This is a genomic window from Streptomyces sp. NPDC046876 (assembly GCF_040645035.1).
GTDB lineage: Bacteria > Actinomycetota > Actinomycetes > Streptomycetales > Streptomycetaceae > Streptomyces.
Window position 1 is genome coordinate 1 of the sequence record NZ_JBEYXK010000001.1, and the last position, 55,889, is coordinate 55,889.

Below are 55,889 nucleotides of genomic sequence, written 5' to 3' on the forward strand. Positions count from 1 at the left end.
GCAGGCCCGCCTGCCCCCCCGCCCCCCACCCTCCACCAACCCCACCACTATTCAGTCGGCGGGGCGGCCGCCTCCGCCCCCCCCCCCCCGCCACCGCTTTTCTTCGTACGGGCGGCTCACCCGATCAGCGCATCACCAGTAGACGACGACCTTGTCGCCGACCTTCACCTGGTCGAACAGCGCGGCGAGCTTGCCCTTGTCCCGGACGTTCACGCAGCCGTGCGAGGCGCCGTTGTAGCCGCGGGCCGCGAAGTCGGCCGAATAGTGCACCGCCTGGCCGCCGCTGAAGAACATCGCGTACGGCATCGGCGTGTGGTAGATCGTCGACGTCCACTCCTTCGCCTTCCAGCCCACGCTGAACTCGCCCTCGCGGGTCGGGGTGTTCTCCGAGCCGAAGCGGACGTCCATGGTGGAGACGACCTTGCCGTCGATCATCCAGGCGAGGGTGCGGCTCTCCTTGCTGATGCACATCACCCGGCCCTTCATGCAGCGCGGGTCCGGCGCGTCGGCCTCGTTGACCTCCGGCGGGCGCAGCTCGTCGGCGGAGGGCTTCTTGCTCAGGCCCTGGATCTTCTTCCAGGTGGCCTCGTCGACCGAACCGGTGGCGGGCAGGCCGTTCCTGGCCTGGAAGGCCTTGACCGCGGCGGTGGTCTTGGAACCGTAGAAACCGGTCGGCTTGGCCGTCAGGTACTTGAGCTGCTTCAGGCGGGCCTGGAGCTCGCGCACCTGCTCGCTCTCGTCGCCGTTCGCCATGAGCGCCTTGGCGGTCGGCGACGGCGAGGGCGACGCGGAGGCCGACGCGGACGGGGACGGCGACGCCGAGGGTGAGGCCACCTTGTCGTCGGCGGAGGGTGAGGTCTCGGGGGAGGAGCCCGCCGCGGACGCGGACGGGACCACGGAGGCGGAGCCCGCCGGCTCCGTCTTCTGCGGACCGCAGGCGGTCGCGGAGAGCGCGACGGCGGTGGCCACCCCGAGGGCGCGGACTATGACTCTCTGGCGGTGCATTGCAGCCCCCCGTTTTCTACGTCGTGTATGTAGGTGATGCCTGGCGGGCGTGGAGAGTTGCACACGGTCCCGGGATGTTGCGCCATTGTGACCAGCGGCCGTCGGGCAGGCGACGGCCGACCGTTGCGCCGGGGGCGCACCGGCGCAGCCGGGAGAGGTTGTATCAGCCCCGGGCCCGTTCTCTCTATGGAGGGCTTGGTCACATGGCGAGTACCGAGAGCGGAAGTCCCATCGAACCGGTCTACGGGCCGGGCGATCTGACGGAGTGGGATCCGGAGGTCAAACTGGGCGAACCGGGGGCGTATCCGTACACACGAGGGATCTACCCGACGATGTACACCGGCAAGCCGTGGACCATGCGCCAGTACGCCGGGTTCGGCACCGCCGCGGAGTCCAACGCCCGCTACCGCCAGCTCATCGCCGGCGGCGGCACCGGCCTGTCCGTCGCCTTCGACCTGCCGACGCAGATGGGCCACGACTCCGACGCGCCGCTCGCCCACGGCGAGGTCGGCAAGGTCGGCGTCGCCGTCGACTCCCTCGACGACATGCGGGTCCTCTTCGAGGGCATCCCGCTCGACCGGGTCTCCACCTCGATGACCATCAACGCCCCGGCCGCCCTGCTGCTGCTGATGTACCAGCTCGTCGCCGAGGAACAGGGCGTCGAGGGCTGGCAGCTGACGGGGACCATCCAGAACGACGTGCTGAAGGAGTACATCGCCCGCGGCACGTACATCTTCCCGCCCGAGCCCTCCCTGCGGCTCACGGCCGACATCTTCCGCTACTGCCGCGTGGAGATGCCCCGCTGGAACACCATCTCCATCTCCGGCTACCACATGGCCGAGGCCGGGGCCTCGCCCGCGCAGGAGATCGCCTTCACCCTGGCCGACGGGATCGCGTACGTACGGACCGCGCTGGCCGCGGGGATGGCGGTCGACGAGTTCGCGCCGCGCCTGTCCTTCTTCTTCGTCGCCCGCACCACGCTGCTGGAGGAGGTCGCGAAGTTCCGTGCCGCGCGGCGGATCTGGGCCGGCATCATGCGCGACACATTCGGGGCGAAGGATCCCAAATCGCTGATGCTGCGCTTCCACACCCAGACCGCCGGCGTCCAGCTGACGGCCCAGCAGCCGGAGCTGAACCTCGTCCGCGTGGCCGTGCAGGCCCTCGGCGCGGTGCTCGGCGGCACCCAGTCCCTGCACACCAACTCCTTCGACGAGGCGATCGCACTGCCGACCGAGAAGGCGGCCCGGCTGGCGCTGCGCACCCAGCAGGTGCTGGCGCACGAGACGGACGTCCCGCACACGGTCGACCCCTTCGCCGGCTCCTACGCGGTGGAGCGGATGACCGACGACGTGGAGCGGGCGGCGCTCGACCTGATGCGCCGGGTCGAGGACCTCGGCGGTGCGGTCGCCGCGATCGAGGCCGGTTTCCAGAAGGCGGAGATCGAGCGGAACGCGTACCGGATCGCCACCGAGACCGACAGCGGCGAGCGGGTGGTCGTCGGGGTCAACCGCTTCGCCCTCGCCGAGGAGGAGCCGTACGAGCCGCTGCGCGTCGACCCCGCGATCGAGACCCGCCAGCGCGAGGCCCTCGCCGCACTGCGCGCCGACCGCGACGGCCCGTCGCTCGCGGCGGCCCTGGCCTCCCTGCGCGAGGCGGCGGCCGGCACCGCGAACGTCCTCTACCCGATGAAGGAGGCACTGCGCGTCCGCGCCACGGTGGGTGAGGTCTGCAACGCCCTGCGCGAGGTCTGGGGCGCGTACGAGCCCACCGGTTCCACCTGGTGAAATCCCTCGTGCGACAGGAGCAACCCTATGGGACACTCCTGCGCATGCTGGGTGTCACCGATCTGCCGACCTACCTCGTCGGCCTCGTCCTGATCATTTTGCTGCCGGGTCCGAACTCGCTGTACGTGCTCTCCGTCGCGGCGCGGCGCGGCGTGCGGACCGGGTACAAGGCCGCGGCGGGGGTGTTCACCGGCGACGCCGTGCTGATGACCCTGTCCGCCGCCGGGGCCGGGGCGCTGCTCCGGACCAGCCCGGTGCTCTTCGGGATCGTCAAACTGCTCGGAGCCGGGTACCTGACCTGGCTCGCCGTCGGGATGATGCGCGGCGCCTGGGCGCTGTGGCGGTCGCGGACCGCGGCGGCCGAGGGGCCGCAGGCGGCCGCGGAAACCGCCGGCGCCCCGGTGTCCGGTGAGGCCGGGGCGGCCGGGGAGGCCGGCGAGGGCGAGCGGCCGTACCGGCGGGCGCTGCTGATCAGCGTGTTCAACCCGAAGGCGATCCTCTTCCTCGTCTCCTTCTTCGTGCAGTTCGTCGACCCCGGCTACGCCTACCCGGCGCTGTCCTTCCTCCTGCTGGGCGCCCTGCTCCAGCTCGGCAGCTTCCTGTACCTGACGCTGCTGATATTCGGCGGCACCCGCCTCGCCGCGGCCTTCCGCCGCCGCAAGCGGCTGTCGGCCGGGGCGACCTCGGCGGCCGGGGTGCTCTTCCTCGGCTTCGCCGCCAAGCTCGCCACGAGCTGACGCCCCCCGCGCCCGGCAGGGCCGCGGCAGCTCAGTGCGCCCGGAGCGAGCGCAGCCGCCGCAGCCGGCGGACCGCGCGGCGCACCGCCGGGCTGTGCGGCAGGAAGGCCAGCCGCGCCGGGATGCCGCCGGGCAGCCCGAGGGAGGTCAGGCGGCGGCGGGTGAAGTAGTTCCCGGCGCGCTGCTCGGGGTGGTGGGCCAGGTACCGCTCGGCGTCGCCGCGGCGCCCGGCGAGGATCTGCGGCTGCATGGCGTACCCGACCGCGGTGAGCAGCCCGGCCAGGCGGCCGCGGACCTGTTCCGGCCCGGGCGGGCTCCACCCGTCGACGGCCCGCGCGTCCGAGAGGGCGGGCAGCAGGGCGTCCACCACCGTCAGCGGGATCCGGTTGCTGTTCTGGTACGGGGTCAGCCGGGCCAGCAGCGGTCCCGTCCCGGTGCGCGCGACGGGCAGCCCGTACAGCGTGGCGGCCGTCAGCAGGCCGGTGGAGAAACAGCCGACGACGAGGGCCGGGCGCAGCCGCTCGTACAGCGATTCGGCCAGGACCGGGCTCGTCGCGACGGTGAGGCGGGCGCCGAGTCGCCCGGCCTCGGCGACAGCGCGCCGGGAGTACTCGGCGGGGGCGCTGGGGTGCGGCTTGAAGACCAGCTCGCGGTGGCCGAGGGCGTGCGCGCCGCGGACCATCTCCACGTGCAGCTCCTCCTCCTCGGACGGCGAGAGCAGGTCCAGGGCGGAGAGGTACTGGCCCAGCAGCAGCGCCGGCCCCTGGCCGACCCCGTCCAGCTCGGGAGCCTCCGAGGGCAGCTCGGCGAGGACCTTCAGCAGGGCCGTGCCGGGGACCAGCTCGGGGCGGACGCCGAACTCGGTGAGCAGCAGCGGCTCCAGCCCCGGCACCAGGTCGGGGTGCAGGACCCGGCGCACGCGGGTGCCGAGCTGCGCGTCGAGGCGGAAGCGGGTGGGGCCGTAGCTCATCAGCCCGTCGGCGTACACGTCGACGGCGGCGCCGGGGAAGAGCAGGCACAGGGCGCGGGCGGGCGGCACCTGGAGGGACTCCACGACCAGTTCGACGCGGTCCTCGCCGAGCCCCCACAGCGCGCGCAGCTGCCGCTCCCACAGCGGCACGTCCTCGGGGCGCGGGGTCCAGGAGCTGGGGTGCAGCGGGGCGATGGCCGCGTTCCAGTCGATCACCTCGTCGAAGCGGGTGCGCAGGGCGGCGAAGCCGGGCAGGGCGGCCAGGCCGGGGGAGGCCTCGGCGGCGAGGGCGTGGTTGCTGGTCAGGAGGATGCGGCGGCCGGCGGGCGGGAAGCAGCCCGCGTCGAGGGCGGCGGCGAGCGTGGCCGTCCCGTAGAGGGTGGAGGCGACGAAGACCTGGGTGCAGGGGAGGGCCATCAGCGGTCTCCTCCGCGCGCACCGGCGGTCGGGGAGGTCGGGGAGGTCGGGAAGAAAGGGGAGGAGGGGGCGGAGCGGGCCCGGCGGTGGGCGCGGCGCAGGCGGCGCAGGAGGGCGGCGCGCTCGGCGTCCATCGCGTCCAGTGCCTGGTCCAGCAGCTCGCCGGGCATGCGGCCGAGGGCGGCCGCGCTCAGTGCGCGCAGTTTTTCGGCCACCGGCCGTTCGAATTTTTCGATCGACCCGATATGGTGCGCGATAATGGCACAGTATGTTCGGACCGCTTTCGGCAGCAGCCGCCCGGATTCCGCATCGGCCGCCGTATCGGCCAGTACCTGGTCGAATGCCCGGATGAAATCGAGCTGCCGCTCGTCCTTGATCTGCGTCAACGAGGTGGAAATGCCGCGCCGGTAGAAGATCCCCGGCAGGCCGACGGAGGCGAAGGAGCGGGCCCGCCGGTGCAGCCGCCAGATCCACGGCCGGTCCTCGGCCGTGCGCAGCCCGTCGGTGAAGTGCAGCAGCCCGTCGTCCAGCAGCCGCCGGTGGTACATGCCGGCCCAGGCGTACGGATAGTCCACGCAGGTCGAGCGGGAGGCGGGCAGGATCCCGGCCCGCGGATCGGCGACCACCAGCTGCGGACCGTACGGGACCCGCTGCACCGAGCGGGTGCGGCCGCTGACGCTGACATGGTCGGTGCGGACGAAATCGCAGCTCAGCGCCTCGATGGCGGCCAGCGTGCGGGCCAGGTGGCCGGGGGCCAGCCAGTCGTCGCCGTCGAGGAAGGCGATGTACTCCCCGCTCGCCGCGTCCAGGCCGGTGTTGCGGGCGGTGGCCAGGCCGCCGTTCTGCTCGCGTCCGATGTGCACCGCCCCGGGCAGCTCGCGCGCCGCCCGCCGCAGCAGCTCGGGCGTCCCGTCGGTCGAGCAGTCGTCGACCAGCAGGAACTCGAAATCGTCCCGCGCGTTGAGTTCGAGGCTTTTCAGGGCATCCGGTGCGTACGTCTGCACGTTGTAGAACGGCACGACAACAGAGAGCTTGGGCACCCGCGAGACATTATGCCGTCGTCCGGCATTCACCATGGCGTGGGTGCGTATTCCGTGTGAACGGCGCGGGGCGGGCGCGTTAACCGGTGCGGATTCGCATTTCGTCGACGGCCTGTTAACCCGCTGTTGTTTGCTCGTTGGGCCGATCCCGGGAATCAGCGAATACCTTCTGCCGGGTGCCAGTCAGCAATCATGCAGACACGCGGCGCGGCCCGAAGGTCGCCGTCCTCGCGGATTCCGACACCCGGTGGAAATGGGGCGCCCTGACCGCCCGCCGCCTCGCGCCGGACCACCGCCTCGCCGGATACCTGCTGCGCGGCCGGGCCACGCCGACCGCGCGCCAGCTCGGCGAGGTCGGGGTCGGGGTCGACGCCGGGCGGCTGTCGGAGGTGACCTGCCCGGAGTTCCTCGACCGGATCGTCGGCGACCGCCCCGACGTCATCGTCCTCGCCCTCGTCGGCGGCGCCGTCCAGGCCGTGCTGCACGGGATCCGCGCCCTGTGGCCGGCCCCGGCCGCCCGGCCGGTGGTCGTCACCGGGTACGTGGGCGTCGTCTACGAGAAGCTCGCCGACGGGCTGCTGCTGCGGCACGGCGCCGACCTCGTCCTCGCCAACTCCCGCCACGACGCCGAGCGCTTCCGCGCGGTGTACGAGGGGGTCGGCGCGGCCGCGGACTGCGTCACCGAGACGGCCCTGCCGTTCCTGGACGGGGCCCCGTACCGGCCGGCCGGCAGCCGGGCCCGGCGGGTCGTCTTCGCCGTCCAGCCGTCGGTCCCCGACAGCCGGGCGGACCGGGCCTACCTGCTGCGGCGGGCCGCCGGGCACGCGCGGCTGCACCCCGACCGCGAGGTGCTCGTCAAACTGCGCAGCCGGCCCGGGGAACACACCACGCACCTGGAGGAACAGCCGTACCAGCGGCTCGCCGAGCGGATCCCCGGCGGGCTGCCCGTGAACTGCCGACTGGTGTACGGGAACATGGGCGAGGTACTGGACGGCACGGACCTGCTGGTCACGGTGTCCTCCACGGCCGCCCTGGAGTCCCTGTACCGGGGCATCCCGACGGCGGTCCTGACCGACCTCGGCATCCGCGAGGCCCTCGGCAACCACCACTTCCTCGGCTCGGGCTGCCTCGCCTCCTGGGACCAGCTGGACGCGGGCCTCCTCCCCGAGGCCGCCCCCTCCTGGCTCTCCGCCCACGGCGTCCGCCCCCCGCCGCCGCTCCCGCCCACCGCGCCTGCACCGACCGCCCACGCCGTGCCCCCGCGGCCCCGCGCCGGCGCCGACGCCGACGCCAGGGACTGTGCAGGGATGGCGTCCGCAGGCGGAGCCAGCGCCGCGGGCGCAACCGCCGCCCCGCAGTCCGGGCCCGTGGATGGAGACCCCGGGCGCGGGGCGGCCGTGGCGGAGGCCGGCGACTGCGCCGAGGTGGTCTTCGCCGCCGGCACCGGCACCGTCGGCGCAAGCGCCGGCAGAGGGGCCGGGGCCCCGGACGGGGCCGCCGGCCCCCGCCCCGGCGGCGAGGCCGAAGGCCGGACGGCGGTCGCCGAAGCCGGCGACTGCGCGGAGGTGGCGTTCGCCTCCGGCGCCGGAGGCGGGGGCGCGGCCACGGAGACCGGGGCCGCGGATGTCGGCACCGGCCCGCGGGCGGGTGCGACGTCCCCGGGGCCCGGGGCGGGGTGCCGCCCCGGCGCCGAGGCGGGGACGGCGGCCGATCCGTACGCGGCCGCGCGGGCCCGGGTCGCGGAGCTGGCGGCCCGGCCCTGGCTGCCGCCGGTGGAGCCGTACTACACGCTCGCCACCGCCCCCGGATACCTCCCCGGCATCCTCGCCCGGCAGCACCTCGCGCCGGACGGGACGCCGCTGCCCGGCGCCCCGCGCGGCGGGGAGGGCGGGTCCCGCGTCGGCCGCTGGTTCCGCGGCCGGCTGCGCGAGGCCGCCCGCGGCGCCTACCGCCACGGGGTCCAGCGCGTCGCCCCCGCGATCCGCCGCCTGGGGGACCTGTGACCGCCCGGACCGGCCCGGCGCCGTCGACCGCCGGCGCACCCCGGGCCGCGGCACCGCGGACCGATCCGCCCGCCGCGGCCGAACCACCCGCCGCAGCGCCGGACCGGGCCCGGCCGCCGGCCGTCGAGGCGCCGGCCGGCGGCCGTGGTGCCGCGGGCGGCGGGCCGAAGCGGGTGCTGGCCGTGATCCCGGCCCGGGGCGGGTCCAAGGGGGTGCCGGGGAAGAACCTGGCCGAGGTGGGCGGGGTGCCGCTCGTGGCGCGGGCCGTCGCCGCCTGCCGGGGCGCGGCCACCGTCACCGACGTGCTCGTCTCCACCGACTCCGAGGCCATCGCCGCCGCCGCCCGCACGGCCGGCGCCGCCACCGTACGCCGCCCCGCCGCCCTCTCCGGGGACACCGCCGCCAGCGAGGCCGCCGTCCTGCACGCCCTCGAGGCCTTCGAGGAACTGCACTCCCTCACCGTGGACGTGGTCCTGCTCGTCCAGTGCACCAGCCCCTTCCTCACCCCCGCCGACGTGGAGTCGGTCGCCGCCGCCGTGGCCGGCGGCGCGGCCGACACCGCCCTGGCCACGGCCCCCTTCCACGGCTTCCTCTGGCGCGCGGCCACCGCGCCCGCCGCCGACGGGGCGACCGGCGTCAACCACGACAAGGCCGTACGCCCCCGCCGCCAGGACCGTCCCCAGGACCTGCTGGAGACCGGCGCCGCCTACGCCATGGACGCCGCCGGCTTCCGCAGGGCCCGGCACCGCTTCTTCGGCCGCACCCTCCCCGTCGCCACCGACCCCGCCCGGGTCCTGGAGATCGACGACCCGCACGACCTGGCCCGCGCCCGCCTCCTCGCCCCCCTCTTCGACACCCCGCCCCCGCTCCCCGCCACCCCGACCGAAGGACGTCCCACGCCATGACCGCCGCCACCCTCGACCACCCCCGTCTGCGCACCCTCGGCTCCCGCACCGCCGGCCCCGGCCGCCCCGTCTACGTCGTCGGCGAGATCGGCATCAACCACAACGGCGACCTCGGCACCGCCCTGGCCCTCGTCGACGCCGCCGCCGAGGCCGGCTGCGACGCCGTGAAGTTCCAGAAGCGCACCCCCGAGATCTGCACCCCCCGCGACCAGTGGGACGTCGAGCGCGACACCCCCTGGGGCCGGATGACGTACATCGACTACCGCCACCGCGTGGAGTTCGGCGAGGCCGAGTACCGGGCCATCGACGAGCACTGCGCCAAGCGCGGCATCGACTGGTTCGCCTCGCCGTGGGACACCGAGGCCGTCGCCTTCCTCGAGAAGTTCGACGTCCCGGCCCACAAGGTGGCCTCGGCCTGCCTCACCGACGACGAGCTGCTGCGCGCCCTGCGCGCGACCGGCCGCACGGTCGTCCTGTCCACCGGCATGTCCACCCCGCGGCAGATCCGGCACGCGGTGGAGGTCCTCGGCAGCGACAACATCCTCCTCTGCCACGCCACGTCCACGTACCCGGCCCGCCCCGAGGAGCTCAACCTGCGGGTGATCAACACCCTCCGCGAGGAGTACCCGAACGTCCCGATCGGCTACTCGGGCCACGAGACGGGCCTGCAGACCACCCTGGCGGCCGTGGCCCTCGGCGCCGCGTTCGTCGAGCGGCACATCACCCTCGACCGCGCCATGTGGGGCTCCGACCAGGCCGCCTCCGTCGAGCCCGGCGGCCTCACCCGCCTCGTCCGCGACATCCGCACCATCGAGACCGCCCTCGGCGACGGCGTCAAGCGCGTGTACGCGTCCGAGCTCGCCCCGATGAAGAAGCTCCGCCGCGTCCAGGGCGAGCCGATCGCCGCCTGACCGCCCCCCCCGCGCACCGCAGCCCGCCCCTGACGAGCAGTACAGGAGGAGTCCCGTTGAATCCTCCCCTCCCTGAAGGGAGGGGATTCCTAGCTCACTTCGCCTGACCGTCAGCGACGGGCAGGGCTTACAAGATCAGCACTAGCCGGGTTGAGACCAGCCCGGACGAGCATCACACGGGCGGAGTTCTTGTCTCGGGGCGAGACGGCTCCGCACGCGGTGCACGTGTACGTTCTCTCGGAAAGAGGTAGTGCGTGCTTGGCTCTCGCTCCGCACTGCGCGCAGTCCATGGTGGTGTGCGCGGGGTGGACCAGGTGCACGGTGCGCCCGTGCTTGCGGGCCATCTCGACCAGGGCGGTCTTGGTCGCGCTGATCGCGGCGTCGGCCGCTGTGCGGGCCATGGTGGTCTTCGCGAGGAAGCGCGGCCGGAAGTCCTCCACCGCGAGGTGGTCGAAGTTCCGGACGACGCGCTTGGCCCACTTGCGGCCGGTGTCGGTCCGCTGCCGGGCGATCTTCTTCGACACCTTCGCCGCTGCCCGGCGGGCCTTCTTGTAGCCCTTGGTGTCGGGCCGGTTCTTCGGCGTGGCGCGCCGGGCCATCATCCGCTGGTAGCGGGCCAGCTTCTGCGCGGCCGTGCGCCCGTGCTGGGCGTGCGGCAGGTCGTGGGCGGTGGAGGTGGTGGTGGCGGTCTCCTTCACGCCCCAGTCGATGCCGATGGCCCGGCCGGTGGCCGGCAGGTCCTCGGACACCGTGGCCACGACGAACGACGCGTACCAGTGCCCGAGACTGTCCCGGTACACACGCACCGAGGACGGCGGCTTGGGCAGCTCACGCGACCACACCACCGTCACTGCGATCCCGCCCGCCAGGTGCAGCCGACCGTCCTTGATCCGGAAACCCCGGGTCGTGTAGTTCAGCGACGGCAGCGCCTCGCGCTTGCGCTCGATGCGGGGCATCCCGGCCCGCTGCCGTACCGGCAACTTCCCCTTGGTGTCCTTGCAAGCCTTGGCCCGGGACTTCGCGAAGTCGCGGATGATCTGCTGCTGCGGGACACTCGCGCCCTCACGCAACCAGCTCATCGACCGACGGGCCTCCGTCAGCATCTTGTCGAGCTGCGCCGGACCGCACGTGATCTTCTCCTCGGCAGTCCTGTTCAGGCCGTGGACCTTGCGGGAGATCGCCACGCACTCGTTCCACACCCGCCGACAGCGCGCCCACTCGTCATTCAGCTTCGCGAGCGCACCGGACGACACGCGCAGCCGGAAGGTGTACCGGGCATGCCCGGCCACCTGATCGGCTATCGCTGCTGTCGTCATGATCCGCAAGCTGACACCCGCCACTGACAACGGAAGAGAGTGCAGGTCAGAACAGATGCGAAGAGAACTCCGGCGCTCCGCGCCTGCGCCCCAAGGACCCATTCCTCCCCGGCCTGAAGGCCGGGGCCTCCTGGGAGAAACCCGGTGAACCCCTCGGCCCGCACCCCCCGCCCCACCCCCACCCCCACCCTGGCTTTCGTCGAGAGCCCGGTCCAGCTCCTGAACGTGCTCGAGTGGGCCCACGCCCAGGGCACGGCCCCGTCCGGCCGCGCCCCGCTGCTGGCGGGCGTACCGCGCCAGTCCGGCCGGGCCGGCCGGGCCGGCGCCCCCGCGGACCCGGCCGGGCCGCAGGCCCCCGGGGCCTCGGCCGCCGCCCCCGCGCCCGACCGGCTGCGGATCGTGGTCCTGCCCCCGACCGACCCCATGTCCCGCGGCCAGCTGCGCCGCATGGCGGGGCTCGCCCGGGACGAGGGGTACGAGGTCCGCTGGCAGGAGGCCCGCGGCAGCCGGCTCGCCCCGCTGCGGGCGCTCGCCGCGCTGGCCCGGGACGTCCGCGCCGCCCGGCGCGTGGTCGTCGGCGATCCGTTCTCCCGGTACGTGCAGCTGCTGCTGACCCTCGTACGCTCCGAGGAGCTCGTCGTCGTCGACGACGGCACCGCCACCCTGGAGTTCGCCGCCCAGACCGCCCGCGGCGAGCGCCTGGTGCGCTGGCACCGCATCGGCCGCGGCGGCCTGCCGGCCCGGCTGCGCGAGCTCGCGTACGCGCCGGTCTCGGCGACGGCCCGCCGCCGCTTCACCCCGGCCGCCGGCACGGGACGCCGCATCGAGGTGTTCACCTCCATGCCGGTCAGCGTGCACGGCACCATGACGCTCCGGGTCAACGACTTCGCCTGGACCCGGGCCCGCTTCGGCCCGCCCCGCCTGACCCGCGGCACCGACCTCGTCGGCACCTCGCTCGTGGAGACCGGCGTGGTCGACGGGGCCCGCTACCTGGAGGCGGTGCGCGCCCTGGCGCTGCGCCACGGCGCGACCCGCTACTTCGCGCACCGCCGGGAGTCCCCGGAGAAGCTGCGCGCGCTGAGCGAGGCGACGGGGCTGGAGATCGTACGGCCGGACCTGCCGCTGGAGCTGACGGCGCGTCGGGGACCGATCGGCCGAACGGTCGTCAGCTTCCCGTCCACGGTCGTCCACACGCTGCCGTACGCGCTGACCGGTACGGGGGTGACGGTCGCCGTATGCGAGGTGGACCCGGCATGGCTCACCGGCTCCGCCTCCCCGCGCGCCGGGGGCTTCCTCGCCTCCGTCACCGAATCCGCCCGTGATGTGCAGAGAATCCCTGTTCAGACGGCTTCGGCGGCCGGATGAGCGCGCGAGTTTACCCCCGGGGCCATCCGGTCATGCGTCCATAGGTCTGGTTTTTTTCCCCTGACGGCATGAACTTTTCCTGATCTCCATCCAGTTGGGCCATTCGTGCGCCTACCCTTCAACGGGTGAACCAGTTGATGTCCCGCGAGTCCCAGACCGTCCTGCCCGGCGTGCCCTCCCAGCCCGAGCTGCCCGGCAAGCTTCCGGATCATCTGCGTGCCGAACTGATCGCCTTCCGCCGGGACTTGCACATGCACCCCGAGCTAGGACACCAGGAGTTCCGCACCACGGCGGCCCTCAAGGCCCGGCTGGAGAAAGCCGGCCTGAGCCCGCGCGTGCTGAAGTCCGGAACCGGGCTGGTATGCGACGTGGGCACCTGGGACGGCGGCCGGCCGATGCTGGCCCTGCGTGCGGACATCGACGCCCTGCCCATCCCCGATGCCAAGACCCACGTCGCCTACCGCTCGACCTTCCCCGACCGGGCCCACGCCTGCGGCCACGACGTCCACACCGCGGTCGTCCTCGGCGCCGGCCTGGTCCTCGCCGAGCTCGACCGCCAGGGCCGGCTGCCCAGGCCGGTGCGGCTGCTGTTCCAGCCCGCCGAGGAGGTACTGCCGGGCGGGGCCACCGATGCCCTCGCCTCCGGCGTCCTGGACGGCGTCGGGAAGATCATCGCGGTGCACTGCGACCCGCGGGTCGACGCGGGGAAGATCGGGCTGCGGGCGGGTCCGATCACATCGGCGTGTGATCGTCTGGAAATCACCTTGGAGGGCCCCGGCGGCCACACCGCCCGCCCGCACCTGACCACCGACCTGGTCACGGCGGCGGCCCGGGTCGCGGTCGACCTGCCGGCGGTGCTCTCGCGCCGGATGGACGCCCGCTCGGGCATGTCGGTCACCTGGGGACGGATCGAGGCCGGGCACGCGTGCAACGTGATCCCGATGCACGCCGAGCTCTCCGGAACCATCCGCTGCCTGGACATCAACGCCTGGCACGAGGCGCCCGACCAGATCCACGCGGCGATCGACGAGATCGCCGGGGTGCACCGGGCCAAGTCGGAGATCACCTACGTGCGCGGGGTGCCGCCCGTGGTGAACGACCCGGTGGTCACCGAGCTGCTGCGGGAGGCGATGGCGGCCCGGCGCGGCAGCGAGTCGGTCGAGGACACCGAGCAGAGCCTGGGCGGCGAGGACTTCTCCTGGTACCTGGAGCACGTCCCGGGCGCCATGGCCCGCCTCGGCGTGCACCCGCCGGGCGCCAGCGTGAAGAGGGACCTCCACCGCGGGGACTTCGACGTGGACGAGGCCGCCATCGGCGTCGGGGTGGAGTTCTTCACCGCCGCCGCCCTGCTCGACGGGCGTCGTGCACGGCCTACCGGGTAGAAATTTTTGCAACATCTGAGCGGCGTCCCCCGCACCTGTCCAGCCCTTGTGTATCAAGGGCTGGACAGGACCGCTGTTACTGATCGGTCACTGTCCGGTTCGCGACGATCCGATAACGACTCATGAACGGGCCTTTAACTGACATCTACGCGCGTTACGATCGCCGCGAAACCAGCGCCGGTCAGTGGCGCTTCGGTCAGGTTTTGAAGGAGCCTCCCCTTGCGCCGGATCACCAGGATCGCCACCGTGGGCCTCGCGTCCGCGGCGCTGGCCCTCTCGGCCACCGCCTGTGGCGGAAAGAAGTCCTCCGACACGGGGGCGTCCCCGTCCGAGTCGGGTCAGAAGTCGGCCGCCATCGCCTACGACATCGGCGGTCGCGGTGACCAGTCCTTCAACGACGCCGCGTTCGCGGGTCTGGAGAAGGCCGAGAAGGACCTGAAGATCAAGGGCGCCGAGGCGGAGCCCACCGAGGGCGAGAGCGAGGCCGACAAGGTCCAGCGCCTGACGGAGCTCGCGCGCAAGGGCAACAACCCGGTCATCGGCGTCGGCTTCTCGTACGCCCCGGCCATCAAGAAGGTCGCGCCGAAGTTCCCGAACACCACGTTCGGCATCATCGACGACACCTCGGTGACCGACAAGAACATCGCGAACCTGGTCTTCAACGAGGAGCAGGGCTCCTACCTGGCCGGCGTCGCCGCCGCCAAGGCCTCGAAGTCCGGCACCGTCGGCTTCATCGGCGGCGTCGAGGTTCCGCTGATCAAGAAGTTCGAGGCGGGCTTCACCCAGGGCGTCAAGGACACCAACCCCAACGCCAAGGTGCTGTCGACCTACCTGACCCAGCCGCCGGACTTCTCCGGTTTCGCCAAGCCGGACCTCGGCAAGGCCGCCGCCAAGGGCCAGCTCGACAACGGCGCCGACGTGATCTACTCCGCCGCCGGTCTCGCCGGCTCGGGTGCGATCGAGGCCACCGCCACCGCCGGCAAGTGGGCCATCGGCGTCGACTCCGACCAGTACAACCAGGCCGGTCTGGCGAAGTACAAGGACCACATCCTGACCTCGGTCACCAAGGACGTGTCCGGTGCCGTCTACAACCTGATCAAGTCGGTCGAGGACGGCAAGCCGCAGACCGGTGAGGTCCGCTACGGCCTGGACAAGGAAGGCGTCGGCCTGGCCGACTCCAACCCCGAGTACAAGAAGATGGCCGACCTGATCGCCGCCGTCGACAAGGCGAAGGCCGACATCATCGCCAAGAAGATCACCGTCAAGACCGCGCCGTAAGGCCGTCGCCGACGTGAAGTAGTGGTCTTACGGGGTCCGGGGGCGGTCTCTACCGCTCCCGGGCCCCGAAGCCGTGTTCCGTGTCGTGATCCTTGTGGCCGGTTGGCCGCAAGTTTTCACTTTCGACAGTGCTACGCGCGTAGAGGTTCCGTGGACGCGGTACCTTCTCTCCCCGCCCTGTCCCCCTGCCTCAAGGCTTTTCCAGCTCCTTCCGCGCCAAGGAGAGTGCGTCATCAACGCGTCCAGCCCCCCCGCCGTAGAACTGCACGGCATCACCAAGCGTTTCCCCGGCGTCGTTGCCAACAAGGACATCGACATCACCGTTCGCAAGGGCACGGTCCACGCCCTGATCGGTGAGAACGGTGCCGGCAAGTCGACCCTGATGAAGATCCTCTACGGCATGCAGAAGCCGGACGAGGGCACCATCGCCATCGACGGGGAGCAGGTCTCCTTCAGCAACCCGGGCGATGCCATCGCCCGCGGCATCGGCATGGTGCACCAGCACTTCATGCTCGCCGACAACCTCACCGTCCTCGAGAACGTGGTCCTCGGCGGCGAGAAGCTGTACGGCATCGGTGCCAAGGCCCGCAAGAAGATCCTGGAGATCTCGGACGCGTACGGCCTCGGCGTGCGCCCCGACGCCCTGGTCGAGGACCTCGGCGTCGCCGACCGCCAGCGCGTGGAGATCCTCAAGGTCCTCTACCGCGGTGCGCGGACCCTCATCCTCGACGAGCCCACCGCCGTGCTCGTGCCGCAGGAGGTGGACGCACTCTTCGACAACCTGCGCGAGCTCAAGGCCGAGGGCCTGACCGTCATCTTCATCTCGCACAAGCTGGGCGAGGTGCTGAAGGTCGCCGACGACATCACCGTCATCCGCCGCGGCACCACGGTCGGCACCGCCGACCCGAAGACCGCGACGACCAAGCAGCTCGCCGAGCTGATGGTCGGCAGCGAGCTGCCCACCCCGGAGACCCGCGAGTCGACCGTCACCGACGTCCCGATGCTCCAGGTCAAGGGCCTGACCCTGGCCGAGACGGGCGGCGCGGTGACCGCGCCGCTGACGGCCGCCGCCGAGGACCACAACGAGGACACGGAGAACGTCCACGAGCACGTGCCCGTCGGCCGCCTGCTGCTGGACAACGTCGACCTCACGATCCACAAGGGCGAGGTCCTCGGTCTCGCCGGCGTCGAGGGCAACGGCCAGACCGAGCTGATCGAGGCCCTCATGGGCATGGTCACCCCGGACTCCGGCGTGATCACCCTGGACGGCCAGGACATCACCAAGCACCCGGTGCGCAAGCGCCGCGAGGACGGCATCGGCTACATCCCCGAGGACCGCCACCGCCACGGCCTGCTGCTGGAAGCCCCGCTGTGGGAGAACCGCATCCTCGGCCACGTCACCGAGGCGCCCAACTCCAAGCGCGGCATCCTCGACCCGAAGGCCGCCCGCAAGGACACCGAGCGGATCGTGCGCGAGTACGACGTCCGCACCCCGGGCATCGACGTGACCGCGGCCTCGCTCTCCGGCGGCAACCAGCAGAAGCTGATCGTCGGCCGCGAGATGAGCCACAACCCGAAGTTCCTCATCGCCGCCCACCCCACCCGCGGTGTGGACGTCGGTGCGCAGGCGCAGATCTGGGACACCATCCGCGAGGCCCGGCGCGAGGGCCTGGCCGTGCTCCTGATCTCCGCCGACCTCGACGAGCTGATCGGCCTGTCCGACACCCTGCGCGTCATCTACCGCGGCCGCCTGGTCGCGGACGCCGACCCGGCGACCATCACGCCCGAGGAGCTCGGCACCGCCATGACGGGTGCCGCGCGCGGCCACCTGGAAGCCACCGACAACAACTCCGCCGCTGCCGACGGTGACACGACGGAGGACGAGGCCCGATGAAGAAATTCGACAAGGACCGGCTGCTCCTGGCCGTCGCCGGCCCGGCGCTCGCCCTGGTCAGCGCCTTCGTACTGACCATGATCGTGCTGGCCGCCTCGGGCGTGGACCCGATCGAGCCGCTCCGCATCATGATCCAGCAGGCCGGCTTCGAGGACATCCAGGTCCTGATCGTCAACCAGGCCGGCATCTACTACCTGGCAGCCCTGGCCGTCGCCATCGGCTTCCGGATGAACCTCTTCAACATCGGTGTGGACGGCCAGTACCGCCTCGCCGCGATGGTCTCGGCCGTCATCGGCGCTGCGATCTCGCTGCCCGGCCCGCTGCAGATCGTGCTGATCGTGGTCGTGGCCATGCTCACCGGTGCCTTCTGGGCCGGTATCGCGGGCATTCTCAAGGCCAAGCGCGGCGTGAGCGAGGTCGTCTCCACGATCATGCTCAACGCCATCGCCACGTCCCTGATCGCCTGGCTGATCCTGCCGAAGAACCTCGGCGTGCAGCCGCCGGGCTCGAACGACCTGACCACCGGTGACATCCCGGAGTCCGCCTGGTTCCCGGCCCTGTCCCTGCCCGGCGGCGACATCTACGGCTTCACCTTCGTCGCCTTCGCGCTCGGCATCGTCTACTGGTTCGTCCTCAACCGCACCCGGTTCGGCTTCGACCTGCGCGCCACCGGCGCCAGCGAGTCCGCCGCCCAGGCCTCCGGTGTGGACGCCAAGAAGATGATCATGACCTCGATGCTCATCTCGGGCGCTGTCGCCGGCCTCACCGGCATGCCGCTGCTGCTCGGCGAGTCCCACACGTACAACCTGTCCTTCCCGCTGGGTGTGGGCTTCACCGGCATCACCGTCGCCCTGCTCGGCCGCAACAGCCCGGTCGGCATCCTCTTCTCCGCCCTGCTGCTCGCGTTCATCAAGCAGACCTCCGCCGGCCTCGACACCGCCGGCTACGCCCAGGAGATCGGCACGATCATGCAGGGCCTGATCGTGATCGCGGTCGTCGTCAGCTACGAGATCGTCCGCCGCTACGGCATCCGCCGCCAGCAGCAGAAGGTCGGCGAGGAGCTGGCTGCCGGCCACGCCATCAAGACCGACAAGAAGGAGGTCGCGGCGTGAGCACCAGCACCGCTACCGCGACGAGCGCTGCGCCCAAGGGCGGCGGCCGCCGCAAGCTCACCCTGCCCTGGATCCTGCTGATCATCGCCGGTGGGCTCGCCCTGATCTCGCTGGTCCGGGTCATCTCCGGCGCCAACGACCTGACCTCCGTCGGCCAGGTCTCCGGCGCCCTCCAGCTCGCCGTGCCGATCGCCCTGGCCGGTCTCGGCGGCCTGTGGGCCGAGCGCTCCGGCGTCGTCAACATCGGCCTCGAAGGCATGATGATCCTCGGCACCTGGTTCGGCGCCTGGGCCGGCTACCAGTGGGGCCCGTGGACCGGCGTCGCCATGGGTATCGTCGGCGGCGCCCTCGGCGGCCTGCTGCACGCGATCATCACGGTCACGTTCAACGTCAACCACATCGTCTCCGGTGTGGCCGTCAACATCCTGGCCGTCGGCTTCACCCAGTACCTGTCGAACTTCACCTTTGACAAGGTCCCCGGCGGCTCCTCCAAGCAGTCCCCGCGCATCGAGCCGATCACCGAGATCACCGTCCCCGGCCTGTCGGACTGGCTGGCCACGCTCCAGGCGAAGCACTGGTTCCTGGTCTCGGACGTCGCCGGCGTCCTCGGCGGCCTGGTCACCAACCTGTCGCTGCTGACCATCGTGGCGATCCTGCTGATCCCGGCCACCTGGTGGGTGCTGTGGCGGACCTCCTTCGGTCTGCGCCTGCGCTCCTGCGGCGAGAACCCGACCGCCGCCGAGTCCCTCGGCGTCAACGTCTACAAGTACAAGTACATCGCCGTGGTCGTCTCCGGTGCGATGGCCGGCCTCGGCGGCGCGTTCCTCGCGATCGTCTCCACCGGCATCTACCAGGAGGGCCAGACCGGCGGCCGCGGCTACATCGGCCTCGCCGCGATGATCTTCGGCAACTGGATGCCGGGCGGCATGGCCCTCGGCTCGGGCCTGTTCGGCTTCACGTACAGCCTCAAGCTGCGCGGCGGCGCCGAGAACGTCCACGCGATGCTGCTGCTGCTCGCGATCCTGCTCATCGTGGTCGTCGTCTGGCAGCTGTACAAGAAGAAGCACCTGCAGGCCGCGATCGCCCTGGCCTGCGCCGCCGGCCTGTTCGTCTGGTACGCGCTGACCGACGCCGTCCCGAGCCAGTTCGTCGACGCCGCCCCGTACGTCACGACGCTGCTGGTGCTGGCCCTGTCGGCGCAGCGCCTGCGGATGCCCAAGGCGGACGGCCTGCCGTACCGCAAGGGTCAGGGCAAGTGACGACGGCGGCCACCCCCGACTGGGAGGTCCTGCGCGAGGCCGCCCGGGACGCCATGTCCCGGGCGTACGCCCCGTACTCGGGCTTCCCGGTCGGTGCCGCAGCCCTCGTCGACGACGGCCGGACCGTGACCGGCTGCAACGTGGAGAACGCCAGCTACGGGCTCGGCCTGTGCGCAGAGTGCGGGCTGGTCTCCTCCCTCCAGGCCACCGGCGGCGGCCGGCTGACGCACTTCACCTGCGTCGACGGCAAGGGCGAGGTACTCGTCCCGTGCGGGCGCTGCCGCCAGCTGCTGTTCGAGTTCGGCGGCCCGGAACTGCTGGTGGAGACCCCGAAGGGGATCCTTCCGCTCGCGGAGATGCTGCCCCAGGCCTTCGGGCCGGACCACTTGAGATAACCGTGCCGACGGCCCTCCGCCCACGAGGCGGGGGGCCGTCGCACTTCCGCGGACACCCTTACACCCCTCTATGCGCGTAGAAGGAAGCACCACATGGACGTCATCTCCGTCATCCGGACCAAGCGGGACCGCGGCGAGCTGAGCCCCGAGCAGATCGACTGGGTCATCGACGCCTACACCCGCGGCGTCGTCGCCGACGAGCAGATGTCGGCGCTGGCCATGGCCATCCTGCTCAACGGCATGAACCGGTCCGAGATCGCCCGCTGGACCGCCGCGATGATCGCCTCCGGCGAGCGGATGAACTTCGACTCCCTCTCCCGCCCGACTGCCGACAAGCACTCCACCGGCGGCGTCGGCGACAAGATCACCCTGCCGCTGGCCCCGCTCGTCGCCGCCTGCGGCGCGGCCGTGCCGCAGCTGTCCGGCCGCGGCCTCGGCCACACCGGCGGCACCCTGGACAAGCTGGAGTCCATCCCCGGCTGGCGCGCGCTGCTCTCCAACGAGGAGATGCTCCACGTCCTCGACACCACCGGCGCGGTCATCTGCGCGGCGGGCGACGGCCTGGCCCCGGCCGACAAGAAGCTGTACGCGCTGCGCGACGTGACGGGCACCGTCGAGGCCATCCCGCTGATCGCCTCTTCCATCATGTCGAAGAAGATCGCCGAGGGCACCGGCTCGCTCGTCCTGGACGTGAAGGTCGGCTCCGGCGCCTTCATGAAGAACATCGAGGACGCCCGCGAGCTCGCCTCCACCATGGTGGCGCTGGGCACCGACAGCGGCGTGAAGACCATCGCCCTGCTCACCGACATGTCCACCCCGCTCGGCCTGACCGCGGGCAACGCGCTCGAGGTCCGCGAGTCCGTCGAGGTCCTGGCCGGCGGCGGCCCGGCCGACGTGGTCGAGCTGACCATCGCCCTGGCGAAGGAGATGCTGGACGCCGCCGGCATCAAGGACGCCGACCCGGCCAAGGCGCTGGCCGACGGCTCCGCGATGGACGTCTGGCGCCGCATGATCCAGGCCCAGGGCGGCGACCCGGACGCGGCCCTGCCGGTCGCGCGCGAGCAGCACGTGGTGACCGCGCCGTCCTCGGGCGTGCTGACCCGGCTGGACGCGTACGCGGTGGGCGTGGGCGCCTGGCGGCTGGGCGCCGGCCGCGCCCGCAAGGAGGACCCGGTGCAGGCCGGTGCGGGCATCGAGCTGCACGCCAAGCCGGGCGAGCAGGTCACCGCCGGCCAGCCGCTGATGACGCTGCACACGGACACCCCGGAGAAGTTCGAGTACGCCCTGGCCTCGCTCGAGGGCTCGTACGACATCGCCCCGGCGGGCACGTCCTTCCAGCCGACCCCGATCGTCCTGGACCGCATCGCCTGACCTGCGGCTTCCCTTTCGGGTGGACGGGACCGGTGGATCCCTGCCGGTCCCGTTCGGCATGCTGGGGCTCCGTGCCGTGGGCGGGCAGGTTCGGCGAGGCCGTTCCCCTTCCGGCGCCGTCCGGCCTCACCCCTGTAGCCGGGGAAGGGCCTCGCCCGCCCCCGGCTCGCGCCGTTGCTCCAGCCAGAACAGATAGCCGCGCAGGTACGCCTCCAGGCCGTCGTCGATGTGGCCGACGAAGTCCCGGTGGCCCTGCGCGGCTTCGTTGTAGTGGGCGGCGTACCGCGGATCCCCGGCGTAGGCGGCCCACTCGGCGCCCGTGGCCACCGCCCACTCCCGTACCCGGCCGCGGTCCCGCCACCAATCACGGACGGACCCCACGGTCCAGTGGTCGTCCCCGTCGCAGCCGTAGGCGCTGTACAGCTCCACCCGGGCTCCGCGCACGAGGTTGTCGGTCTCGTGGACGTCCACCGGCTGGCGGAAGACGAACTCCTGCCCGTCGCCGTCGTAGGCGATGTGTCGGGGGGCCTCGTAGCGGCCCATCATCATGCAGTCGGTGTCCGCCCCGTAGAAGGGGCCGGGGACGTTGCGCCAGTTCCGCTCGGCCCAGACGCCCCGGAACACGGGGAAGCGGGCGTCCGCCGGGGCGAGTGCGCGGGCGGTGGGCAGCGGATCCCAGTAGGCAGATCTCATCACGCCATTCTCCGCACCCGCCTCATCCGCCGCCGATGAGTTACGGCAGGCCGGGGAGTCACCCCTGCGTGGAGATCACTCGACTCGTGCTGCCCGGACCCAGCCCCACCGCCGACGACGCGGCGCACCTCTGCGTGCGCCTGGCCCGACTGTACGAGCAGGGGGCGCAGGCGGTGGAGTGCGATGCGCGGGCGGTCACCGCGCCGGGCCTCGGCGCGGTCGAGGTGCTGGCCCGGCTGCGGCTCACCGCCCGGGGGCGCGGGGACTTCGCCATCACCGGCGCTCGCGCCCCGCTGCGGGCCCTGCTCGGCCTGGTGGGGCTAGTCGAGCTGCTCGGGGAGGCCGAACAGTGGGAACCACCGCGCGGTGTCCAGGAAGGCGTTGAGCCCGACGATCCGCCCGGCTGAGACCTCCAGCACCTGCAGCGCCCACGGCACGTGCCCGGGCCGGCCGTCCTCCCGGGGCCGGTACTGGCCGAAGGCGGGCAGCCCGTTGGCGGTGGTCGGGACCAGCCGCGAGCCCTTGCAGCCGATGCCCTGGTTCAGGTGCCAGGCGGCGATGTCCGCCGGGCCCCGCAGCCACAGGTCGAACGGCGGCATGGACAGCACCGCGTCCTCGTGCAGCAGCGTGGTGAGCCGGGTGATGTCGTACGCCTCGAACGCCGACAGGTACTGCTCCAGCAGCGCGACCTGCTCCGCGTCCAGCGGGTCGGCGCTCTCGCTCTCGCGCAGCGGGTGCGCGGAGAGCGTGGCCCGCGCCCGCTGCAGGGCGCTGTTCACCGACGCGGTGGTGGTCTCCAGCAGCACCGCCACCTCGTCGGCCTTCCAGGCCAGCACCTCGCGCAGGATCAGCACGGCCCTCTGCTTGGGCGGCAGGTGCTGCAGCGCCGCGACGAACGCCAGCCGCACCGACTCCTTGGCCAGCGCCATCTCCGCCGGGTCGGCGGTCTGCGGGAGCACCCGCCCGTCGGGGACCGGCTCCAGCCAGGTCACCTCGGGCCGCTCGCTCAGGACGGCGGTGGCCTGGTGCTGCGGGGCGGTGAGGTCCATGGGGCGGGCCCGCTTGTTGCCCGCGCTCAGCAGGTCCAGGCAGACGTTGGTCGCGATCCGGTACAGCCACGACCGCAGCGAGGAGCGGCCCTCGAACTTCTCGAAGCTGCGCCAGGCGCGGATGTACGTGTCCTGCACCGCGTCCTCGGCGTCGAAGGAGGAGCCGAGCATCCGGTAGCAGTAGCCGGTGAGCTCGACCCGGTAGCGGTCGAGCGCCGCCTCCAGGCCGCCGTCCGCATCAGGGGCGGTGGCCGTGCCGGCCGCGAGGTCTGCGGTGTTGGTCATCTCTTCCGTCCCCCTGGTCGATCCCGATACCCGGTGAACCTACCCGAGGGGTCCGACAGCCGCAGCTCGGACACAAAGGCGAAGGGCCCCGGGGCAGTTGGCCCCGGGACCCGTTCCGCGGCCCGGATCAGCGGGCCGCCGCCGCCCGCGCCGGGATCCGCCGCTCGGCGCGGGCCGCGTGCGAGCCGTACAGGGTGATCGACACGACGCCGAGCACCGCCAGCAGAGCCAGGCCCGCCGTGGCCTCCCAGCCCGCCGCGTGGAAGGCGAGCGCCCCGAGCGTGCCGCCCGCGCTGGAGCCGAGGTAGTACGCCGACTGGTACAGCGCGGAGGCCTGCGCGCGGCCCGACACCGCGGTCCGGCTGACCGCGGCCGAGGCCACCGCATGGCCTGCGAAGAACCCGGCCGTGATCAGCACCAGCCCGGCGACGATCGCGCCGAGGGACTCCGACAGCGACAGCAGCAGGCCCAGCGCGGTCGTCGCCACCGCCAGGTACAGCGCCCCGCGGCGGCCCATGCGGGCCACCAGCTGCCCCGCGGCCGCGGAGGAGGCCGTACCGACCAGGTAGATCAGGAAGATCGAGCCGATCACGCCCTGCCCGAGGGAGAACGGCTCCTCGACCAGCCGGTAGCCGATGACGGTGTACACGGCGCCGAAGACGGTCATGAACAGGGCGCCGATCGCGTACAGCCGGAGCAGCAGCGGATCGCGCAGGTGGCGGGCGACCGAGGCGCCGACGGCCCGCGGGTCCAGCGAGGCCGGGCGGAAGAACCGGGCCCGCGGCAGCAGCACCCGGAAGGCGACCGCGCAGGCCAGTGCCATCAGGCCGACGGTCAGCAGACCCGCCCGCCAGCCCCAGGCCTGCGCCGCCCAGCCGGTGGCGAGGCGGCCGCTCATGCCGCCGATGGAGTTGCCCGCCACGAACAGGCCGATCGCCCCGACCAGCGCCTTCGGCCGGACCTCCTCCGCCAGGTAGGCCATCGCGGAGGCCGGGATGCCGGCGATGGCCGCGCCCTGCACGGCGCGCAGTGCGACGAGCCACTCCAGGCTGGGCGCGAACGGGACGAGGAGCCCGATGCCGACGGCGACGGCGAGGGAGACCGTCATCGTGCGGGTCCGCCCGAAGCGCTCGGAGAGCGCGCTGAGCGGCAGCACGAACAGGGCGAGGGCCCCGGTGGCCGCGGAGACGGTCCAGCTGGCCTGACCGGCCGTCACCCCGAAGCCGTCGGAGATCGCGGGCAGCAGGGCCTGGGTGGAGTAGAGGAGCGCGAACGTCGCGAGTCCGGCGGCGAAGAGCGCGAGGCTCATCCGGCGGTAGCCGGGGCGGCCGGGAGCGAGGGCCTCGGGCGCGAGGGCCTCGGGGGCGTCGCCGACTGCGGTGGCGCCGGTGGCAGCGGTGGTGTCCGGGGACGACGGGGTGGAGGCACCCGGGATGACGGGTGCCCCGGTATGAACGGGAGGCATGCCACGACCGTAGACCCGCCGCGTTTCATGCGTCCAATGCACAGAATCGCGATAATCGATCCACTGGCGCATCAGCACTGCTCAGGAGGGTGCATGTCAACGAACCGTTACGAAGAGAACATCCCCGTGACAGGTTTGCTCGCCCCGCGCCTCGCCTACTTCGCCGCGGTCGCCCGCCACGAGCACGTCACCCGCGCCGCCCACGAGCTGGGCGTCCCGCAGTCCACCCTGTCCCGGGCCATGGTCCGCCTCGAACAGGACCTGGGCGTCGTGCTGTTCGCCCGCAAGGGCCGCACCGTCGCGCTCACCACCGCCGGGCGGACCTTCCTCGCCTCGGCCGAGAAGGCCCTCGCCGAGATCGCCCGCGCCGCGGAATCCGTCCAGCAGGACGCCGACCCGGCCTACGGCAAGGTGGCGTTCGGCTTCCTGCACACCCTCGGCCCCGAGACCGTACCCGGCCTGATCCGCGCCTTCCGCGCCGACCACCCGCGCGTGCGCTTCTCCCTGGTCCAGAACTACGGCGAGGCCATGCTGGAGCGGCTGCGGGCCGGGGAGCTCGACCTCTGCCTGACCTCGCCGCTGCCCGACGCCCCCGACCTTGTCGCCCGCCGCCTCGACGAGCAGCGGCTGCGCCTGGTCGTCCCCGACGACCACCGCCTCGCGACCCGCAAGCGCATCCGCCTCGCCGAGGCCGCCGAGGAAACCTTCGTCACCCTCGAGCCCGGCTACGGGCTGCGCCGCATCACCGACGACCTGTGCGCCGAGGCCGGGTTCGCGCCCCGCGTCGCCTTCGAGGGCGAGGAGGCCGAGACCCTGCGCGGCCTGGTCGCCGCCGGCCTCGGCGTGGCCCTGCTGCCGCCCCCGGCGGTGGCCCGCCCCGGCGTGGTCGAGCTGACCGTGACCGCCCCGCGCGCCGTCCGCGAGATCGGCGTCGCCTGGCTCGACGGCCACCCCGACACGCCGCCGGTCGCCCAGTTCAAGCGCTTCCTGCTGTCGAGGCGCGGCAAACTCATCCCGGAGGCCTTCGGCGGCCCGGTTCAGCCCCCGCCCCCGCCGCCGCCACTCCTCGACCCCGGGACCGCGGACAGCAAGTAGCCCGCCTGGAAACGGGACCCCTTCTTCATGCGCCGCTCGCGCGGCTCGGCGCCGGGGCGCCTCCCCGGCTTCGTGTCGCTGTGCCGGACTCCGTCCGTCGGCCGTCGGGCGGGTTCGGGTCTGCCGGCTGAGACCGGGGTCCGACCAGCCTCAAGCGGCGGTATCGGCGCCGCCCGTCGGGCTCGGGGCATCGTCCCGGCGCCGGGGCGCCGTTGCCGCGGACAGCAAGTAGCCCGCCTGGAAACGGGACTTGGCGCCGACCGCTCGCATGATTTCCGCGATGTGGCGCTGGCAGGTCCGCTCCGACATGCCCAGGCGGCGCGCGATCACCTTGTCCTCCAGGCCCTCCGACAGCAGTCGCACGATGGTCTGGCGCAGCTCGTCCGACAGGGACTTGGCCGCCTCCGGGGTCACCGTCGTGGGGAACGGCTCCGCGTCCGGCCAGGCCCGCTCGAAGGCCGAGGTCATGAAGTGGACCACGCTCGGCTCGCGCACCACCAGTGCCGCCCCGGCGCGGTCCGGGACCGCCATCAGCCCCGTGTGCCCGTCGAAGACCAGCATCCGCATCAGCCCGTCCCCGACCGTGCGCACCTGCGCGCCGAGCGCCGTCACCCGCTCCACGTACGCCGCCGTGGGCCGCGAGTAGCGCGCCGTGTGCTGGTAGATCGTCCGCATCCGGACGCCGCGCGCCAGCAGCGACTCGTCGCGCCCGATGGCCTCCTGGAGCGTCTCCAGCGGCCGCGCACCGCCCGGCTGCGAGGTCAGCAGCTCCTTCTCGCAGCCCGCGACCAGCTCCGCGATCAGCGCCCGCACCGCCCCCAGGTCGGTGACCGTCTCCAGCTGCTGGCGCCCCGACCCGCTGCGGTCGCGCTGGACCGCCCCGGCCTCGTACGCCGGCACCAGCGCCTCCAGCCGCCCGCGCAGCCGGTCCATCTCGTCGTGGGTCTCGCGCACCAGCAGGGCGAGCGGGGCCAGCGCCCGGGCCGCCGCGGTCCGCGGCGCGACGGCGCTCCACCGGTCGGGGCCGCCGCCTGGGGTGCGCTGGAGCAGGTGCGCTGCCGCGAGCTCGGTGATCGCCGCGGCCGCCCGCACGCCGAGGGCCTCGGTGGCCTCCTCCGGGGCGAAGGAGTGCCGCTCGACGGCATACGCGTACAGCCGCCGGGCGGCGGGGCTCAGGTCGCCTCCGGACGGGGGGACGGCTGCGTCGGCGGGCATACCGTATTCGTCCCGGATTGGGGAGGTTCGTAAACCCCTCGTGTTCCCGCAAGGCGGCAAGACGACGCCCTGACGGGCGGTAACCAGCGCGGACCGCCCGGCAGAGTGGACGCACCGGGAGGGGGAAGCGCGGTACGGGGGAGCCGACCCGCACGGACGGTCCGGGACCAGGACCGTTCTGCTCAGCCGCGTCCCGCCATGACGGCGGCCGCCCGGTGCGCGGGCCCCGCACGGCGGTGGCCGCGCCGGATCCACCGGTGCCATCCGACCGTGAGGGGGCGGAACGGCAGGCACGACCGGACCGGCGCGCCCACCGCCGCGCCACGGAGCCCGGCCGCGGAGCCAGCCGCCGACGGGCGGGAGCGGGGCGGCAGCGGCCGTCAGCCGCCGGCCGCCTTCGCGTAGTCGCCGAAGCCCGTCCAGTCGACGGCCACGCACTGCTCGTCGCCGACGACCCAGGCGTCGTGTCCCGGGGAGATCTGCATGAAGTCGCCGGGGCCGTAGTCCTCCTCCTGCCCGTCGTCCATGACGACGTGCATGCGGCCGCTCACCACGTAGCTCGTGTGAGCGGACTGGCAGCTGTCGGTGCCGGCGAGCGGCTTGATGTGCTCCGACCAGCGCCAGCCCGGCTCGAACACGGCACGGCCCACCGGCCCGCCCTCCGCCTGGATCAGGTCCAGCCGGCCCTTGCCGTCCGCGAAGGGGCGCGTCTCGTCGGCCTCGTCGAAGCTCCTGCGCACGATGGTCATGAAGGATCGCCTCTCCAGGAGAAAGCCACCCCCGAGTCCACTTCTCACCTTACGCGCGGCGGTGCGGTTCAGCCGCGCGCAAGGCCGTGCCGCTCAGCCGCGCAGCGAGCGCCCGAAGCCGGAGGCGAGGGGCATCCGCAGGCCGAGCGGGGGCGGCGCCGCCAGCGCGTCCGTCACCGGCCGCGACCAGCGCGCGCAGAACATCGCGCCGAGTACGAAGTCCACCGCCAGCGCGACGACTTCGGACTGGTGGTCGCGTAACCGGTGGCCGTCGGAGTGGACTTCGAAGCGGCAGGTCGTCCGGTTGGCCTTCTTCGCCCGCGCCGCGAGCCGGAAGGAGGCCTCCGGGTCGCAGCGCGCGTCGTTCGTCCCGTGCACGATGAGCACCTGTCGGCCGGAGAGCTGCTTCACCGGCTCGGGCTCGGCCGCGCCCGGCGCCTCGTCCAGGGAAGGGGCCAGTGCCAGCACGCAGTTGACGGCGTCGTGCCCCGCCGCGAGCAGCGCGGCCCGCCCGCCCGCGTCGTAGCCGGCGAGGCACACCGGTACGTCCCCGTAGCGGCGCACCGCCTCGTCCGCCGCCCAGCGGGCGTCCTCCTCGCGGGTGGCCTGCCCGCCGTGGACGACGGTGTGGGCGACCAGCCCGTCCGCCCCGCCCGCCCGGGCCAGGGCCCGCGCGAGCGGGCGCACCGGGCCGGGGGACCACCGGGAGGCCCCGGGGAGCAGGAGCACCACACCGCTGACCGTCGAGTACGTGCCGTTCGCGCCGGCCGCCCGCCCCAGGCGGGCCCCGCGCGCCGGAGGCGCATCATGTGACATGGCGGAACAGTCTCAGACTGCCAGGTGTACGCGACCCGTCCGTACGGTCTCTGTTGGATATCGACGCCCGGCGCCGCCCGATGCTCTACGCGCGTAGGAGTTAGAGTGCGGAGATGACGAGCGAGACCCCCAACCTGCCCACCCCGGATCAGATCCGCCGCTCCCCGAAGGTGCTGCTGCACGACCACCTCGACGGCGGCCTGCGTCCCGGGACCATCATCGAGCTGGCCCGCGAGGTCGGCTACGAGAACCTGCCGGAAACGGACGCCGACAAGCTCGGCATCTGGTTCCGCGAGGCCGCCGACTCCGGCTCCCTGCCCCGCTACCTGGAGACGTTCGCGCACACCTGCGCCGTCATGCAGACCAAGGAGGCGCTGTTCCGCGTCGCCGCCGAGTGCGCCGAGGACCTCGCCGAGGACGGCGTCGTCTACGCCGAGGTCCGCTACGCCCCCGAGCAGCACCTGGAAGCCGGCCTGACCCTCGAAGAGGTCGTCGAGGCCGTGAACGAGGGCTTCCGCGAGGGCGAGCGCCGGGCCCGGGCCAACGGCCACCGCATCCGCGTCGGCGCCCTGCTCACCGCGATGCGCCACGCGGCCCGCGCGCTGGAGATCGCGGAGCTGGCCAACCGCTACCGCGACAACGGCGTGGCCGGCTTCGACATCGCCGGTGCCGAGGCCGGGTTCCCTCCCACCCGCCACCTGGACGCGTTCGAGTACCTCAAGCGCGAGAACAACCACTTCACCATCCACGCGGGCGAGGCCTTCGGCCTGCCGTCGATCTGGCAGGCCCTGCAGTGGTGCGGCGCCGACCGCCTGGGCCACGGCGTGAAGATCATCGACGACATCGAGGTCGCCCCCGACGGCTCGGTGAAGCTGGGCCGGCTGGCCTCGTACGTCCGCGACAAGCGCATCCCGCTGGAGATGTGCCCCACCTCGAACCTGCAGACCGCGGCGGCCGCCTCGTACGCCGAGCACCCCATCGGGCTGCTGCGCAAGCTGCACTTCCGCCTCACGGTCAACACCGACAACCGGCTGATGAGCGGCACGAGCATGAGCCGTGAGTTCGAGCACCTGGTCGAGACCTTCGGCTACACGCTCGACGACATGCAGTGGTTCACCGTCAATGCCATGAAGTCCGCGTTCATTCCTTTCGATGAACGACTGGCCATGATCAACGACGTCATCAAGCCCGGCTATGCCGAGCTGAAGTCGGAATGGCTGTTCCGGCAGACCGCCTCCACCAGCGGTTCTGTTTCCGCCTAGGCCACGACCTGACGGAATGAGAGCGCCCGGGAAGAGCAATTCCCGGGCGCTTTCTCGTATTTAAGGATGTTTGCGGGCGGCCGTTTGAAGTGACTAGTTTGCGGAGCCGCTCCGTTCCCCGTCGCAAGGACGATCCTTCATGAAGAAGTCAGCCGCCAAGATCCTCGGTGCCGCCGCCGTGGGTGCCGCCTTCGCCGCCGCCGCTGCCGGTACCGCCTCCGCCGCCGTTCCCGCCGTCGGCCTGACCGACGCGCTGGGCTCCGCCACCGGCGCGCTCCAGGGCCTCACCAGCCAGCAGCAGATGAGCACCGACGGCCAGTCCAGCGACCCGGCGGCCCCGCTCGGCCAGCTGACGGACGCGGTCGGCCCGACCCTCGGCGGCCTGCCGATCGGCGGCGCCCTCGGCGGCTGACCCCCGCCGGTCCGCGCGCCGATCCATGCCGGGTCGGCGCCGGATTCGTACGCGTGCACGCGCGGCGCACACCGTTTCGACCGGGGTGCGCCGCGCGGTGCCGTTGTGCCAGGATCCCCGCCAACTGCCCGTCAGGGAAGGGCGGGAGACCGCCCGGCTGCAGCCGGCGGAGAGGTGAGAGGTCACCGGTTCATGCGCCTGAAGACACGGTTCACGGCCAAGGCCGCCACGGCCGCCCTGCTGCCCGCCCTCCTGCTGGGCGCCGCGGGGTGCAGCAGCGGCGACGCCCCCGCGGGCGCCAAGGCGCCGGACCCCAAGGACTCGGCCCCGGCGGCCTCCGCCGCGGGCTCCCCGGGCGCCGCCTCCCCCTCCGGCCCCGCCGCGCGGAAGGCCGGCGGCAGCCGGCTGGAGCGCTCCGCCCTGGAACAGGGGGACCTGCCCGGCTACCAGGTCTCCGCCCAGGGCAAGAACCCCAGTGCCCCCGACGGGCAGCCCCAAGCCGACCGCAAGGCCTGCCAGCCGCTCGCCGACATCATGGGCGACAAGCCGGACCCGGCCGCGCGGGAGACCGTCAACCGCGGGATCGGCTCCCAGAAGCAGGTCGGGCTCGCCGTCTCCGCCTCCGTCAGCTCCTACGCCGAGCGGGACGCCAAGGCCCTCGTCACCCGCCTCAAGGACGCGGTCGCCGCCTGCGGCACGGGCTTCACCGCCACCGTCGAGAAGCAGAGCGGCAGCTACCGCGACGTCCGCCCCGCCGCGTACAGGACGGCCGGCGACGACACCGTCAGCTGGACCACCACCGCGGCCGCCCAGGGCGTCTCCGCCCAGGTCCACGTGGTCGTCGTACGCCAGGGCGACACCGTCGTCCGGCTGATGGCCCTCAACGTGGCCGCGGGCCGGCAGAAGGCACTGGTCCCGCAGGAAGTGGCGGACAAGCAGCTGGAGAAGGTCCGCAGCGCAGGCTGACCGTCGCGCGCTGACCGCCGCGCGCGCTGACCGCCGCGCGGCCGGCCGCCGGCCGCCGGGCAGGCCACCACCGCCCGGCCGGTCACCAGGCGGTGGACGGGGACTTCTCGTTGGGCAGCAGCACCCACAGCGCCAGGTAGATCAGGAACTGCGGGCCGGGCAGCAGGCACGAGACGACGAATATCGCCCGCATCGTGTTCGCGGAAATTCCGAAGCGTCGCGCCAGTCCGGCGCAGACGCCGCCGATCCAGCGGCCGTCACGGGGTCGAACAAGGGCGCTCATGGGATCTCCTCCGAGGTGTTCGCGGGAGTTTCCCGCGATGCCTCAATACTCCCGCGGCACCGCAGACAGAACGTCGGTCCACGGGCCGAGCCCGACCCTGGGAATTCTCGGGGTGGACCCCTGAGGGACCTCCGTCAGACCCTTGCGCGAGCGCCGCAGCCGCGCGCGCAGCGCCGGTACGACGGCCACGTGCGCCAGCACCACGCCGAGGGTGTTCAGCAGCACCGCGTCCACGTCGACGACCCGGCCCGGTACGGCGCTCTGCAGCATCTCGATGCTGAGCGAGACCAGCACGGCGGCGCCGGCGGTGCGGGCCAGCGAGGACCACGCCGCCAGCGGCGAGGGCGCCAGACTCCCGCTGGCCAGCGGCAGCAGGACACCGAGCGGAGCGAGCAGCGCCAGCCCCTCCCCGATCCGGCGGGCGGCCTCCAGCGGCCCGAGCGCGAGATCGGCCCTGATCCCCTCCAGCGGGGTCAGATTGGCCGCCGCCGCCCACGGGACGTCCAGGGGACGCAGGGTGAGCCAGGCGACGAGGAGCAGATGGGCGACCAGCAGGCCCCCGCCGAGGAGCCGGAGCCGCAGGTGTATGGCGGTGGCGGCGCGGTGGCCGACCTCATGACGCTGCACACCTGCGAGGACGCCCCTGTCGGCGGCTTCGGTTCCGGTCCGTTGCGGCCGGTGGAGTCCGATGAGAATCCGATCGGATGAAATGGCCGGCGCGGCGGACGCGTTCGCCCGGGCCCCCGGCCGTCACCACGCACAGTGAGCGCGACGTACCCCGACGTACGCCCGATGCACACCGGTGCATACGACCCGCCACGGAAGGACGGCAGGCATGCCCGTACACCGCAGAACCGCATGGGGGCGGGCCCGGCCCCTGCGCACGTTCGTCTCCGTCATGGGCGCCCACGCCCTGGCCGCCGCCCTGACGGGGCTCGGCGTGGCGCCGGCCCACGCCGCCGACGATGCGCCGACCTGCTTCAACGCGACCGCCACGGGCACCGTCGGCACGCCCGGCGACGACGTGATCATCGGCACCGCCGGCCGCGACGTCATCGACGGCGGGGGCGGCAACGACAAGATCTGCGGCCTCGGCGACAACGACGTCCTCATCGGCGGCCCCGGCGACGACCAGGTCGCGGGCGGCGCGGGCGACGACCAGCTCGACGGCGGGGCCGGCAACGACCTCCTGGTGGGCGACGACATCGCCTGGACCGGCAACGCCACCGGCCCCACCGGCCGGGACCGGATCGTGGGCGGCGCCGACGGCGACTTCCTGGTCGGCGACCACTACGCCGTCCAGGGCACGGCCACCGGCGCCTCCAGGGACCTGCTCTTCGGCGGGGACGGCGAGGACGGCCTGACGGGCGACAGCGTCGGCGACCACGTCACCGGCGGGGCGGACGACCGCCTGGAGGGCGGCAACGGCAGCGACAACCTCGTCGGCGACTCGTCCGGCTTCTACGACGCCGACGGCGCCGGGGACGACGTCCTGCTGGAGGGCCCGGGCGACAACGGCGTCGTGACCGGCGACAGCACCTCGATCCTCGGCAACGTCAGCGGCGCCGGCGGCGACGACATCATCGACCTCGGCGTGGACGGCGGCTTCGGCGCCTGGGGCGACCACCAGACCTACTACGGCACCGCCGTCGGCTCCGGCAACGACCGCATCTTCGGCGGCGCCGCCGACGAGGTGGTCCTCGCCGGCGACAGCGGCCTCGGCGATCCCGCCGGGGCGACCGCGGGCAACGACGTCATCGACGGCCGCGGCGGCAACGACCGCGTCATCGGCGACAACGCCGACTCCCAGACGACCAACGACTCCATCGGCACCGCCGGCGGCATCGACTTCCTGACCGGCGGCCCCGGCGACGACTTCCTGCGCGGCGGCCCCGGCAACGACACCCTCAACGGCAGCGCCGGCACCGACGACTGCGACGGCGAAGGCGGTACGAACGTGCAGCTCAACTGCGAGATCTAAAGGCCCGCCCGGCGGAGCAGGGTCGGACAGGCCGTAGCGCAGGACGGCGCCCCGCGCACCCCGGACCCGGCCGTGGTCCGCCGGCGTCACCCGTTCGGCCCACCGCCGCTCGCCGTGCCGGGCGGGCCCCCGCACGCTCGAATGGCCCCATCCACCCGGGATCTCACCAAGATCCGGCTCAGCGAGAGACGAGGTGGCGCGATGACGACCACCCCCACCCCCGCCCCCACCGGCCGGTCCGGCACCCGCCGCGACTGGGCGACCGGCGGCATCACGTTCGCGGGCGTCCTGATGACCGTCATGGGCGCCTTCACCATCCTGGAAGGCATCGTCGCCCTCTCCAAGGACGACGTGTTCTACCAGCGCATAGGCGACTACATCTTCAAGTTCAACCTGAGCGGCTGGGGCTGGATCCACCTGATCCTCGGCATCCTGGTCCTGGCCACCGGCATCGGCCTGCTCAAGGGCGCCGTCTGGGCCCGGTACGCAGGTGTCGTCCTGGCTTCGCTGGCCGTGATCGTCCACTTCTTCTGGCTGCCCTACCAGCCGCTGTGGGGACTGGTCGCGATCGCCATCGCCGTGTTCATCATCTGGGCCCTGTGCTCCGACTGGGACACGGCCAGAACCTGATCACGAGGCCGGCGCCGGAAACCGGTACCGAAGCCGAAGCCGGCGCCGGCCCCGCAGGCGCTCAGCGCAGGGCCAGCAGCACGATCAGCAGCACCGCGCCCGCCACCGCGGGCGCGATGATCTCGTACGACCAGTGCACCCGCACGCTGCCCTGCGCGCCGACCCGGCCGGCCCCGCGCTCGGCGAGCTCGCGCAGCTCGTCCACCACCTGGTCGGCGTGCGCCCGCGGCGGGTCGGCGGGCGCACCGCCGTCCGGCGAACCGTTCGCCTTCGGCACGGCCATGCCCTTGCCGGTCAGCCCGCCGCGGCGGCTGTACCCCTGGCCCTGGCGCTGCACCTTCTTGCGCTCGCGCAGCGAGACGGGGACCGCCCACAGCTGGTACTTCGCCCCCTCGGCCAGCACCTCCGCCGAGTACCCCGCGCGCACCGCGTCCACGGCCGCCCACGGCAGCTCGATGACCCGGAACGGATTGCGCACGCGCATCCGGTTGTCGTTGGCGAAGACCGCCGGGCGGATCGTGAACGCCACCGTCAGAGGCACGGCGAACAGGGCGATCGCCGCACCCAGCCAGCGGACGCTGCCCGTCCCGCGCACCAGGGCGTCCCCGCACAGCCACGCAATGAGCGCGAGCAGCGCGATGCCCGTGACGACGGCCATGGGGGAGCGGTAGACCCGGTCGTCGTAGACGGGCTCATCAGGCTCGGTGGGCTGCTGGCTGCTCATGGGGCCGATTGTGCCTCACGGTGTCTCGGCCCACGAGATCGGCGTACTCCCGGAAAACGCGCCCGGCGGGCCACCACAGGGGTGGCCCGCCGGGAAGCGGGGTACCGGGGAAGGCTCAGGCGCCGTTGCGGCCGCGGCGGGTGCGGGCCGCGCGGGCCGCCCAGAGCCCGCCGACGATCGCGACGAGCCCGGCGCCCGCGGCCGCGGTGGTGGTGTCGTCGGTGTCGGCGTCCGCGGCGGCGAGATCGGCGTCCGCGGCGACCGGGCCCTGCGGCGCGGCGAGGATCTGCGCACCCTGCGCCTGCTGCGGTGCCTGCTCGGGAGCCTGCACCGGCGCCTGCACCTCGGCCGTCGAGGGCAGCGCGGCCGCGACCGGCTGCACGGCCGCGGTCTGCGGGGCCTTCGGCGCCTCCGGGGCCTTCGGGGCGACCGGGGCGTGGGTGGCGTCGGAGCTCCCGCCGTCCTTGCCCGCGCCCTTGACGCCCGTGCCCTTCGGCAGCGGGTACGAGGCCGTCACCCCGTCCTTGGTGACGGTGAGCACCGGGGCGGCGGTGTCCGCCTTGGTCAGCTTCAGCAGGAGCCCGTTCACGGTGTCGCCGGGGTGGCTGCGCTCCAGCACGGTCAGGACGCGGACCATGTACGGGTCGCCCGGCTTCCACTGCGAGCCCACGAACCGGATCCAGGCCTCGGGGCCCTCCGCTTCGTTGCGCAGCACCGCGACGAGGCCCTCGCCGATGTAGACCGGCTCGCCCGCGTAGCGGTCGTCGTCCGAGGCGGTCGCGTTCGCCGGGGCAGTGGCCTGCGGGGCGGCCGCGGCCGCGGGCGCGGCGAACGCGGGGGCCGCGGCGGGCGCCAGCAGCGCCCCGGCGAGGGCGGCGGTGACGATCGAGGTGCGGAGGGCGATACGCATAACGACTCCTGGAAGCAGTGTCGAGGATGGGAGGGAGAGTCGCATGCCGCGGGGTCTCTGTCGGGCTTTCATCCGGTGAGGATCTGGCGGGCTGCTGAAGAGAAACCTACGGATCCCGTGACTCCGGAGCGTGGGATTCCCGTCATGGCCGTGTAACGGCGCTGACCAGCGCATTCACCCTCCCTCCGACCCCCGGCCGGATCGCTCCCCCGCGACGTTCCCCGTGATCCTCCCCGCGCGGATGTGGCGCACCCCGCACAGATGTGCACCCCTGGGGGGTGACAGGCCGCTACGCGCGTAGATATGCTCATGTGGTGACCATGCCCACCACCCTCACCGCATTCGCTGACGTGACGACGTCCGACAGCGCGCTGCGCCGGTTCCTGCACGGGCTGCCCGGCGTGGACGCCGTCGGCCTGGAGGCCCGCGCGGCCGCGCTCGGTACCCGTTCGATCAAGACCACGGCCAAGGCGTACGCCATCGACCTGGCCATCTCGATGATCGACCTGACCACGCTTGAGGGTGCCGACACCCCGGGCAAGGTCCGTGCGCTCGCCGCCAAGGCCGTCAACCCCGACCCCACCGACCGTACGACGCCGATGACCGCCGCGGTCTGCGTCTACCCGGACATGGTGGCCACCGCCAAGGCCGCCCTGAACGGTGCCGACGTGAAGGTGGCGTCCGTCGCGACCGCCTTCCCGGCCGGCCGCGCCGCGCTGCCCGTCAAGCTCGCCGACACCCGTGACGCCGTCGCCGCCGGCGCCGACGAGATCGACATGGTCATCGACCGTGGCGCCTTCCTCGCCGGCCGCTACCTGGAGACGTACGAGCTGATCAAGGCCGTCAAGGAGGCCTGCGTCCGCGAGGACGGCACCGCCGCCCGCCTCAAGGTCATCTTCGAGACCGGCGAGCTGTCGACGTACGACAACATCCGCCGCGCCTCCTGGATCGGCATGCTCGCCGGTGCCGACTTCATCAAGACCTCCACCGGCAAGGTCGGCGTCAACGCCACCCCCGCCAACACCCTGCTCATGCTCGAAGCCGTCCGTGACTTCAAGGCGCAGACTGGAATCCAGATCGGCGTGAAGCCGGCCGGCGGCATCCGGACCACCAAGGACGCGATCAAGTTCCTGGTCCTGGTCAACGAGACCGTGGGCGAGGACTGGCTGACCAACGAGTGGTTCCGCTTCGGCGCCTCCAGCCTGCTCAACGACCTGTTGATGCAGCGCCAGAAGCTGAGCACCGGCCGTTACTCCGGTCCCGACTACGTGACGGTGGACTGATCACCATGGCATCCCTCTTCGAGTACGCACCGGCTCCCGAGTCCCGCTCGGTCGTCGACATCGCCCCCTCCTACGGGCTCTTCATCGACGGCGAGTTCACCGACGCCGCCGACGGCAAGGTCTTCAAGACCGTCAGCCCCTCCAGCGAGGAGGTGCTGGCCGAGGTCGCCCAGGCCGGCGCCGCCGACGTCGACCGCGCCGTGAAGGCCGCCCGCAAGGCCTTCGAGAAGTGGTCCGCGCTGCCGGGCTCCGAGCGCGCCAAGTACCTCTTCCGCATCGCCCGGATCATCCAGGAGCGCAGCCGCGAGCTGGCCGTCCTGGAGACCCTGGACAACGGCAAGCCGATCAAGGAGACCCGCGACGCGGACCTCCCGCTGGTCGCCGCGCACTTCTTCTACTACGCGGGCTGGGCGGACAAGCTCGACCACGCCGGCTACGGCGCGAACCCGCGCCCGCTCGGTGTGGCCGGCCAGGTCATCCCGTGGAACTTCCCGCTGCTGATGCTCGCGTGGAAGATCGCCCCGGCGCTCGCCACCGGCAACACGGTCGTGCTGAAGCCGGCCGAGACGACCCCGCTGTCGGCGCTGTTCTTCGCGGACATCTGCCGCCAGGCCGGCCTGCCCAAGGGCGTCGTCAACATCATCCCCGGCTACGGGGACGCGGGCGCCGAACTCGTCGCCCACCCCGACGTCAACAAGGTCGCCTTCACCGGCTCCACCGCGGTCGGCAAGGCCATCGCCCGCCAGGTCGCCGGCACCGACAAGAAGGTCACCCTCGAGCTGGGCGGCAAGGGCGCCAACATCGTCTTCGACGACGCCCCCATCGACCAGGCCGTCGAGGGCATCGTCAACGGCATCTTCTTCAACCAGGGCCAGGTCTGCTGCGCGGGCTCCCGCCTGCTGGTCCAGGAGTCGATCCACGACGAGCTCCTCGACTCCCTCAAGCGCCGCCTGTCCACGCTGCGCCTGGGCGACCCGCTCGACAAGAACACCGACATCGGCGCGATCAACTCCGCCGAGCAGCTGGCCCGGATCACCGCGCTCGCCGAGACCGGCGAGGCCGAGGGCGCCGAGCGCTGGTCCCCGGCGTGCGAGCTGCCGTCCGCCGGCTACTGGTTCGCCCCGACGCTCTTCACGAACGTCACCCAGGCGCACACCGTCGCCCGCGACGAGATCTTCGGCCCGGTTCTGTCCGTGCTGACCTTCCGTACGCCGGACGAGGCCGTCGCCAAGGCCAACAACAGCCAGTACGGCCTGTCCGCCGGCATCTGGACGGAGAAGGGCAGCCGCATCCTCGCGGTCGCGAACAAGCTCCGCGCGGGCGTCGTCTGGGCCAACACGTTCAACAAGTTCGACCCGACCTCGCCCTTCGGCGGCTACAAGGAGTCGGGCTTCGGCCGCGAGGGCGGCCGCCACGGTCTGGAGGCCTACCTCGATGTCTGAGACCTCTCTGCGTCTGAACGTCTTCAAGACCTACAAGCTGTACGTCGGGGGCAAGTTCCCCCGCTCCGAGAGCGGCCGGGTGTACGAGGTGAGCGACTCGAAGGGCAAGTGGCTGGCCAACGCCCCGCTGTCCTCCCGCAAGGACGCCCGTGACGCGGTCGTCGCGGCCCGCAAGGCGTTCGGCGGCTGGTCGGGCGCCACCGCGTACAACCGCGGCCAGATCCTCTACCGCATCGCCGAGATGCTGGAGGGCCGCCGGGAGCAGTTCGTCCGCGAGGTCGGCGAGGCCGAGGGCCTGTCGAAGTCCAAGGCCGCCGCGGTCGTCGACGCCGCCATCGACCGCTGGGTCTGGTACGCGGGCTGGACCGACAAGATCGGCCAGATCGTGGGCGGGGCCAACCCGGTCGCGGGCCCGTTCTTCAACCTCTCCACCCCGGAGCCGACCGGTGTCGTCACCGTCGTCGCCCCGCAGGAGTCGTCCTTCCTGGGCCTGGTCTCGGTCATCGCCCCGGTGATCGCGACCGGCAACACCGCCGTCGTCATCGCCTCGGAGAAGGCTCCGCTGCCCGCCCTGTCCCTGGGCGAGGTGCTGGCCACCTCCGACCTGCCGGGCGGCGTGGTCAACATCCTGTCCGGCAAGGCCTCCGAGATGGGCCCGCACCTGGCGGCCCACCAGGACGTCAACGCGATCGACCTGGCGGGCGCCGACGCGGCCCTGGCCAAGGAGCTGGAGATCGCCGCCGCGGACAACCTCAAGCGCGTCCTGCGTCCACAGCCTGTGGACGACTGGAGCGCCGACCCGGGCACGTCGCGCATGACGGCGTTCCTGGAGACCAAGACGGTCTGGCACCCGACGGGCAGCCTCGGCGCCTCGGGCTCCTCGTACTAGTCACGTCACAGGTCACCGGTACGCAAAAAACCGGCCCCGGCAGCCACCCGCGCTGCCGGGGCCGGTTGCCTTTCCACCGCCTACCGGCCGGCTCCGCCGGTGAGGGGTCCCAGCAGCGAGGACGAGGCCGCCTCCGGGAGTTCGCCGACCGACGGGCCCTGGGTCAGGATGCCGGTGACCATGCCGGTGCCGACCGAGGGGAAGTCGGCGACCTTGGTGGCGAGGCCGTTGTCCAGCGGGTCCACGCCCGTGTGCGCGAGCGGGTTCACCTTGAGGTTCGTGATCGGGTCGACGACGCCGGAGAGCGCCGCCGGCACCGACAGCTCGCCCGCCTGCGCGCCGCCGGCGGCCATCGCGAGGGCCGCACCGGCCATGGAGAGGGTGAGCCCAGCGGAGCGCAGCGAAGAGGCGCCGGGGGCTGCGTGACGTGCCATGGGAATCCCGCCTGTGTCGGTCCGTCGGTCGTCGGACTGCCAGTCATCGTGTTCGCGTGCGCACGCAGCGTAGTCGAGGTGTGATCCTGGATACCAACCGGCTGCAGGAGGCATCCCCTGCGCGGGGTAATGCCCCACACTGGTGTTCCGTGAGCAGCTCCTCTTCTTCGCCTACGCGTGTCGTCCTGTTGACCGGGCCTTCGGGTTCCGGCAAGTCCTCGCTGGCAGCCCGGTCCGGGCTCCCCGTGCTCCGCCTGGACGACTTCTACAAGGAGGGCGTCGACCCGACCCTCCCCCTGGTCGAGGGCAGCTCCGACATCGACTGGGACTCCCCGCTGTCGTGGGACGCCGACGTCGCCGTCGCGGCCGTCGCCGCACTGTGCCGCTCCGGCCGCACCGAGGTCCCGGTGTACGACATCGCCACCTCCTCCCGCACCGGCACCGAGGTCCTCGACATCACGGACGCCGCGCGCACCCCGCTGTTCATCGCCGAGGGGATCTTCGCCGCCGAGATCGCGGCCCGCTGCCAGGAGCTCGGGCTGCTCGCCGACGCCCTGTGCCTGCGCGGCCGGCCCTCCACCACCTTCCGCCGGCGCCTGGCCCGCGACCTGCGCGAGGGCCGCAAATCGGTGCTGTTCCTGCTGCGCCGCGGCTGGCGCCTGATGCGGGCCGAACGCGGCATCGTCGCCCGCCACATCGCCCTCGGCGCCCACCCCTGCGGCCCCGACGAGGCCCTGGGCCGCCTGGCCGCGGCCGCAGCCGGCCGCCACCGCACCCCCGCCCCGGCGGCCTGACCCCGGGACCCCGTACGCATGCGAAAGCGGGACCGTGCGGACCCCCGGCCGCACGATCCCGCCTCCATCCCCCCCCAATGGCCCCCGCCCCACCCCCGTAGGACGGGCCCCCTGGCCAGTGGTCTGTGGTGTTACGCGACGAGCTCCTCGAAGGACTCCGCCTCGTCGCGGCCGAAGCTCAGCACCTCGTCGTCGCGCAGGCGGCGCAGGGAGCGCCAGATGCTCGACTTCACGGTGCCGACGCTGATGCCCAGGATCTCGGCGATCTCCGGGTCCGTGCGGCCCTCGTAGTAGCGCAGCACCAGCATCGTGCGCTGCGGCTCCGGGATGCGGGCCAGCGCCTGCCACAGCACCGCGCGCAGCTCCGTGCCCCGCATCGCGTCCGTGTCGGAGGCCGTCTCCGGCAGCTCCTCCGTCGGGTACTCGTTCAGCTTGCGGCGGCGCCACGCGCTGATGTGCAGGTTCGTCATCGTGCGCCGCAGGTACCCGCCGACCGCCGCCTTGTCGCTGATGCGGTCCCAGGCCCGGTACGTCGAGAACAGCGCGCTCTGCAGCAGGTCCTCGGCCTCGTACCGGTCGCCGGTCAGGTGGAAGGCCGTCGCGTAGAGGGCGGCGCGGCGCTCCTGGACGTACGCGGTGAACTCCGCCTCCGAGGTGGAGGACAGGCGGGGCGTCGCGGGCAGGCCCGTGACCGCGGCAGCGGCCTGGTACGTGTTCGCGTCGATGGCCGCCGTGTGCGCCTGCCGGGGACGGGCGACCGTCACCGAACGGGCACCTGCCCGGCGGTTCACATCGTGCAGCCGCGTGACAACCGCGCTGGTGTTGGTGCTGTGCAGCGTGTTCATCTCGCGCCCCCCGTCGTGGAGTCTGCTTCGGTTCCCGCATCCGTTCGGTGCGTTGGTAGAAGCCTGCCCCCCGGACATAACCGGGGTGTCCGCCGACTGTCACAGGCCTGTCACAGCCGCCGTGCCGCACCCCGCGCGGGCCCCGCCGTGAGATCCCCTCACCCGACGGTCGAACTCCCAACCACCGATGGGACAGAATGAGCCCGTGCCTTTCCTGTTGCTGATCGAGGACGACGACGCCATCCGCACGGCCCTCGAACTCTCCCTGACCCGCCAGGGCCACCGTGTGGCCACCGCGGCGACGGGCGAGGACGGCCTGAAACTGCTGCGCGAGCAGCGGCCGGACCTGATCGTGCTCGACGTGATGCTGCCCGGGATCGACGGCTTCGAGGTGTGCCGGCGCATCCGCCGCACCGACCAGCTGCCGATCATCCTGCTGACCGCGCGCAGCGACGACATCGATGTCGTCGTCGGCCTGGAGTCCGGTGCCGACGACTACGTCGTCAAGCCCGTACAGGGCCGGGTGCTCGACGCCCGCATCCGGGCCGTGCTGCGCCGCGGCGAGCGGGAGGCCAGCGACTCCGCGGTCTTCGGCTCCCTCGTCATCGACCGGGCCGCCATGACCGTCACCAAGAACGGCGAGGACCTCCAGCTCACCCCGACCGAGCTGCGGCTGCTGCTCGAGCTCAGCCGCCGGCCCGGGCAGGCCCTCTCCCGCCAGCAGCTGCTGCGGCTGGTGTGGGAGCACGACTACCTCGGCGACTCCCGGCTCGTGGACGCCTGCGTGCAGCGGCTGCGCGCCAAGGTCGAGGAGGTCCCCTCCTCACCGACGCTCATCCGCACCGTACGGGGTGTCGGCTACCGCCTGGACTCGCCGCAGTGATCAAGGCCCTTTTCGCGGGCCGGCGCTGGACCAGCCTGCGGCTGCGGCTCCTCATGGTGTTCTCCCTCGTCGCGCTGACGGCCGCGGTCTCCGCGTCCGGCATCGCCTACTGGCTCAACCGCGAGGCGGTGCTGACCCGCACCCAGGACGCGGCACTCGGCGACTTCCGCCAGGAGATGCAGAACCGGGCCGCCGCCCTGCCCGCCGACCCCACGCAGGAGGAGCTGCAGCGCACCGCCGAGCTGATGGCGGGCAGCAGCCCCGGCTACAGCGTGCTGCTCGTCGACGAGCGGGCCGACCACCGCATCGTGTTCGGGGCGGCCGGCCCCGACGCCTTCCGGCTGGACGACGTACCGGAGTCCCTGCAGCGGGCGGTGAACGACCGTCAGAAGGAGACGTCCGCCAACGACTCCGAGTACCACGTGTACTGGCAGCGCACCAAGCCGCACGGCAACCCGTACCTCGTCGGCGGGACCCGGATCGTCGGCGGCGGGCCGACCGGCTACATGTACAAGAGCCTCGCCCAGGAGCGCGACGACCTCAACGCGCTCGGCTGGTCGCTGACCATCGCGACGGGCCTCGCGCTGCTCGGCTCCGCGCTGCTCGCGCAGGGAGCCGCCCGTACGGTCCTCAAGCCCGTACAGCGGCTCGGGGAAGCGGCGCGGCGCCTCGGCGAGGGCGAGCTCGACCACCGCCTCGACGTGTCCGGCAACGACGAACTCGCCGACCTGTCGCACACGTTCAACAAGACGGCGGAAGCGCTGGAGAAGAAGGTCGCCGACATGAGCGCCCGCGAGGAGGCCAGCCGGCGCTTCGTCGCGGACATGTCGCACGAACTGCGCACCCCGCTGACCGCGCTCACCGCGGTCGCCGAGGTGCTGGAGGAAGAGGCCGACGACCTCGACCCGATGATCGCCCCGGCGGTGAAGCTCGTCGTGAGCGAGACCCGGCGGCTGAACGACCTGGTGGAGAACCTGATGGAGGTCACCCGCTTCGACGCGGGAACGGCGCGCCTGGTGCTGGACGACGTGGACGTCGCCGACCAGGTGACGGCGTGCATCGACGCGCGGGCCTGGCTCGACGCGGTCGAACTGGATGCCGAGCGGGGCATCGTGGCGCGGCTCGACCCGCGCCGCCTCGACGTGATCCTCGCCAACCTGATCGGCAACGCGCTCAAGCACGGCGGCTCGCCGGTGCGGGTGTCGGTGCGCGTGGACGACGAATGGCTCGTCATCGCGGTGCGCGACAACGGGCCGGGCATCCCCGAGGAAGTCCTCCCGCACGTCTTCGACCGCTTCTACAAGGCGAGCGCGTCCCGCCCCAAGTCCGAGGGCAGCGGGCTCGGCCTGTCCATCGCGGTGGAGAACGCGCACATCCACGGCGGCGAGATCACCGCGGCCAACGCGGAAGGCGGCGGTGCGCTGTTCACGCTGCGGCTGCCGGTGGACGTGGGGAAGGTGATCGCCCGTGGCGGCGCGAACGAGGCGTAGGGGCGCCACCGCCGCGGCCGCGGTGATGTGGGCCGCGGCCCTGGCGTCCCTGGTCTCCGGCTGCGGGATCCGGGCGACCACCGTGCCGGTGGACGTCGGCGCGGCGCCGTCGCGGGTGTCCTGCGACATCCCGGCGCAGCAGGGCGGTACGCAGGGCTTCCGAGCCACCGTGGAACTGGTGTGCGGGTCGCGGCTGGTCGGGGTGGACCGGGTGGTTCCCATAGCCGAGAAGAAGCCGGCCCGCGACCCCGCCATGCTCGCCGCCGAGGCCCTGCTGGAGGCACTGGAGCGGGAGCCGTCGCAGGAGGAGCGCGACGCGGGCTTCAGCTCCGCCGTGCCCCAGGGCCTGACGGTCGCCGCCGGCCAGCCCGGGGACCCGGCGGGCACGGTCCGGCTGAGCCGCAAGCCGGAGGACCTGCCGCCGGTGGCGCTGTCCCAGGTGGTGTGCACCCTGGCCGGGAGCGAGACGGTTTCGGCCGGGCCGGGCCCGGTGGTACTGGGCGGCCCGGACGCGGACCCGCCGCGCGCGTGGGAGTGCACGGAGGCGGTCCGCCGCCGCCCGGAATCGGTCCCGACCCTGGGCGAACTGGTCCGGTCGCCTACTACGGCTGCGCCGACGCCGACGCCGACGCCTTCGCGCTGAGGGGGCTGGTGTGCGGGGCCTGACGGCGCAGGCCGGACATCTCCCCCTCGAGGGGCCGGGGGCGGGGCGGCGTTTGCCCACCCGCCTCCCAGGGTGCGGGGCGGTGCGTGGGGGAGCCGGATCCCGTCCGGCCGGCATCAGGGAGGTGCTGGGGGTTTCCCGTCAGTCCCATCGTCCTTCCGCGTCGTGACGGCCTGTCAAGGGCGCTCCCTGCGGTCGCGTCGCTACGCGATCGCCTCCGGCGACCCTTGACAGACCGCCCCGCCACGGAAAAACGAAGAACTGCCGGGAAACCCCAAAAGGACGGCACGGGTCCACAGTCACAGGATCCCCCCTCAGCGCTCAGACGAGGGGTCGGACCTCACCGCGCCGGGCCTCCACCCCCGTTTCACCCCTCTCCGAAGCCCCAGGCGCACCGGATCGCTACGCGCTCCTCCCGGCTCGGCGTCCGCAGTCCGTCCGTGGCTGATACCCGCAGCAAATGACGACGAGAAGCCCGCCTGAGGTTGGCATGCCGATCTCGTCCAGAGCGACGGGACGACGGCGGCGCGGCGTGTGGCCCGGCACCTCAAGCGGTCGGAGAACGCCCGCCCACGCACGGGCCACGTGCCGGTCCAGCGCGCCCGCCTGGTCCGGGTGGACGGCGGGGAGCTCGACGGCCCCGCGGGGTAGACCGACAGGCCGACCTCCACCAGGCGGTCCACCGCCGAAGCCGTCACCCTCAGCCGGAGGCGCGGCACCGGCACTCCAAAGGCCTCCATCAGCCGGTCCGCCCACCCCAGCGTGGACTGTTCTGTGTTGGCGATGGAGCCGGGAGAGCGCAAACCAAGCCGGACTCATCTGATAATCAGGGGGCGTCGTGTATGTGGGGGATAAATGGGGTTGTTAGCCATGTCGGCTGAGGCTGTGTCGAGCGAGGGGCGTTTTGATTGGTTCTGCGACATGGTCTCCGGAGACCTGATGCCAGTCAGCCTCAGCACCGAACGCAGGGCCGATTTTCATGCGGAGATCACGGATCTGGAGCTGGGTGCGGTGCGGTTGTCGGCGTTCACGTTCTCGCCGGTGCTGTCGCGTCGTACCCCGACCCACGTCCGGAGGGGCGATCCAGAGAACTACCAGCTGGCGCTCGTGACGCGTGGGGGGTTCAGGATCTCGCAGAAAGGCAACGACACGGAAGTCATGGGGGACATGGTGCTGACGGCCAGTTCTCTTCCCATGGAGAACGCGGGAGTCAGTTCGGACGGGCAGGTTCAGGCCGCCGTGCTCCAGATCCCCCGTTCCGCACTGGCACTACGGCCCGACAGAGTGGATCGGCTGCTCGCCCAGCGGATTGGCGCTGATCGTGGAACAGCGGCGATCTTCAAGGGCTTCGTGCGCACCATGCTTGCCGAGGGTCCGAGCTGTCGGCCAGTGGAGCTGGCCGGCATGGGGTCGATCGCGCTTGATCTGGCGACCGCATGCCTGGCCCAGCAGCTCGGCTCCCCCCGGGAAGCCCCGCCCGAGGCACGGGCTCAGGAGATGCGGCACCAGGTCATGCGTTTCATCGACACCAACCTCAGCGACCCGGAACTCACCCCCCAGACTGTCGCGGACCACCACAGCATCTCCCTGCGGACCCTCTACAACCTCTTCCAGGGTCAGCCTCTGAGCGTGGCAGCCCGCATCCGTCAGGGCCGGCTGGACCGCGCGTTCGCCGACCTGGCACGTCCGGAGCTACGCGCCGAGCCTGTGCAGACGATCGCCTTGCGCTGTGGTTTCTCGAGTGGCACGGCGTTCGGCAGGGCCTTCAAGGAAGCCTACGGGCGGACCCCTGCTGAGCACCGCGCTGCCGCGCTGAGCCGTACCAGTTGCAGGGCCACATGATGACCCCCTACTGCGACGGGGGTCCGGCCGGGATTCCAACGGCCCCGCGTGGTCGTGGCCTACCTGCGGGTAGAGATGCCCCCCCTGGCTCCGATGACCTGCACGTACAGGACGTTGTGAATCGCTGCGGCGGCAACGTCCTCGACGGCGCCCGCTTTGCCGGGGACCTCGTAACAGCCACCCTTGCCATTGCTCACGTCGAAGTCGTGGTCGCAAACTCCGCCGCCGGCGACGCCGGCGTAGCGGAGCAGCACCTCGTTGGCACCCGAATCGCTCGGCGGCCGGCGCGTCAGTGGGGTTGTTCCTGTTTGGCGGACAGGTTCGATGTGTTGGTCAGGCTGCTGTGGTTTCGTACTCGGCTGGGCTTTGGTAGCCGAGGGTGCTGTGGAGTCGGCGGGTGTTGTACCAGCCCTCGATGTACTGGAAGATCGCGGTTCGGGCGGCAGCGTGGGTGTGCCAGTTGTGTCGGCTGACCAGCTCGTTCTTCAGGGTGGCGAAGAAGGACTCGGCGAGGGCGTTGTCCCAGCAGACGCCGGTGCGTCCGACGGAGAGCCGGATGCCCAGGTCGGTGGCGAGGCGGGCGAAGGCGTGGCTGGTGTACTGGGTGCCGCGGTCGGTGTGGAAGACGACCGGGGCTTGGGGCCGGCGCTGGTGGCAGGCGGCTTTGAGTGCGTCCGCGGCCAGGCTGGTGCCCAGGTGGTCGGCGGTGGCCCAGCCGATCACGCGGCGGGAGGCGATGTCGATGACGGTGGCCAGGTAGAGCCAGCCCTGACCGGTGGGAATGTAGGTGATGTCCCCGCACCAGCGGGTGTCGGTCGCGGCCGGGTCGGTGCGGAAGTCGCGTCCGACCCGGCCGGGGCGTGCGCGGGCGGCCGGGTCGGGGAGGGTGGTGCGGTGGGCGCGTCGGCGGTGCCGGCCGATGATGCCGGCCTGGCGCATCAGGCGGCCAACCCGGCGCCGGCCGCAGGCCAGGCCCTCACGCAGCAGAGCGGCGTGGATCCTGGGGGCGCCGTAGGTGCCGCGCGACCGGGAGACCTTCATCAGCTCACACGCCCGTTTGACGTTGTGACCTGCGTGCTTCTCCGCCTCGATGAACGGGTGAACCGTCACCGGGTCCCCCTCGCGAAGAAAGCCGTGGTGAGTTCAACCCGTCAGCGCAACACCGCATGATCTTGGTGTTGGTCTTCTGATGGGGAGGGGCTTGGTGGCTCGGTTGGGTCGTCGCGGGCTGTCGGATACGGAGAAGCGGGAGCTGTGGCGGCGCTGGAGAGACGGTGAGTCGCTCAGTGAGATAGGCCGGGCCTTCGGCCGGCAGGCTGGCTCGATCTTCGGAGTCGTCAAGGCCAACGGCGGGATCGTGCCTGCGGAACGTCGGCGTCGGCCAGACGCGCTGTCGCTGGCCGAGAGGGAAGAGATCTCTCGCGGTCTGGCACGGCAGGAGTCCTTCCGCCAGATCGCCTCCGTCGTCGGTCGACCAGTGTCAACAGTCAGCCGCGAGGTCAGCCGGAACGGCGGCCGGCGGGCCTATCGTGCGGCTCGAGCTGACGAACGGGCGTGGGACAACGCCCGACGTCCGCAGGACTGCCTCCTGGCGAGGAATCACCGGCTGCGTGACCTCGTATCGAGGAAGCTGGCCGAGGACTGGTCACCGGAGCAGATATCCGGCTGGCTCGTCGCCGAATTTCCAGACGACGAGAGCCTGCGCATATCGGCGGAGACCATCTACCGCAGTCTGTTCCTGCAGGCCAGAGGGGTTCTCGCCCGAGAGCTCATAGGACACCTCCGCTGCCGCCGTGCGATGCGCCGCTCAAAGAGGGCGACAAAGTCCGGGCAGGGCCGTGGCGGCATCACCGATGCCCGGTCCATCACTGAACGTCCTGCGGATGTGGAGGGCCGAGAGGTCCCCGGGCACTGGGAGGGAGACCTGATCGCGGGCACGAAGAACACCCACGTCGCGACCCTTGTCGAACGGCACTCGCGCTACGTCGTGCTGGTCAAGGTCAACGGCAAGGACACCGACACGGTGGTCTCAGCCCTGACCGGGCAACTCGCGAAGCTGCCCGCGAACCTCCGAACCACCTTGACCTGGGACCGCGGGATGGAACTGGCCGATCACAAGAGGCTGGCGGCCGCGACCGGCTTCGGGATCTACTTCTGCGACCCGCGCAGCCCCTGGCAACGGGGCACCAACGAGAACACCAACAGGCTTCTGCGGCAGTACTTGCCCAAGAAGAGCGACCTGTCCCAGCACAGCCAGAACGACCTGAACAAGATCGCCGTCAGGCTCAACAGCAGACCAAGGAAAACGCTCGGCTATCTGACACCGTCAGATAAGCTCCAGCAGGCTGTTGCGCTGACGGGTTGAACTCACCGTGGCCCGCTTGAGGACCTCGACGTCCTCCCGCAGACGGCGGTTCTCCCGCCGCAGCTGAGCCAGCTCCGCCCGCTCGTCCCGCTCGAGCTGTTGGGGCTGGTGGCTGGCCTCAGACTGCGCCAGCCACAGCCTGACAGCGGTCTCGGTCAGGTCGAAGTCCCTGACGACCTCAGGCACCGACCGGTCTCCGCGCAGGCACAACTCGACGATCTCGGCCTTGAAATCGGCCGTGAACTGCCGCCGCTGCCGCGGCTTCTTCTTCGGCATGTTCTCCATCATGGACATCCCTCCCGGGCACGAGCCCAGATCTCGGATATCCGCCAAACCGAAGCAACCCCACAGCCCGACCATGCTGCGCCCCGAGAACCTGCTGATGTAGTTCCGATCGCCGTAGGCCGGGAGGGAGCAATCCCCTCATATTCGAGGGCACGTCTCCCACAGCCGCGTACCCAACGGCCAACCATCACGAGCCTCATCTGACGGTGCCCGCCACGACCCAGCTGCACAGATCGTCGAAGAACTCTGCATGCCTCGCACACCGAGGTCAGGGCACGGCGGGTTTCAATCGAGCTGCCTCACACAGGGCCAGTGAGCAGGGGAAGGGGAAACCGATGAGTACACAGCGTATGAAGGCGGCCGGTCTGATGGCAGGCGTTGCGCTTCTCGGGATCGGCGGCATCACGCCGGCGAACGCGGGCGTCACCGCGGAGGGCCAGTTCGAGTCGCGCATCTTGTGGTGGACACCTCCAACGGAGTCCCGCCGTTGGACGGACAACAACACCACCGGGGACTACACCGGCATTTACTTCTCAGGGTGCCAGTCGGATGACGACTTCCGAGGCTATGACTACGCGTCACTGACCCTGTGGAAGAACGTCTCCAATGCCCCGGACCGATCCAAGGGCACCCGGAACAACTACTGCGGGTGGGTTGACTACGGCGATCCGGACGACGCGGGCAGCTACTACTTCAACCTGTCGGGCGTCGGCAACGGCGACTTCATCAAGATCGAACACGTCAAGGTCGCCTGGTAGCCGAGGGCCGGATCAGGGGTCGGATTTCCGGCCCATGAGAGTGCCGCCCGATGGGGCGGTACCACACAAGGAAATGAGGGTTAGAGTGAAGATCGGTTTGACGTCGTGGGCCGGGGTGATGGCCGGGGCCGCGCTGCTGGGTGCGGTGTCGGTAGTTCCTGCGCATGCCTCGGAGGGCGAGTTCCAGTCGTCCATCACAGGATGGCAGGTAAGTTCTCAGCCCGAGTCGCGCCGCTGGTGGGACGGTAACAACACTTCGGACTACACGGGCATCTACTTCTCGGGCTGCACAGCGGACGGCGGTGGCGGGTTCAACTTCGCCACCCTGAGGCTGTGGAAGGACGTCCCTAACGCTCCGGACCGATCCAAGGGTACGCGGACCAACTACTGCGGGTGGGTCGACTACGGCGATCCGAACGACGCGGGCAACTACTACTTCGCGCTGACGGACATGTCCAGCGGCACGTATCTTTCCGTCGAGTATGTGAAGGTCGCCTGGTAGTACGGTCGTTGAAAAAGTAATACGAGGGTCCCGGTGGATGCGGCACCGGGACCCTCTCTTCCCCACCCATGACCAATGTCATCCCGCTGGCAGCGGGTTGGCGGATTGCGCGTTCCTCCATGTCTTTGATTTTTGATCACGTTTCGTTCCGGTACGGAAGGAGAAAGCCCGTATTCGATGAATTCATGCTCCGGATCGATGCACGGGCAACGGTCCTCCTCGGCCCGAACGGAGCCGGCAAGTCCACACTGATGGCCCTTGCCGCCTCCCACCTGGCCCCGTCCTCCGGGTCGGTCACCTTCGACGGAGACACCGCAAGGGGCCGCCGCTTGGCAGGCTACCGCCAACGCGTGGCGTGGATCCCCCAGCAGATCACCCCCATGCCGGGGCTGACGGTACGCGAGCAGGTCGCCTATGCGGGATGGCTCAAGGGCATGTCGAGGGCTGCGGCGTGGAAGGCGTCTGAGGGCGCGCTGCGCCGCGTCGACCTCATCCGCCTCGCGGAACGGAAGAGCCACCAGGTGTCGGGCGGGCAGCTCCGCCGCATGGGAATTGCGGGGGCGCTGACCCACCGCAGTGAGCTGATCTTGATGGACGAGCCGACCGCCGGCCTCGACCCCACTCAACGCCAGGTGTTCCGTGAGCTGGTTGACGACCTCGCCAGCCATGTACAGGTAATCGTCTCCACGCACCAGACCGAAGACCTCGCAGACCTGTATACGCACGTGGCCGTCCTCGCACACGGCAAGATCTGCTTCCAGGGCAGCCCCGCCGACTTCTGCGCCCTGGCACCGGCCGACACACGGGGACGCGAGCGGGCCGAAGCCGCCTACGTGGCGCTCGTCGGACGGGAGATCTGACCGGTGCGTATCGCCAGTCTCCTGCGGTCCTCGTCCGCTGCGATCATGCTCGTCTTTCTCGGTGCCTACGTCCTGCTGCTCCTGTCGGAGCCGATCAGCACAGGAATCGTCCGCGGGTACGGACCGTCCGTCCTGGGCAACGCCTCCTACACGATCCCCTTCGCCGCGGCCGCCTGCGCGGCGAGCGGAGCGTGGGAAAGCGCACGCCTGCGCCGCGGCAACGTCTTCGGGCAGACTCCTTCTCGCAGCCGGCTCGCCATCGCGCTGCCGCTGCTGGTCCCAGTCTGGGGGATGGGCGTCGCCGGCATGCTCATCGCGGTCGGTGTCGCGGTCTCGGCTGCGGGGACCCTTCCTTCCTTCTCGCACCTGGGCATGTTCGTGGTGTACGCGCTGCTGATGGCGGCCGCCACGCTGGCCGGATACCTCCTGGGTGGCCGTCTTCCGCACCTTGCTGCCGCACCAATGGCGATGGTCGCCGGGTTCTGCCTGACCGCGTTCCCCGGATCCTGGGACACCCCGTGGCCCCGCCACCTGGTCGCCGGCGCCTACGACAGCTGCTGCTCGGTCGGATCGGTCATCGACCCTGTGGCCATATGGGCGCCGATCCTGTTCACCAGCGGGATCATCACCGCATGCCTCCTCGCGATCGCCCAGGCCAGCCGGTGGAAGCCTCTGGCCGCCCTGATCGCCGCGTCCGCGGCCTCGGTGTCCCTGGTCGTGCATATGGGCTATGCCCCGGTCACCGACCGGAACCCCGACGCTCTGGTCTGCGACACCGCCGGCGTCCCGGAGGTGTGCCTGTGGCCCGAGACCCCGGGACGTAACCGGATCGTGGCGACCACCCGCACCTACAGCGGCCGCCTGAAGGACGCCGGACTTCCCGCGCTCGCCTCCCTCACCCAAAACCGCGACCTCGAGCCCGGACAAGCTCGCTTCGGAGGCAAAGGCCAGCTCCGCCAGCAGGACATCGCCACCAACCTCACCAACACCCTCCTGCCCCCCGTTCCCGAATGCGCCCGAACCAGCCACAAGTACCCGGCGTTCCCCGCACGGGGACCGCTCACGGCATGGCTGACCGCCATTGCCACCCAAGCTCCCCCGGCGCCGGTCCAGGGCAGCGTCTCCCCCGACGACGCGAAAATCGCCCAGAGGGTCCTCACACTGCCCTCCGACCGTCAGCACGCCTGGTACGAAACGAACCGGGCCGCACTCACCGGCTGCGACCAGAAGCCGGCCCTGAGCCCTGAAGGAGCAGGCCAATGAACTGGTGGGCCGCATCCCGCAGCGTCCCGGTCCTCGCCGCCGTCACTGTCATGACGGTCGGCGCGGGCCTGGCATTCGGACAGAGCCGCATCCCCGTACCGGCGATGGTCGGCGGGGCCGGACACTTCCTTCTCGCCGCGCTGATCACCGTCGTCCCCGCCGTGACATGGCTCGCCTTCACCGGCCGCGCCCGAGATGCCACGGAAACAGTCGCTGCCCGGGCCGTCCACCGCTTCGATACCGCCCTCGCTGCTGCCTGCGCAACCCTCGCCCTGAGCATGGCTGTTCTGGGACACTTCGCGGGCGCCGACGCCGTGGCCTTGGCCATCGGCCGGAATACCGCCTTCTATCTGGGCCTAGCGCTCATCCTGAACCCCCTTACCGGCGCCCGGATCGCAGCCCCGGTCCTCACGGCTGTACCCCTGGTGCTCGCCGTCGGAGGGTGGAAGAGCGGTGGCCGCGGAGCGCAGCCGTGGGCTGTCGCCCTGCACGCCGCAACCAGCACGCCCGCCCTCCTGGCCGGCGTCGCGACCCTGATTGCCGGGGCAACGCTCAGCAGCCTCAAGCCACCGCGCTGCGCCCTCTACTGATCTTTTCGCAGAGTTCCATGAAGGGCTGACGGGTGAGACGGCGGCTCGGTTTGAATTCGCCCGGTTGTAGTCGGCAAGCACCGTGATGGGGAAATCTGCAGTCCTTCTCTGATCCCGCCCAGGCAGAACGCCGAATCCAGCCGGCGCGGGGTCTGAGCGCCCGGACGGCGGATGGAAACGGACCGGCCCCCGAAGCCATGGCTTCGGGGGCCGGTGCGCGGCCGTGCGGCGGCGGGCAATGCCCGCGGCGGCGGAGGGGTCAGATGCCCGCCGACGCCGCCAGGTCCTTCTTGATGGCGTCCAGGATCTCCTGCCCCCGAGCGCGGGCCGGGGCCAGGTCCGCGGCGTCGGCCACCGGCACCACGACCTCCAGGTAGCACTTCAGCTTCGGCTCCGTGCCCGACGGCCGCACGATCACCCGGGCCTTGTAGTCGCCCTCCAGGTAGTAGCGGAGGCCGTCCGTGGGCGGGAGCGACTCCGTGCCCTGCGTCAGGTCCTCCGCCGCGACGACCCGCAGCCCCGCGAGGGATGCAGGCGGCTCCGCCCGCAGCTGCGCCATGGCGTTCGCGATGACCGACAGGTCCGAGACGCGGACCGACAGCTGGTCCGTGGCGTGCAGGCCGTGGGCCATCGCCAGGTCGTCCAGCAGGTCGGACAGGGTCCGCCCCTGCTTCTTGAGCTCGGAGGCCAGCTCGGCCACCAGCAGGGCGGCGGTGATGCCGTCCTTGTCGCGGACGCCCTCGGGGTCCACGCAGTAGCCGAGCGCCTCCTCGTACCCGTAGCGCAGGCCGTCGACGCGGGCGATCCACTTGAAGCCCGTGAGGGTCTCCTCGTAGCCGACCCCGGCCGCCTCGGCGATCCGGCCCAGCAGCGAGGACGAGACGATCGACTCCGCGAAGACGCCGGTCGCGCCCTTGTGCACCAGGTGCGCCGCCAGCAGCGCGCCGACCTCGTCGCCGCGCAGCATCCGCCAGCCGCCGTTGTCGGGCACCGCCACCGCGCAGCGGTCCGCGTCCGGGTCGTTCGCGATCACGATGTCCGGCTGGACCTCGGCGGCCTTGGCGAAGGCCAGGTCCATCGCACCCGGCTCCTCCGGGTTCGGGAACGCCACCGTCGGGAAGGCCGGGTCCGGCTCGGCCTGCTCGGCGACGAGCACCGGCTCGGCGAAGCCGTGCCGGGCGAAGGCCGCCATGACGACGTCCTTGCCGACGCCGTGCATGGCCGTGTAGACGGTCCGCACGCCCCGGGCGGAGCCGGGGCTCAGGACGGCGTCCGTACGGGCCAGGTAGGCCTCGAGGACCTCGTCGCCGAGCTGCTCCCAGCCGGAGTCCGGCCGCGGGACGGACGCGAGCGTCGTCACGCGCGCGATCTCGGCGGCGATCTGCGTGTCGGCGGGGGACACGATCTGCGAGCCGTCGCCGAGGTAGACCTTGTAGCCGTTGTCCCGGGGCGGGTTGTGGCTCGCGGTCACCTCGACGCCGGCGACGGCGCCCAGGTGCCGTATGGCGTACGCGAGGACCGGCGTCGGCAGCGGTCGGGGCAGGACGGCCGCGCGGAGCCCGGCACCGGTCATGACGGCGGCGGTGTCGCGGGCGAAGTCGGCCGACTTGTAGCGCGCGTCGTAGCCGATCACGACCAGGCCGCCGGAGTGCCCCTGGGCCTTGAGGTACGCGGCGAGGCCCGCCGCGGCCCGGATGACCACGGAGCGGTTCATCCGCATGGGACCGGCGCCGATCTCGCCGCGCAGCCCGGCGGTGCCGAACTGCAGGGTGCCGGAGAACCGGTCCGCCAGCTCCGCGGTGTCGCCCGCCTGGAGGAGCCCGGCGAGCTCGTCCGCGGTCTCCTGGTCGGGGTCCTCGGCCAGCCAGGCCCGGGCCCGGGTGATCAGGTCGTCCTGTTCCTGCACTACTTCCGCCTTGTCTCTCGTACGGTGCCGGTCGCCGGTGCCTCAGATACGGGCGAGGACCTGGGTCAGCAGCTTGCCCATGCGCGCGGCCGAGTCGCGGCCGGCCTGGAGCACCTCTTCGTGGTTCAGCGGCTCGCCGGACAGGCCCGCCGCCAGGTTGGTGACCAGGGAGATGCCGAGCACCTCGGCGCCGGCCTCGCGGGCGGCGATGGCCTCCAGCACGGTGGACATGCCGACCAGGTCGGCGCCCATGACGCGGATCATGTTGATCTCGGCCGGGGTCTCGTAGTGCGGGCCGGGGAACTGGACGTAGACGCCCTCTTCGAGGGTCTCGTCGATCTCCTTGCACATCGCGCGCAGGCGGGGCGAGTACAGGTCGGTCAGGTCCACGAAGTTCGCGCCGACGATCGGCGAGGTCGCGGTGAGGTTCAGGTGGTCGCTGATCAGGACCGGCTGGCCGGGCTTCATGCCGTCGCGCAGGCCGCCGCAGCCGTTGGTCAGCACGACGGTCTTGCAGCCGGCGGCGACGGCGGTGCGGACACCGTGGGCGACGGCGGCGACGCCGCGGCCCTCGTAGTAGTGGGTCCGGCCGAGGAAGAGCAGCGCGCGCTTCTCGCCGATCTTGTACGAGCGGATCGTGCCGCCGTGGCCCTCGACCGCGGGGGGCGGGAAGCCGGGCAGCTCGGTGACGGGGAATTCGAACTCGGGGGTGCCGAGGGCCTCGGCCGCGGGGGCCCAGCCGGAGCCCATGACCAGGGCGACGTCGTGGGTCTCGGCGCCGGTCAGCTCACGCAGACGCGCGGCGGCGGCGTCGGCGGCGGCGTAGGGGTCGGTTACAGATGCGTTCACGCAGACGAGCGTAGCCGCTGATGGCCTACGCGCGTAGATGGCGCAGCTCACGGTGTTCGGATCGTTGCCTTGTCGTTTCCGCCGAATCGTCCCGGGGCGCGGCGTACGCGGCCTTGGCGCCGCCGCCAGTGACCTGCGGGAACGGGGGCGCCGGACCGGGTCGGCGACTGTCGGGGCAGGTCGGCGCAAGCCCGCGCGGGGCCGGCCCGCGGCCGCCCTGAGCCGCCTGCGGGGCGGCCCGCGGGGCGGCTCGGGGCCCGGCGACC

Annotated in this window: 52 protein-coding genes and 2 pseudogenes; 34 read left to right on the plus strand and 20 right to left on the minus strand. The window is 72.0% G+C overall.

What is annotated here, in order from left to right; genetic code table 11:
* Positions 1–132 precede the first annotated feature (132 nt).
* Positions 133–1,005 (minus strand): L,D-transpeptidase family protein, encoded by an 873-nt coding sequence (locus tag ABZ924_RS00005; RefSeq protein ID WP_361901591.1) that lies wholly within the window; start codon positions 1,003–1,005, stop codon positions 133–135.
* Positions 1,006–1,208: 203 nt separating this feature from the next.
* Here ABZ924_RS00005 and ABZ924_RS00010 point away from each other — a divergent pair, with 203 nt between their 5' ends.
* Both ABZ924_RS00010 and leuE read left to right on the plus strand, forming a co-directional pair.
* A complete protein-coding gene (locus tag ABZ924_RS00010; RefSeq protein WP_361901592.1) occupies positions 1,209–2,789 on the plus strand; it encodes a methylmalonyl-CoA mutase family protein in 1,581 nt (526 codons plus the stop codon).
* A gap of 44 nt (positions 2,790–2,833) precedes the next feature.
* Positions 2,834–3,526, plus strand: a complete 693-nt coding sequence (gene leuE / locus ABZ924_RS00015) for a leucine efflux protein LeuE (protein ID WP_361901594.1) — start codon at positions 2,834–2,836, stop codon at positions 3,524–3,526.
* Between the two features lie 31 nt (positions 3,527–3,557).
* Here leuE and ABZ924_RS00020 read toward each other — a convergent pair whose 3' ends face one another.
* Both ABZ924_RS00020 and ABZ924_RS00025 read right to left on the minus strand, forming a co-directional pair.
* Positions 3,558–4,913: a polysialyltransferase family glycosyltransferase gene (locus ABZ924_RS00020; protein WP_361901596.1), complete on the minus strand. Its 1,356-nt coding sequence runs from the start codon at positions 4,911–4,913 to the stop codon at positions 3,558–3,560.
* A complete protein-coding gene (locus tag ABZ924_RS00025) occupies positions 4,913–5,953 on the minus strand; it encodes a glycosyltransferase family 2 protein (protein ID WP_361901598.1) in 1,041 nt (346 codons plus the stop codon). The genes ABZ924_RS00020 and ABZ924_RS00025 overlap by 1 nt, the downstream gene beginning before the upstream one ends.
* Before the next feature lie 176 nt (positions 5,954–6,129).
* On the opposite strand from ABZ924_RS00025, the gene ABZ924_RS00030 reads away from it, so the two are divergent.
* From ABZ924_RS00030 to ABZ924_RS00040, 3 genes and pseudogenes are all read left to right on the plus strand, one after another.
* Positions 6,130–7,956, plus strand: a complete 1,827-nt coding sequence (locus tag ABZ924_RS00030; RefSeq protein WP_361901600.1) for a DUF6716 putative glycosyltransferase — start codon at positions 6,130–6,132, stop codon at positions 7,954–7,956.
* Between the two features lie 173 nt (positions 7,957–8,129).
* Positions 8,130–8,810, plus strand: a pseudogene (locus ABZ924_RS00035) (acylneuraminate cytidylyltransferase family protein); the annotation flags it as partial.
* Between the two features lie 47 nt (positions 8,811–8,857).
* The gene (locus ABZ924_RS00040) at positions 8,858–9,772 is read left to right on the plus strand and encodes an N-acetylneuraminate synthase family protein (protein WP_361901602.1); all 915 of its coding nucleotides are present in this window, start codon (positions 8,858–8,860) and stop codon (positions 9,770–9,772) included.
* Positions 9,773–9,882: 110 nt separating this feature from the next.
* Here ABZ924_RS00040 and ABZ924_RS00045 read toward each other — a convergent pair whose 3' ends face one another.
* On the minus strand, positions 9,883–11,088 hold the full coding sequence (locus ABZ924_RS00045) for a transposase (protein WP_361901604.1): 1,206 nt from the start codon (positions 11,086–11,088) through the stop codon (positions 9,883–9,885).
* A gap of 144 nt (positions 11,089–11,232) precedes the next feature.
* On the opposite strand from ABZ924_RS00045, the gene ABZ924_RS00050 reads away from it, so the two are divergent.
* The 8 genes from ABZ924_RS00050 (at position 11,233) to ABZ924_RS00085 (ending at position 21,144) form a co-directional block, all read left to right on the plus strand.
* Positions 11,233–12,453, plus strand: a complete 1,221-nt coding sequence (locus ABZ924_RS00050) for a hypothetical protein (protein WP_361901606.1) — start codon at positions 11,233–11,235, stop codon at positions 12,451–12,453.
* Positions 12,454–12,590: 137 nt separating this feature from the next.
* On the plus strand, positions 12,591–13,835 hold the full coding sequence (locus tag ABZ924_RS00055; protein WP_361902320.1) for an amidohydrolase: 1,245 nt from the start codon (positions 12,591–12,593) through the stop codon (positions 13,833–13,835).
* Positions 13,836–14,054: 219 nt separating this feature from the next.
* Positions 14,055–15,113 carry a BMP family ABC transporter substrate-binding protein gene (locus ABZ924_RS00060; RefSeq protein WP_361901607.1) on the plus strand — a complete coding sequence of 353 codons (1,059 nt, stop codon included), beginning with the start codon at positions 14,055–14,057 and terminating at the stop codon, positions 15,111–15,113.
* A 232-nt stretch (positions 15,114–15,345) separates the two neighbouring features.
* Positions 15,346–17,007, plus strand: a complete 1,662-nt coding sequence (locus ABZ924_RS00065; protein ID WP_361902323.1) for an ABC transporter ATP-binding protein — start codon at positions 15,346–15,348, stop codon at positions 17,005–17,007.
* Positions 17,004–18,119: an ABC transporter permease gene (locus tag ABZ924_RS00070; protein WP_361901609.1), complete on the plus strand. Its 1,116-nt coding sequence runs from the start codon at positions 17,004–17,006 to the stop codon at positions 18,117–18,119. Before ABZ924_RS00065 ends, ABZ924_RS00070 begins: the two co-directional genes overlap by 4 nt.
* A complete protein-coding gene (locus ABZ924_RS00075) occupies positions 18,116–19,378 on the plus strand; it encodes an ABC transporter permease (protein WP_361901611.1) in 1,263 nt (420 codons plus the stop codon). The genes ABZ924_RS00070 and ABZ924_RS00075 overlap by 4 nt, the downstream gene beginning before the upstream one ends.
* Positions 19,375–19,773, plus strand: a complete 399-nt coding sequence (locus ABZ924_RS00080; protein ID WP_361901612.1) for a cytidine deaminase — start codon at positions 19,375–19,377, stop codon at positions 19,771–19,773. The genes ABZ924_RS00075 and ABZ924_RS00080 overlap by 4 nt, the downstream gene beginning before the upstream one ends.
* A 93-nt stretch (positions 19,774–19,866) precedes the next feature.
* Positions 19,867–21,144 (plus strand): thymidine phosphorylase, encoded by a 1,278-nt coding sequence (locus tag ABZ924_RS00085; protein ID WP_361901614.1) that lies wholly within the window; start codon positions 19,867–19,869, stop codon positions 21,142–21,144.
* Between the two features lie 126 nt (positions 21,145–21,270).
* Here the strand turns inward: ABZ924_RS00085 and ABZ924_RS00090 are convergent, their stop codons facing one another.
* On the minus strand, positions 21,271–21,837 hold the full coding sequence (locus ABZ924_RS00090; RefSeq protein ID WP_361901616.1) for a ferredoxin: 567 nt from the start codon (positions 21,835–21,837) through the stop codon (positions 21,271–21,273).
* 68 nt (positions 21,838–21,905) lie between these two features.
* Between ABZ924_RS00090 and ABZ924_RS00095 the strand changes: the two genes are divergently transcribed.
* Positions 21,906–22,244: an STAS domain-containing protein gene (locus ABZ924_RS00095; RefSeq protein WP_361901618.1), complete on the plus strand. Its 339-nt coding sequence runs from the start codon at positions 21,906–21,908 to the stop codon at positions 22,242–22,244.
* On the opposite strand, the gene ABZ924_RS00100 is transcribed toward ABZ924_RS00095, so the two are convergent.
* Positions 22,158–23,171, minus strand: a complete 1,014-nt coding sequence (locus ABZ924_RS00100) for a sigma-70 family RNA polymerase sigma factor (RefSeq protein ID WP_361901620.1) — start codon at positions 23,169–23,171, stop codon at positions 22,158–22,160. The two genes, ABZ924_RS00095 and ABZ924_RS00100, sit on opposite strands and share 87 nt — an antisense overlap.
* 127 nt (positions 23,172–23,298) lie before the next feature.
* Positions 23,299–24,636, minus strand: coding sequence for an MFS transporter (locus ABZ924_RS00105; protein ID WP_361901621.1), 1,338 nt, complete (start codon positions 24,634–24,636; stop codon positions 23,299–23,301).
* Between the two features lie 63 nt (positions 24,637–24,699).
* On the opposite strand from ABZ924_RS00105, the pseudogene ABZ924_RS00110 reads away from it, so the two are divergent.
* Positions 24,700–25,656, plus strand: a pseudogene (locus ABZ924_RS00110) (LysR family transcriptional regulator); the annotation flags it as partial.
* Between the two features lie 225 nt (positions 25,657–25,881).
* Here the strand turns inward: ABZ924_RS00110 and ABZ924_RS00115 are convergent.
* The 3 genes from ABZ924_RS00115 to ABZ924_RS00125 all read right to left on the minus strand — a co-directional run bounded on the left by ABZ924_RS00115 (position 25,882) and on the right by ABZ924_RS00125 (position 28,511).
* On the minus strand, positions 25,882–26,946 hold the full coding sequence (locus ABZ924_RS00115) for a helix-turn-helix transcriptional regulator (protein ID WP_361901623.1): 1,065 nt from the start codon (positions 26,944–26,946) through the stop codon (positions 25,882–25,884).
* Positions 26,947–27,326: 380 nt separating this feature from the next.
* The gene (locus tag ABZ924_RS00120) at positions 27,327–27,695 is read right to left on the minus strand and encodes a cupin domain-containing protein (RefSeq protein ID WP_361901624.1); all 369 of its coding nucleotides are present in this window, start codon (positions 27,693–27,695) and stop codon (positions 27,327–27,329) included.
* 93 nt (positions 27,696–27,788) lie between these two features.
* Positions 27,789–28,511: an alpha/beta hydrolase gene (locus ABZ924_RS00125; protein ID WP_361901626.1), complete on the minus strand. Its 723-nt coding sequence runs from the start codon at positions 28,509–28,511 to the stop codon at positions 27,789–27,791.
* Between the two features lie 113 nt (positions 28,512–28,624).
* On the opposite strand from ABZ924_RS00125, the gene ABZ924_RS00130 reads away from it, so the two are divergent.
* The 3 genes from ABZ924_RS00130 to ABZ924_RS00140 all read left to right on the plus strand — a co-directional run bounded on the left by ABZ924_RS00130 (position 28,625) and on the right by ABZ924_RS00140 (position 31,151).
* Positions 28,625–29,773, plus strand: coding sequence for an adenosine deaminase (locus tag ABZ924_RS00130; RefSeq protein ID WP_361901627.1), 1,149 nt, complete (start codon positions 28,625–28,627; stop codon positions 29,771–29,773).
* A gap of 139 nt (positions 29,774–29,912) precedes the next feature.
* Positions 29,913–30,185, plus strand: coding sequence for a hypothetical protein (locus tag ABZ924_RS00135; RefSeq protein ID WP_361901629.1), 273 nt, complete (start codon positions 29,913–29,915; stop codon positions 30,183–30,185).
* Between the two features lie 192 nt (positions 30,186–30,377).
* The gene (locus tag ABZ924_RS00140; RefSeq protein WP_361901631.1) at positions 30,378–31,151 is read left to right on the plus strand and encodes a hypothetical protein; all 774 of its coding nucleotides are present in this window, start codon (positions 30,378–30,380) and stop codon (positions 31,149–31,151) included.
* An 82-nt stretch (positions 31,152–31,233) separates the two neighbouring features.
* Here the strand turns inward: ABZ924_RS00140 and ABZ924_RS00145 are convergent, their stop codons facing one another.
* Positions 31,234–31,434, minus strand: a complete 201-nt coding sequence (locus ABZ924_RS00145) for a PspC domain-containing protein (protein ID WP_361901633.1) — start codon at positions 31,432–31,434, stop codon at positions 31,234–31,236.
* A gap of 42 nt (positions 31,435–31,476) precedes the next feature.
* On the minus strand, positions 31,477–32,061 hold the full coding sequence (locus ABZ924_RS00150; RefSeq protein WP_361901635.1) for a VanZ family protein: 585 nt from the start codon (positions 32,059–32,061) through the stop codon (positions 31,477–31,479).
* 208 nt (positions 32,062–32,269) lie between these two features.
* Between ABZ924_RS00150 and ABZ924_RS00155 the strand changes: the two genes are divergently transcribed.
* Positions 32,270–33,415 carry a calcium-binding protein gene (locus tag ABZ924_RS00155; protein WP_361901637.1) on the plus strand — a complete coding sequence of 382 codons (1,146 nt, stop codon included), beginning with the start codon at positions 32,270–32,272 and terminating at the stop codon, positions 33,413–33,415.
* Positions 33,416–33,616: 201 nt separating this feature from the next.
* Positions 33,617–34,045, plus strand: coding sequence for a hypothetical protein (locus ABZ924_RS00160; RefSeq protein WP_361901639.1), 429 nt, complete (start codon positions 33,617–33,619; stop codon positions 34,043–34,045).
* 61 nt (positions 34,046–34,106) lie between these two features.
* Here ABZ924_RS00160 and ABZ924_RS00165 read toward each other — a convergent pair whose 3' ends face one another.
* Positions 34,107–34,769 carry a PH domain-containing protein gene (locus ABZ924_RS00165; protein ID WP_361901641.1) on the minus strand — a complete coding sequence of 221 codons (663 nt, stop codon included), beginning with the start codon at positions 34,767–34,769 and terminating at the stop codon, positions 34,107–34,109.
* 115 nt (positions 34,770–34,884) lie between these two features.
* Positions 34,885–35,679: a hypothetical protein gene (locus tag ABZ924_RS00170; protein WP_361901642.1), complete on the minus strand. Its 795-nt coding sequence runs from the start codon at positions 35,677–35,679 to the stop codon at positions 34,885–34,887.
* 320 nt (positions 35,680–35,999) lie between these two features.
* On the opposite strand from ABZ924_RS00170, the gene deoC reads away from it, so the two are divergent.
* From deoC to ABZ924_RS00185, 3 genes are read left to right on the plus strand one after another with little or no spacing between them, the layout of a single operon-like run.
* Positions 36,000–36,962 (plus strand): deoxyribose-phosphate aldolase, encoded by a 963-nt coding sequence (gene deoC / locus ABZ924_RS00175; protein ID WP_361902326.1) that lies wholly within the window; start codon positions 36,000–36,002, stop codon positions 36,960–36,962.
* A 5-nt stretch (positions 36,963–36,967) separates the two neighbouring features.
* Positions 36,968–38,404, plus strand: coding sequence for an aldehyde dehydrogenase family protein (locus ABZ924_RS00180; RefSeq protein ID WP_361901644.1), 1,437 nt, complete (start codon positions 36,968–36,970; stop codon positions 38,402–38,404).
* The gene (locus ABZ924_RS00185) at positions 38,397–39,293 is read left to right on the plus strand and encodes an aldehyde dehydrogenase family protein (RefSeq protein WP_361901646.1); all 897 of its coding nucleotides are present in this window, start codon (positions 38,397–38,399) and stop codon (positions 39,291–39,293) included. Before ABZ924_RS00180 ends, ABZ924_RS00185 begins: the two co-directional genes overlap by 8 nt.
* Positions 39,294–39,373: 80 nt before the next feature.
* Here the strand turns inward: ABZ924_RS00185 and ABZ924_RS00190 are convergent, their stop codons facing one another.
* On the minus strand, positions 39,374–39,727 hold the full coding sequence (locus ABZ924_RS00190) for a hypothetical protein (RefSeq protein WP_361901648.1): 354 nt from the start codon (positions 39,725–39,727) through the stop codon (positions 39,374–39,376).
* An 83-nt stretch (positions 39,728–39,810) separates the two neighbouring features.
* Here ABZ924_RS00190 and ABZ924_RS00195 point away from each other — a divergent pair, with 83 nt between their 5' ends.
* Entirely contained in the window at positions 39,811–40,521 is a 711-nt protein-coding gene (locus ABZ924_RS00195; protein WP_361902329.1) for a uridine kinase, read from the plus strand.
* A 131-nt stretch (positions 40,522–40,652) separates the two neighbouring features.
* Here ABZ924_RS00195 and ABZ924_RS00200 read toward each other — a convergent pair whose 3' ends face one another.
* Positions 40,653–41,366 carry a SigE family RNA polymerase sigma factor gene (locus ABZ924_RS00200; RefSeq protein WP_361901650.1) on the minus strand — a complete coding sequence of 238 codons (714 nt, stop codon included), beginning with the start codon at positions 41,364–41,366 and terminating at the stop codon, positions 40,653–40,655.
* Positions 41,367–41,571: 205 nt separating this feature from the next.
* Here ABZ924_RS00200 and afsQ1 point away from each other — a divergent pair, with 205 nt between their 5' ends.
* The 4 genes from afsQ1 (at position 41,572) to ABZ924_RS00220 (ending at position 46,245) form a co-directional block, all read left to right on the plus strand.
* Complete coding sequence (gene afsQ1, locus ABZ924_RS00205; protein WP_185117195.1) at positions 41,572–42,249, plus strand: two-component system response regulator AfsQ1; 678 nt, start codon at positions 41,572–41,574, stop codon at positions 42,247–42,249.
* A 53-nt stretch (positions 42,250–42,302) separates the two neighbouring features.
* Complete coding sequence (locus ABZ924_RS00210) at positions 42,303–43,739, plus strand: HAMP domain-containing sensor histidine kinase (RefSeq protein ID WP_361902332.1); 1,437 nt, start codon at positions 42,303–42,305, stop codon at positions 43,737–43,739.
* On the plus strand, positions 43,717–44,382 hold the full coding sequence (locus ABZ924_RS00215; protein ID WP_361901652.1) for a hypothetical protein: 666 nt from the start codon (positions 43,717–43,719) through the stop codon (positions 44,380–44,382). Before ABZ924_RS00210 ends, ABZ924_RS00215 begins: the two co-directional genes overlap by 23 nt.
* Before the next feature lie 891 nt (positions 44,383–45,273).
* Complete coding sequence (locus ABZ924_RS00220; RefSeq protein WP_361901654.1) at positions 45,274–46,245, plus strand: helix-turn-helix domain-containing protein; 972 nt, start codon at positions 45,274–45,276, stop codon at positions 46,243–46,245.
* A gap of 333 nt (positions 46,246–46,578) precedes the next feature.
* On the opposite strand, the gene ABZ924_RS00225 is transcribed toward ABZ924_RS00220, so the two are convergent.
* Positions 46,579–47,355, minus strand: a complete 777-nt coding sequence (locus tag ABZ924_RS00225; protein WP_361901656.1) for an IS3 family transposase — start codon at positions 47,353–47,355, stop codon at positions 46,579–46,581.
* A gap of 94 nt (positions 47,356–47,449) precedes the next feature.
* Between ABZ924_RS00225 and ABZ924_RS00230 the strand changes: the two genes are divergently transcribed.
* Complete coding sequence (locus tag ABZ924_RS00230) at positions 47,450–48,610, plus strand: IS30 family transposase (protein ID WP_361901658.1); 1,161 nt, start codon at positions 47,450–47,452, stop codon at positions 48,608–48,610.
* On the opposite strand, the gene ABZ924_RS00235 is transcribed toward ABZ924_RS00230, so the two are convergent.
* Positions 48,572–48,886 carry a transposase gene (locus tag ABZ924_RS00235; RefSeq protein WP_361901660.1) on the minus strand — a complete coding sequence of 105 codons (315 nt, stop codon included), beginning with the start codon at positions 48,884–48,886 and terminating at the stop codon, positions 48,572–48,574. The genes ABZ924_RS00230 and ABZ924_RS00235 overlap by 39 nt on opposite strands.
* A gap of 344 nt (positions 48,887–49,230) precedes the next feature.
* Between ABZ924_RS00235 and ABZ924_RS00240 the strand changes: the two genes are divergently transcribed.
* From ABZ924_RS00240 to ABZ924_RS00260, 5 genes are all read left to right on the plus strand, one after another.
* A complete protein-coding gene (locus tag ABZ924_RS00240) occupies positions 49,231–49,653 on the plus strand; it encodes a hypothetical protein (protein ID WP_361901661.1) in 423 nt (140 codons plus the stop codon).
* 85 nt (positions 49,654–49,738) lie between these two features.
* Positions 49,739–50,155 carry a hypothetical protein gene (locus ABZ924_RS00245; RefSeq protein ID WP_361901662.1) on the plus strand — a complete coding sequence of 139 codons (417 nt, stop codon included), beginning with the start codon at positions 49,739–49,741 and terminating at the stop codon, positions 50,153–50,155.
* A 68-nt stretch (positions 50,156–50,223) separates the two neighbouring features.
* The gene (locus ABZ924_RS00250; protein WP_361901664.1) at positions 50,224–51,015 is read left to right on the plus strand and encodes an ATP-binding cassette domain-containing protein; all 792 of its coding nucleotides are present in this window, start codon (positions 50,224–50,226) and stop codon (positions 51,013–51,015) included.
* 45 nt (positions 51,016–51,060) lie between these two features.
* Positions 51,061–52,278, plus strand: coding sequence for a hypothetical protein (locus ABZ924_RS00255; protein ID WP_361901665.1), 1,218 nt, complete (start codon positions 51,061–51,063; stop codon positions 52,276–52,278).
* Positions 52,275–52,868, plus strand: coding sequence for a hypothetical protein (locus tag ABZ924_RS00260; RefSeq protein ID WP_361901667.1), 594 nt, complete (start codon positions 52,275–52,277; stop codon positions 52,866–52,868). The genes ABZ924_RS00255 and ABZ924_RS00260 overlap by 4 nt, the downstream gene beginning before the upstream one ends.
* Positions 52,869–53,127: 259 nt before the next feature.
* Here the strand turns inward: ABZ924_RS00260 and ABZ924_RS00265 are convergent, their stop codons facing one another.
* Both ABZ924_RS00265 and ABZ924_RS00270 read right to left on the minus strand, forming a co-directional pair.
* Positions 53,128–54,774 carry a phospho-sugar mutase gene (locus ABZ924_RS00265; RefSeq protein ID WP_361901669.1) on the minus strand — a complete coding sequence of 549 codons (1,647 nt, stop codon included), beginning with the start codon at positions 54,772–54,774 and terminating at the stop codon, positions 53,128–53,130.
* Between the two features lie 42 nt (positions 54,775–54,816).
* Positions 54,817–55,623, minus strand: coding sequence for a purine-nucleoside phosphorylase (locus ABZ924_RS00270; RefSeq protein WP_361901670.1), 807 nt, complete (start codon positions 55,621–55,623; stop codon positions 54,817–54,819).
* Positions 55,624–55,889 lie beyond the last annotated feature (266 nt).

Bases quoted from the DNA above. Each gene is read 5' to 3' on its own strand.
- ABZ924_RS00005 (WP_361901591.1), bottom strand. From the start codon at position 1,005: ATGCACCGCCAGAGAGTCATAGTCCGCGCCCTCGGGGTGGCCACCGCC.
- ABZ924_RS00010 (WP_361901592.1), top strand. From the start codon at position 1,209: ATGGCGAGTACCGAGAGCGGAAGTCCCATCGAACCGGTCTACGGGCCG.
- leuE (WP_361901594.1), top strand. From the start codon at position 2,834: ATGCTGGGTGTCACCGATCTGCCGACCTACCTCGTCGGCCTCGTCCTG.
- ABZ924_RS00020 (WP_361901596.1), bottom strand. From the start codon at position 4,913: ATGGCCCTCCCCTGCACCCAGGTCTTCGTCGCCTCCACCCTCTACGGG.
- ABZ924_RS00040 (WP_361901602.1), top strand. From the start codon at position 8,858: ATGACCGCCGCCACCCTCGACCACCCCCGTCTGCGCACCCTCGGCTCC.
- ABZ924_RS00045 (WP_361901604.1), bottom strand. From the start codon at position 11,088: ATGACGACAGCAGCGATAGCCGATCAGGTGGCCGGGCATGCCCGGTAC.
- ABZ924_RS00055 (WP_361902320.1), top strand. From the start codon at position 12,591: ATGTCCCGCGAGTCCCAGACCGTCCTGCCCGGCGTGCCCTCCCAGCCC.
- ABZ924_RS00070 (WP_361901609.1), top strand. From the start codon at position 17,004: ATGAAGAAATTCGACAAGGACCGGCTGCTCCTGGCCGTCGCCGGCCCG.
- ABZ924_RS00085 (WP_361901614.1), top strand. From the start codon at position 19,867: ATGGACGTCATCTCCGTCATCCGGACCAAGCGGGACCGCGGCGAGCTG.
- ABZ924_RS00090 (WP_361901616.1), bottom strand. From the start codon at position 21,837: ATGAGATCTGCCTACTGGGATCCGCTGCCCACCGCCCGCGCACTCGCC.
- ABZ924_RS00100 (WP_361901620.1), bottom strand. From the start codon at position 23,171: ATGACCAACACCGCAGACCTCGCGGCCGGCACGGCCACCGCCCCTGAT.
- ABZ924_RS00105 (WP_361901621.1), bottom strand. From the start codon at position 24,636: ATGCCTCCCGTTCATACCGGGGCACCCGTCATCCCGGGTGCCTCCACC.
- ABZ924_RS00115 (WP_361901623.1), bottom strand. From the start codon at position 26,946: ATGCCCGCCGACGCAGCCGTCCCCCCGTCCGGAGGCGACCTGAGCCCC.
- ABZ924_RS00120 (WP_361901624.1), bottom strand. From the start codon at position 27,695: ATGACCATCGTGCGCAGGAGCTTCGACGAGGCCGACGAGACGCGCCCC.
- ABZ924_RS00125 (WP_361901626.1), bottom strand. From the start codon at position 28,511: ATGTCACATGATGCGCCTCCGGCGCGCGGGGCCCGCCTGGGGCGGGCG.
- ABZ924_RS00130 (WP_361901627.1), top strand. From the start codon at position 28,625: ATGACGAGCGAGACCCCCAACCTGCCCACCCCGGATCAGATCCGCCGC.
- ABZ924_RS00135 (WP_361901629.1), top strand. From the start codon at position 29,913: ATGAAGAAGTCAGCCGCCAAGATCCTCGGTGCCGCCGCCGTGGGTGCC.
- ABZ924_RS00140 (WP_361901631.1), top strand. From the start codon at position 30,378: ATGCGCCTGAAGACACGGTTCACGGCCAAGGCCGCCACGGCCGCCCTG.
- ABZ924_RS00145 (WP_361901633.1), bottom strand. From the start codon at position 31,434: ATGAGCGCCCTTGTTCGACCCCGTGACGGCCGCTGGATCGGCGGCGTC.
- ABZ924_RS00155 (WP_361901637.1), top strand. From the start codon at position 32,270: ATGCCCGTACACCGCAGAACCGCATGGGGGCGGGCCCGGCCCCTGCGC.
- ABZ924_RS00160 (WP_361901639.1), top strand. From the start codon at position 33,617: ATGACGACCACCCCCACCCCCGCCCCCACCGGCCGGTCCGGCACCCGC.
- ABZ924_RS00165 (WP_361901641.1), bottom strand. From the start codon at position 34,769: ATGAGCAGCCAGCAGCCCACCGAGCCTGATGAGCCCGTCTACGACGAC.
- ABZ924_RS00170 (WP_361901642.1), bottom strand. From the start codon at position 35,679: ATGCGTATCGCCCTCCGCACCTCGATCGTCACCGCCGCCCTCGCCGGG.
- deoC (WP_361902326.1), top strand. From the start codon at position 36,000: ATGCCCACCACCCTCACCGCATTCGCTGACGTGACGACGTCCGACAGC.
- ABZ924_RS00180 (WP_361901644.1), top strand. From the start codon at position 36,968: ATGGCATCCCTCTTCGAGTACGCACCGGCTCCCGAGTCCCGCTCGGTC.
- ABZ924_RS00185 (WP_361901646.1), top strand. From the start codon at position 38,397: ATGTCTGAGACCTCTCTGCGTCTGAACGTCTTCAAGACCTACAAGCTG.
- ABZ924_RS00190 (WP_361901648.1), bottom strand. From the start codon at position 39,727: ATGGCACGTCACGCAGCCCCCGGCGCCTCTTCGCTGCGCTCCGCTGGG.
- ABZ924_RS00200 (WP_361901650.1), bottom strand. From the start codon at position 41,366: ATGAACACGCTGCACAGCACCAACACCAGCGCGGTTGTCACGCGGCTG.
- ABZ924_RS00210 (WP_361902332.1), top strand. From the start codon at position 42,303: ATGGTGTTCTCCCTCGTCGCGCTGACGGCCGCGGTCTCCGCGTCCGGC.
- ABZ924_RS00220 (WP_361901654.1), top strand. From the start codon at position 45,274: ATGTCGGCTGAGGCTGTGTCGAGCGAGGGGCGTTTTGATTGGTTCTGC.
- ABZ924_RS00235 (WP_361901660.1), bottom strand. From the start codon at position 48,886: ATGCCGAAGAAGAAGCCGCGGCAGCGGCGGCAGTTCACGGCCGATTTC.
- ABZ924_RS00240 (WP_361901661.1), top strand. From the start codon at position 49,231: ATGAGTACACAGCGTATGAAGGCGGCCGGTCTGATGGCAGGCGTTGCG.
- ABZ924_RS00250 (WP_361901664.1), top strand. From the start codon at position 50,224: ATGACCAATGTCATCCCGCTGGCAGCGGGTTGGCGGATTGCGCGTTCC.
- ABZ924_RS00255 (WP_361901665.1), top strand. From the start codon at position 51,061: ATGCTCGTCTTTCTCGGTGCCTACGTCCTGCTGCTCCTGTCGGAGCCG.
- ABZ924_RS00260 (WP_361901667.1), top strand. From the start codon at position 52,275: ATGAACTGGTGGGCCGCATCCCGCAGCGTCCCGGTCCTCGCCGCCGTC.